Below are 57671 nucleotides of genomic sequence, written 5' to 3'. Positions count from 1 at the left end.
ATACAGATTTATTTGTACCGGCCGTTGGTCAGGGCTCGGTAGCTGTGGAGGCAAGTGCTTCTCTTGATCCAATGATCAAAAAAGCCATAGCAGATGCTGTCAACCACCAAAACACCGCCGCCAGGCTCATAGCTGAAAGGGCTTTTTTGGAAACGCTGGAAGGAGGCTGTAGCATTCCGGTATTTGGACTGGCTACTTTACATGAGGACAGACTTAAGATCAAAGGGGGTATCATAAGCCTGAATGGGAAAAGGATTGTGCAGGACGCTATTACAGGAAAAGTTGCTGACGCACGGGCGCTTGGCAAAAAGTTGGCAGAAAGACTTCTTGACAAGGGAGGAGATGCTATATTGAAAGAGATTAAAATGCAACTTAAGAAATGAGCAGAGTGAAGCAGTTATTTTGGGCGCTGTCGTTGGCGGTGTTGATTACATCCTGCCGGGGAAACAAGGACTATCTTGTGACAATTCACACTCCTTATGGGGACATGAAGGCGGTTCTGTACGACGAGACACCACAGCACAAGGCAAACTTTTTGAAGCTGGCAGAGAGTGGTAAATACGACAGCACAATTTTCCACCGTGTCATGGAGAATTTTATGATACAGGGCGGTGATATCAACCGCAAAAAGCCCCGGGATAAAAAAGAGCCAGAGTATACAGTCGCTGCGGAGTTTATACCCAGGTATTTTCACAAAAAAGGCGCATTGGCTGCGGCCCGACAGCCAGACGAAGTGAACCCGGACAGGGCCTCAAGCGGCAACCAGTTTTACATTGTGCAGGGAACGGTTTATGAATCGGAGGAAGCCCTGAAAGTAGACCAGGAAAAGCTGGGAATGGCCATCAGAAAGCTGCTCGAAGATTCTACGCAAGTGGAGGTGAAGAACAGACTGACTGAGCTCTATATGGAGGGAAGGAAGACGGGAAATTTTGATGCCTATACAGCCGAAGTACAAAGTCTGATTCCGCTCGTTAAGGAAAAGGTCACTACTGATATTTACGTTGAGAAAACTTTCTCACCTGAAAGGGTAGAGGCTTACACAACGATAGGCGGGGCACCCCACCTGGACGACGAGTATACCGTTTTTGGCCAGGTGGTGGAAGGACTGGATGTTGTGGATAAAATTGCCGCAGTCAAAACCGTGCAGACCGTACCCGCTGTTGAAGTATATATGACAGTAGAAGTCGAGGAAGTGTCCAAAAAGGAGCTGACTAAAAAATACGGCATTCAATACAAAGAATAAGCTATGTCTATACTGATCACCGGAGCTAACGGCCTGCTGGGTCAAAAGCTGGTTGTACTTCTTAGAGAAAAAGGCGAAGACTTTCTTGCCACTGGGAGAGGGGCCAGCAGGATTCCACTGGAAGGTATCCGGTACCAGTCAATGGATATTACTGACGCTGAGGAAACGCTAAAAATCATAGGCACTGAAAAGCCGGAAGTGGTCATTCACACCGCCGCTATGACCAATGTGGATCAGTGCGAGACGGACAAGGAGGGCTGCTGGTTGCAAAATGTAACGGCGGTAGAAAACATAGTAAAAGCCTGCGAAGCCAGCGGTGCATTTCTTTTGCATCTTTCTACGGACTTTATTTTTGATGGGGAGGACGGCCCGTATGACGAAGAGGCCAAAGCTAACCCGGTGAGCTACTATGGGGACAGCAAGTTGGCAGCGGAAAAGGCTGTGATGGCTGGTAAAATAGATTGGGCCATGGCCCGTACCGTGTTGGTGTATGGCATTGCTTTCGACATGAGCCGGAGCAACATTATTTTGTGGGTGAAGAAAAGCCTTGAGGACGGCAAAACAATCAACGTGGTGAACGACCAGTGGAGGACCCCCACGCTGGCAGAAGACCTGGCCATGGGCTGCTACCTCATTGCAAAGAAGAAGGCTAAGGGCATTTTTAATATTTCTGGCAAAGACTTCATGAACCCTTATCAAATGGCTATTGCCACGGCCGACTATTTTGGTCTGGACAAGTCTTTGATCAATGAAACGGACGGCTCAAAATTCAGCCAGCCAGCCAAGCGCCCCCCTAAAACTGGTTTTGTGCTGGACAAGGCAAAGGAGGTGCTGGGCTACGATCCTCACAGCTTTGAAGAGGGGATAGCCGTGTTGGCGGAGCAGCTCAAAAAATAGGCGGTCATTTTTAAAGTCTTGGCAAATCTGCCCTTTCCTTTAGTATTTTATGCGTATGTATTCTAGTGATCAAGTGGCAAGTCACAGTACCCCGCCAGCTTCTCATTTGGCAACGACTTCCCGATACAGATTTTGCAAAAAAAGTAGGCGGGAGCCTCGAAGTCATTCGAAGCTTTCATGAAAATGGCTACTTGTTTCGATATCTTCCGGTAAAATTGGATATTGGACCTTATGAAGACTATTGAAACAACCTCCTTGTTATGCGTGTTCTTGTACCTGCTAGCGTGTCAAAGTAAGCCAATGAAAGAACCTCAGGTAAAGCTCTATCAGGAAAAATTCCGCCCTCAGTTCCACTTCTCTCCTGAAGCCCACTGGATGAACGACCCTAATGGGATGGTATATTATGAAGGTGAATATCACTTGTTTTACCAGTATTACCCGGACAGCACCGTTTGGGGGCCTATGCACTGGGGGCATGCCGTGAGTCCTGACATGGTGAAGTGGGAACACTTACCTATTGCCCTTTATCCTGACAGTCTCGGCTATATCTTTTCTGGCAGTGCAGTGGTTGACTGGAACAACACGGCTGGCTTTGGCACTGAAGCCAACCCAGCCATGGTAGCCATTTTTACCTATCACGATGCAGCGATGGAAAAGGCTGGCAAAGAGGACTATCAATACCAGGCAATAGCTTTTAGTCTTGATAAAGGCCGTAGCTGGACCAAATATGAAGGAAACCCAGTGCTGCCCAACCAGGGAATTCGTGACTTTCGTGACCCCAAGGTGAGCTGGAATGCCGAGGCCGGGAAATGGATCATGACGCTGGCAGTTGCTGACCATATCAGCTTTTACAGCTCGCCCGACTTGAAGAACTGGTCTTTCGAAAGTGATTTCGGCAAAGAATTAGGAGCGCATGGGGGTGTTTGGGAATGCCCCGATCTTTTTCAACTGAACGTAGAGGGTAGTAATGAAGAAAAATGGGTGCTGCTGGTGAGCATCAACCCTGGCGGGCCCAATGGCGGGTCGGCTACACAGTATTTTGTGGGAAGTTTTGATGGCAAACAGTTTGTGCCCGATGAAGAAATACCGACCACGAGGTGGGTAGATCAGGGCACCGACAACTACGCCGGCGTCACCTGGTCGGATGTGCCTGCTGAAGATGGGAGAAGACTTTTCCTCGGATGGATGAGCAACTGGCAATATGCACAAGTGGTGCCTACCGAAGCCTGGAGAAGTGCTATGACTTTGCCGAGAGAACTTAAGCTAAAGCGGGTCGGAAGCGAGCTTGTGTTGACCAACTTCCCGGCAAAGGAGGTGGGAAACATTGTTGGCAGTGGGAGGTCGTTCCAACCAGAAAATGGTCAGGTAATCGAGCTTACGGATGTTCTTGTGACGATTGACTTGGCGCTGGATGGCACCAGCTTCGATGGCCTTTCGATCAGCCTGGGCAATGATGCCGGTGAGGTGGTGCTGATTGATTTTTCAGATTCAGCGGTTTCAATCGACAGGTCAAAATCTGGTCTGGTAGATTTTGAAAAGGGCTTTGCTGCTACTCACGTTGGGAAACTGCTTACCGGTGCTCGCCCAGCCTCGATTCGGATATTTGTCGACACGGCGTCGCTGGAGATTTTTATCAATGAAGGTGAGCTGGTACTGACCGAGCTGGTTTTTCCAACACAACCTTACGATAAGCTTACGGTGGGCTGGCAGGGAGGCGCAGTAGTGAAAAATGTAACCCTCAGCAAAGTAGAAGCTATTTGGTAGCAACCACTTTTCGCTCGCTTTGTTATTGCGAGCAATTACTGGCAGAAAATTTTGTCATACTCCTCACCCCGAAAGGCTTGCGATTTGATGGGATTACCTTTGGCATCAGCGTAAACTACCACATAAAATTCGGCTTCTCGCACATGCTTTTCGGCGAAATAAAGTGGGAGAGTGTCGCTTCCAAGGTTAACGAGGTCGTTGTAGGTGGGAGCAAGCACCACGCCGTTTTTGCTGCTCAAAATTCCATACCCATCATTAGTATATATCTTTAGGATTCTTTCTTCCTTGTCGTCTCTCACCACCTGAAAGTTGATGAAAGGCATATAATATGTTTTTTTCCCATCCAGGGAGGTGATGTTCCACAAGCCTTCTTTCAGTGTCATCACCAGGGAGTCGTTCCATACCTGCACCTTCTCATACTCAAAAGGAAGCACAGTTTTCCCTTCAAAATTAGTTAAGCCGGTTGCCCCTTTGAAGGTGGTAGTGAGCAATTGGTCATTAAAATACCTCGCACGGGTTTCATATTTAGGAGCTGCCAGAGCGCCGGTGGCCAGGTGATAACTGCCAAATTTGCCGTCGAGCAGCACGGTTACCAGCCCTTCTGCATCGGCCTGCCCAATTCCGTCGTATTTGATAGCCAGGGTTTGCTTACCCGTGGTGTCTACAATGCCTTGTTTCCCTCGGTTTTCAACAACCAGGTAATTGGGAGAAAGATAACGAAGTGAGCCTTGTTTTAAGTCAAACAGAAGCTTCCCCTGCATGCTGTAAACCTTTTTCAGTTTACTATTTTCTATCACCAAAAACTGACTTTTGCTGTCATAATTGTCCTTTCGGTAGGGGTCGCCAAGCACGTACACCTTGTCGCCTTTAGTGAAATCGACCCTGGAGCCGTTATTAAAGTGTGCAGTGCCTTTCAGGTCTTTAAAGGTAAGAGCAACGTCTTCATTGATAAGTTTTGCAGAGTCGAGTCGGAAAATGATCCCCCGGGCGCTCTGCTTATTAACAAGTGCCCATGCTGTGTCGCTTTTCCATGCCAGCCACTGGGAATTGAATTCAACTTCCGGAAAAAGATTGTCAGAGTATTTTCGAGTGTCAGCATAGAAAATACGGTAGCCAAAAGGCTGCTTCACGAGCCAGTTGTCTCCCATGGGATAGATATTTTGAACACCCATCGGAATAACAACTTCCTGGTTTTTGTCAATGATGCATTCTGAATCACCATTGTAGCCAATCATGTCTCCGTTTGGCAACTTTTCCAATTCCTCGTAGACGAAAGAAAGCTTTAGCTCTTCCTGATTGGCAACGGCAGCAATTTTTTTAATGTTGGTGAAGGCCAACAGGTCATCTTTTATAAAAATCCAGAATTGGCCTTCCACAGTAATGTCATCATACTGCGGACTGACAAGAATCCGGCCGTTGTAGGTAGCCAGGCCAGCTTTTTCTCCTTTTGTGATGAGCAGCAACCTGTTGTCGAGCAGCGCAATGTCGTCATATTGCCGGGCAAGAATCTGGTAGCCGGATTTGTGCCAGACTCCCATCTTTCCTTCCGATCCCGCCTTGATCAACCCACCGCCGATACTCTCAACAACATCCAACTCCCCCTCCGTAATTACAGCTCCCTGACGGTTAATAATCTTACCATCCACCAGCAAAAACTCACTTACAATGTCGCCGCATAGGTAACCGCTACTTATCGATGAAAAGGTAGGCTCAAACAGCACGGCACCGTTTGGCTTCAAAAACCCATATTTCTCATTTTCGTAAAATGGCACCAGATACATGTTTTCAAGCTTTCGCAGGTTGTCAAGCGAATCCTGAATGGCTCTCGTGGGGGTATAACGTGAGTAGTATTGAAAGTTATAGGCTGCCTGGTCAATGGTAAAAAGGAAATCGAAAGCCCGTTTTTTCATGTGCGAGTTGGGGTACTCTGCCATGAACCTAAGGTACGACTCGGGCTCATTGGCCGCAGTCATGATTTCGAATATTTGCTCTTCAGCCTCCTTTCTAAAAGGGGTAGCGGGAAAATTTCTGAGAAAATCTTTGAAGCTGCTAAGCTTTCTATCTTTCGTAAGGTCGTTGAAAATAAGCACTTTATACCGTTCCTGGGCTTCAGCCACCTGCTCAGCCTCGGGGTAGGTTTCGTAAAACCGCTGGTAGGCCTGCCATGTATTGACTTCGGAGGCATTGCTAAAAGCAACACTATCTCTTTTTGTTCTTGCAAGGGGCACCTTGTCGGCATCAGCAAATTGCGCCATGAAGTCTTCGTAGGCCGCAACATCGCCCTGTTCGACAGCTCTTAGAAACGCCAGGCTGTCTATTCGCTCCTTTTGTACTTCAAAAAGAGACGGGTAAAACCCATTCTTGATACTTTTTCCCTGCTCTTTTTCAGTAAGCAATGGCCAGTCGACTCTTGCTGCAAGTATATATTTTTGGGCGCTGTCAATACTGTAATCGGGAAGTGAGTCAATCGTGTAGATAATTGAGTAGAGATAATTGCCCCCGGGGTTAACGATGTCGTCCTGTAACGATTCTATAACTATTCCTCTGGCTTTGTCTACATCGCCCTTGGCTAGCGCCTTGGCAGCTTTTTTGTTTTTATCGGCATGCAACGAAAAACTTATCAGCACTGTCAGTACCAGCAAGAAGGGTTTGTGCATTTTCATAAATAGTCGATACCGATATATTTTAGCTGATCTCAATTACTATAGACTGCGAAATTACTAATTTTATTGTGGCTAAGCAGACAACACCACTTCTCTTTGTACTGAATGATTAGCAAATTTCAGTATTAGTAAGTATTTAGAAAAAACCTGATGGCTATGGTGTAATTTATGAAGCTTCCCCGCCCACCCCGAAAACAGACACGGCTTTCAAGTTATCTGCTGAAGATTACTCTCATCACTTCTTTGTCGGCAGTGGCTCTGTACTTTTTATCTATTGGCACCCTCAGGGAGATGGCTGTTAAGCTGGCCGGAACGATCATTGTGCAGGTAGTGGAAGAGGAGAGCGATGGTTTTTACGGCGTTAGCTTCGATAAAATTGAGATTGACCTTTTCAGGCGGCAGATCAACTTCAGCAACTTTCGGCTGAGCGTAGACTCGGTGTCGCAGAATCGGTTCCATTCAGGGGAAGATAGCCGTGAGAACATGTATATTACCCACATACCGCTTCTCACGCTGAGAATTAAGAGTTTGTATGACCTTTACCTGAATCGTAATTTACAAGTCGCTGCGATAGATATTCTCCAGCCAGATATTAAGTGGTACAAAAACCCGAAGGAGGAGAAATTTGTTACGCTGTCGTTGGAAGCAGGGGATTTTTACCAGCTGATAACTGATTACCTGAATCATTTTGAGATTACAGATTTCAAAATCACTGAAGGCTATTTCACTTATATCAAAAATCTGAATGATGTTCAACAGACCTACCTGGTAGGCCCGGTCAATGCGTCAGTTGATAACTTCGAGATAGGGCAGTCAGTGAAGAGCGAGGATAGGTTTTTGAACACCGAAAAGCTTTTGTTGCAAATAAGCAAGCAAAGCGTGAAGTTGGCAGACAGTATTCACGTGGTAGAATTTGACGACCTCTCCCTGTCAACCGAGACTTCCGACATTGTATTTACCAACCTAAAGCTTAAACCAAGGGTGGAAAAGCTGCCAGTGCCCGACAGTGTAAATAGCTACGAGGTCTTCATTCCCAAGTTCAGGCTAACAAACGTCGATTTTATTCAGGCCTACAACGATAACATCCTTAAAATAGGAGACATATTTTTTGAACAGCCCGCCATCAATATTAATGAGGTAACCAGGGTTACCAGAAAGCGGGGAGAAAATCAGGAGAGCACTTCCATTGTAGAGCTTCTCACCTCTCTTTTCGATGTGATTGAAGTTCAAAACTTTGACCTTGACAGGGCCTTATTGGATCTCAAGTTCTATGGAGGAAAGAACCAGGATCGGTTTACCGTGCAAAATGCCAGTGTTGGCCTCAGAAAGTTTCGAATAGACACCAGCACCGTTATTTTCAGTCGGGACAACAAGATTTTTGAGCACATCGATTTTACGGTTGACGAGTACGCTTACTTTCTGCCAGACAGCATTCACCGATTGTTTATTAAGAAATTTCGGTTTTCGACGCTCGATTCCATTATCCGTGGCGACAGCCTGGTGATTGCGCCGATACAGGGTCTGAGTCAGAGGTGGTTTGCTGAGAAGGCCGATATGCAAAAGCGATTTTATGTGCCCGCTTTTGAGCTTAGTCAGGTGGAGCTATGGAACGGCTGGGAAAACAAAGAACTGGTGGTTGGGAAACTCGAGGTGAGTAGCTCCGAGTTTTTTCTAAAAAGGCTCAATGACCCGAAGAAAAAGATCGGTTTTAGAGAAATAGCCAACTTTTACCCCTATATCAGCCATATATTCTCAAGCCTGTCGGTGGCCAAACTTCAGGTGGACAAAAGTGAAGTGTACTTTTACGATAGAGAAAAACAGCGGTTCAGTTCGCCGGAAATCGAGGTGCTTGCAAGCTCCTTCCGGGTCGATAGCCTTACCCAGCTCGACTCAACAAAATTTTTTCACGCCGATGATTTAGTTGTGAAAGTGGGGCAATCCCGGCTGCTTTTCCCTGACGATTCCCATATTCTGGAGATAGGAGATTTCAGTTTTAACCCGATCAAGGGTAATTACATCGTTGAGAACGTGGTGGTAACGCCCTATACGCCATCAGGCTGGTCGGCTGAGGGGAAAATCAGACAGATGAAAATGACCGGTTTTTACCTGAAAGAATTTTTGATAGAGGGTGAATGGCTGGCCGACAGCGTGATGTTGATAAACCCCGACATCAGGATCAACTCATACAAGAGGCGGAAAGGCCTGAAAAAGGCCTCTCTGGGGAAAGTGGAAGTAAAGAAACTGGACATATACAGAGGCAATCTTTTTGTGAACCTGAGAGACACTTCTTCGCTGCAACTTTCCGATTACTCAATTGAAATGACCGGTGTTGGGTACCAAATTGGCCGGACTAACAATTGGCATATAAACGATGCAAGCACAAGTATTGCCGGGCTCAAAATTGCTTTGCCGGGCAAGGTGAACATGGATGTGAAAGAGATTAAAGCGTCACTTAGTGACTCAACTTTTTCGACCCTCAATTTTAACTATACACTGCCACCAGGAAAGGGGCTGGCCAGGCTTGTAACACCGGGTATTGACATCAGCGGAATAGATATACTGGCAGTTATAAAGGGTGATCATATTAAATGGAACCGGGCGACTTTCGGCGGAGCGAGCATCGAATGGACGGTCGCAGCAGGGTCGTCTGAGGGAAAAGGAATTGAAGCCGCAATCAACAAAGTAAAAACCCGGATACTTGGTGGCTATGACTATGTGAAAGGAAATGAGATACACTTTCCGCTGCGCTTGCTCACAACCCGACAGGACACCATTTCAAAAAGGATTAGCAATATCAACTTTGACCTGGGCGACATTTATTTCGACAAACAGTCTACCGTTGCCAGTTCGCCCATAGGCTTTGCCCGGGATATATCTATGGAGACAAACCAGCAGGATTTTTCCTGGCTGGACGGGTTCGATACTTTTACCTTGAGCAGATTGTTACTAAGCACGGCCGACCGGAAGATTTCTCTACTGGACTTTCGTCTGGCTACTGACAGGGAAGGTAAGTTTATTGCTATGGCTTTTGCTCCGCAGCTCGATATTTCTGGGCTGGATTTAAAGGAACTGCTGCTTACAGGCAATTTTTCCGCAGATTCGATACAGGCAAGGTTAGATTTTTTAGCCATAGATGATAGAAATAACACAGCCCCAAAAGGCGGCAAGATTAAGCCAGCAAACGGAAATGCTGCACTTGGTAATTTGGAAGTGAGGTATATCAACATCGACGGCGACAAGCTAAGCTATCAGAATGCAGCAAAGAACCGTTCGTGGGAGATTCCTTCATTTGAGATACAGCTCAGGGGTTTCCTGATGAATGAGAATCAGAAGATGAAAGAAGATCGTTTGCTGTTTAGCGAAGCTTATAAGGTGTCGTTGGACAATATCGCTTTTCGCTTGCCCGACAGCCTCTACAGAGTTCAAATTGACAGACTTTCTATTAACTCTCAGGCGCCACAGGTGGTGATTGAAGGGCCCACCGTATTGCCTTTCTACGGTATGTACGAGCATGCGCACGTAGTAGGGCATCAAACTCCCTGGGTACAAGCGAAGGGGCGACAGATAGCATTATATGATCCCAATCTTTTTGGATTGCTTCAGGGTGATGAAATTGTTGCTCGCAAGGTCGAATTAAGCAATTTTTATGTTCGCATGTTTAAGGACAAACGCATGCCATTTCCTGCTGACCAGGTAAGAAGCTTGCCACAGCTTCAGCTTTTGGAAATGAAAATGCCATTGCAAATCGACTCGCTTTTGCTCACAAATAGCGCCTTGCTCTACCTGGAGTTTGCCGAAGATGGCACCGAGCCAGGCGAGTTGATGATTTCGGAGCTCAGCGCACGGGGAACAAACATCACCAATAAGCCTGAGGCCATTGCCCGTAACTCTTACGCCAACTTGCATGCGCAGGCGCTCATGATGGATGCAGGACTACTGAAGGCCGACTTTGTGTTTGATTTGACTAGCAAAGCTGGTACCCATTATGTGACCGGCACTGTCGGCCCAACGGATCTTCAAAAAGCAAACTCTTTTCTTGTCCCAATAACTTTTGTTCAGGTGAGGGACGGCAAACTCAACGAAGCCTATTTCAACTTTGAGGCCGATACGTCTGTGGCTGTTGGCAACATGGATTTTCTTTACAACGATTTAAAGATAAACGTGCTAAATAGAAAAGAGGAAAAACAGGGAACCGGGAAGGCCTTTGAAAGTTTTTTTGCCAACGCATTTATCGTTTCCTCTAACAACCCTACTCTTTTTTCTACCCGCCAGGGCGGGATTTTCTTCGAAAGGGATACATCAAGGAGTATTATCAATTATTGGTCAAAGGCGTTTTTAAGCGGTGTTATCAGCAGTATTGGTGCCCGGAGCAACAAAGACAAAATCAAGCAATGGCAGGAGGAGGTATACGAGAAGAACGCCACGCAGCAAAGTGGAACCAATGAAGAAAAGTGATTTGATCTTTGTTTACGGCACACTCATGTCAGGTTTCGAAGGACCCTGTGCAGTTTTCCTCAGGAAAAACGCCAGCCTGCTGGGAGAGGCCAGCTGTAGTGGGTACCTTTACCGTGTTTCCTGGTACCCGGGCCTGGTGTTGTCGCCTGAGGCGCTGGCTTTTGGTGAATTGTATAAAATCAAGGAATCGTCGGAAGTAACTTTTTGGGCCACCCTTGATGAATATGAAGGGGTCGACCCTATGCTGTTAGTAGGCGATGAATATATCAGACAGCAGATAGACGTGCGAATGGATAGCAAAATGCTTACGGCGTGGACCTATTTGTTCACTGGCCCGAAGAAAGGAAAGCCGATTGCAGGGGGCAGGTTTTATCCAGATAAAAGTGCACTATGATGGATTTTCTCAATAAAATTCCTTTGCCATCACTAATCATTCTAAGTGGGATTGTTGGTGGGCTAATCATAAGGTTTATTATCGTTCTGAGTATAAAATTGGGGTTGAGGGGAAGTGATCAGACTGACTTTATCAACTCGCTGAGAAAGGTGAAAACTGCCAGTTTCTCGCTGGTTCCTATATTGGTTATCTTTCTGACTTTTACATTCTACGATCCCGATGATTCTTTCGGCAAATGGCGCCAATTGTTTCAGATATTACTGATTATTTCGGCCACCTGGTTTCTCATCAGGGTTACCCGGGTTTTTCAAGACATTATCCTTAGCAAATATGACGTTGGCAAGGATGATAACATACAGGAGCGGAAGGTCGTTACCCAGCTCACATTCATGAAAAAGCTAATTATTGTTGGCTTGTGCATCATTGGGCTATCAGCCATCTTGCTGAGCTTTGAGGAGGGCAGAAAATTCGGAGCCGGTCTCATTACCTCAGCAGGAATTCTCTCCATCATTGTTGGACTAGCTGCGCAAAAGACTATTTCCAATCTGCTTGCAGGGCTGCAAATTGCCTTTACCCAGCCCATCAAAATAGACGATGTGGTGATAGTGGAAAAGGAGTGGGGTAGGATTGAGGAAATTAACCTCACTTATGTGGTGGTGAAGATATGGGATTTGCGAAGGCTGGTGGTGCCTATCACTTATTTTGTGGAGCAACCTTTCCAAAACTGGACAAGAACCGAGGCCAGCCTGATTGGTACGGTGTTTATTTATACCGATTTCCGACTTCCCCTTGAGCCGCTGCGTCAGCAGTTGGCAAAATACCTAAAAACGGATTCTCTCTGGGACAAAGAGACACAAGTTGTTCAGGTTACCGACACCACAGAGTCCACCATGCTGGTGCGAGCCCTGGTTTCCGCCCGCAACTCGTCAGATGCCTTTGACCTGCGGTGCAACGTGCGGGAAATGCTTATCACCTTTATTAAAGACAACTACCCACATTATCTGCCAACCACACGGGTTTTGATGGAGCCTGTGGATAAAAAGGAATAAAGCTTTTGAAATAGGGGAATAGGTGATAATTTGATAGTTGATTATTACACCCGCTCTCATGATTTCAAAAAAGGTACTGATTTTTTTGTGTCTATTGACAGCCACCGTTGCGTGTCAACCACCCAATACAGCAGAAAAGCTGGGTTATCCGGCCGACACCAAACTCTTGATCATTCATGCCGACGACCTGGGAGTGGCACATTCAGAAAATGCCGCCTCTATTGAGGCTTTTGAAAAAAGCGGCATCAGTTCGGCCAGCATCATGGTGCCGTGTCCCTGGTTTCCCGAGATAGCGAGATACGGAAGAGAACACCCCGATAAAGACCTTGGACTTCATCTTACGGTGACAGCCGAATGGGAAAACTATAAATGGGATGGTGTTTCAATGCCATCACAAATTCCGAGTCTTATCGGAGCCGATGGCTTCTTCTATCCTACTTCAGAGGAAGTGGCGCAGAAAGCCAAACCAGAAGAGGTGGAAAAGGAAATAAGGGCACAGGTGCAAATGGCTATCAACGCTGGCCTAAAGCCCTCACATCTTGATTCTCATATGGGGAGCCTGTTTCAAACCCCTGACCTTTTCAAAATCTACCAGAAGGTGGGGAAAGAGTTTGGCATACCTGTGATGATCCCCGCCGGATTGTTAGAGGCAGCGCCACCACTTTTTGAGGCGATTGATGAGGTTTTTGTGCCGGTTAACCGTCTATATATGATGGGGGAGGGTGTGGCTGCCGACCAGTGGGGCAGTACCTACACAGGTTGGATGAAAGAGTTGCAACCCGGACTTAATGTGTTGCTGGTGCATCTGGCTTATGACGACGACGAGATGCAGGCAGTTACAGTCAATCACCCCGACTTTGGAGCTGCATGGCGGCAAAGAGACCTCGATTATGTACTGAGTGATGAATTTAAAGGAGTGCTCAAAAGCGAGGGCATTCAGCCAGTGACCTGGCGACAGATACAGGAAATAACTTTTAACCAGAAATAGCCTACTTAAAATATATTTACCATGAACATTTCAAGAAAAGAAGCATTAAAAAAGATGGCCGTCTCCTCCCTGGGGGTGGCGATGGCGCCATCTATCATAAGCCAGGCGGCTCCGGCAACGGGCAAAGCAGCACGGAAGGGCAATATCAACCATTCTGTTTGTCAGTGGTGCTACGGCAAGAAGACGATAGAGGAACTTTGTGAGGCTGCCGTCGATATCGGAATCAAATCGGTGGAGCTACTGGGGGAAAAGGACTGGCCTATGCTCAAGAAGTATAACCTGCATTGCGCTATGGCCTATGGCTCGAACATTGGGCTCAACAAAGGATTTAATGACCCCAGCCTGCATGCAGAGCTGCTGAAGCAATTTACGGCGTCAATACCAAAGGCTGCTGACGCTGGTTTTACCAATGTGATTACCTTCTCCGGCAACCGCAACGGCATGGATGACATGGTAGGCTTGGAAAACTGTGCCAAAGGGCTTGAGCCTGTGATGAAGGTGGCCGAAAAATACGGTGTTACCATCAGTATGGAGCTGCTTAACAGCAAGCGCAACCACCCCGACTACATGTGCGACTTAACACCCTGGGGCGTGAAGCTGGTGGACAAGCTGGGCTCACCCAACTTCAAGCTGCTATACGATATCTATCACATGCAGATCATGGAAGGTGACGTAATTGCTACGATCAAAGAATTCCACCCATACATTTCGCATTACCACACAGGTGGCGTACCAGGCCGCAACGAGATTGACGAAACACAGGAGCTTTACTACCCGGCTATCATGAAAGCCATTATAGAAACAGGCTTCAAAGGCTATGTAGCGCAGGAGTTCATTCCTAAAAGAGAGGACATGTTTGCCTCACTGAGGCAGTCGATTGACATCTGTGATGTTTAATCAGGTATAGACGCATTGGAAAAGACAATCCTTCTTGGATCTGGAAATAAAGAGTTCTCTCTGAAAGCTCAGAGAGGACTCTATTTTTTTCTCGGATCACTTTTTCTGCTCCAGGGGTCGTTACATTTTTGGAAGCCTGATAGCCGTCCGGGCTGGTGGTGGATTTTGACGATGCTACTGATGCTAGGCGGCATATTTTACTTTTTTATGGCCCTGACGATAGCCTCCGAAAGGTCAAGGTATTCCCCTAAGGTTAGAATAACAGATGATAGAATAGAGTTCCGCCGTGGCTTTTTTCAGAAGAATACGATCGTGCATTGGGTTGATATAACGGGAATTACACTGCTGTCATTCTCTTTCATATTTGAATTGACTGAAGGTCAGCGAAATGTCAAATACCATACTTCAGCATCAACCTCAAAAGAAATTAAAGAGGCGATAAGGGAAATGGCAGAAGCCAAAGGCATTGAAGTGGATGGCGGTTAATTAATCATCTTCTCCACTCCCACATAATACAAATCAAATCCACCTTTGCCTCCCGGTCTGTTCGACGAGAACAAGAGAAGATTGTTGTCAAAGCCCGTATCGTAGGTCAGGATCACAGGCCTGTATTCATCAAATTCCGTATTGATACGCTCCCCGAAATTGACCGGCTCTGACCAGGCATTTCCTTCGTAAAGACTGTAGTACAGGTCAAAGCCACCATAGCCACCGGGTCGGTCGGAGGTGAAAACCATTAGCCTGCCATTAATAAAGGCGCATTTATCGTTTCCTTCAGCGCTGCTGATGGAGAGTTTCTCAGGTGCAATAGCCTCAGCAGATGACAGTGAAACAATGGGGTCATCAATAGTCATGTCGATTTGATAAAAATCATAAACACCATCCTTGTCGGAGCAATAGACTAACTTTTCCACTGAAGCAGGCCTAGTAATATACCTTGATTCCCATTTAAAATCTTTACCAAAGAATGCTGGATAAAGCTCATTGGCTTCCGTGTTAACCATGGCGAGGCCAATGGGCGATGCTGCTGCTACCTGACTGCTTTCGGTGGGATCAACATAAGTAAATTTGATATCAAAATTGCCGGCACAATCATTAGCATACAAGAACAAATAGGTCAACTTGGTGTTGTTGTTCACCTCGGTTTCGTAAGTAAATGAGTATGGCCCCAGTTCATTGCAGAATGTGTTGACAGAGTCGAAGAGGGAGCGCATCGGTAACGAAGTGCCCCGGGCCTTATTTATATCAATTGTTAAATGTTCCGCAGCATAGTCCCATTGCAAAATGAGGTTCTTACCAACAATGTCGTAATGATTTACATCTCCCCTGTTTGATGAGAAATGAAACATGTGCTCACCGTGAATTACAGGAAGATCCATGTTGTAGTCGTCTGCACTCGAGTTGACGGCTTCAAAGTTGACCACGTCGTCAGGAAAATGGCCTTCCGAATATTTATTGCTTTTGTCGCAAGAGGATGCGATTAGCAGGATGAAGAATATTTTGACGAGAAATTTCATATTTTAAATATAGTTCAAACGCAGGACACGTATGGATATTGTGTCGTTGCCTTAGACTTGTCAAGTGCCTTGTTGAGAATAATCCCTTGACCAGAATCACCATTTCCCACTGACTTCAATCATCCAATAGCGGCGCCTAAAAAGGTAGTTTTATATGTCATCAGGTCATCAGCAAGTGCCGATCGCCTTGAGGACAGGAATAGTAATTAAACACGTACAGCCATGACTACCAATTATCAAAAGATTTACGAACAACTGGGCAACCTGTTTTTTGCCATCGCTATGGCCGACAACCACCTCAAGCACAAGGAGGTGGAAAAGCTGAAGGAACTTGTGAATAAAGAGTGGGTGCCTTTGGAGCATTCAACAGATGAGTTCGGCACTGATGCCGCCTATTACATTTACATATCGTTTGATTACCTGACCGACAGTTTCACGACAGCCGAGGAGGCCTTCAATACATTTAAGGAGTATTATGAAATACACAAGGCTGTTTTCAGCGAAAAATTGAAGGCCAAGATACTAACTACGGCGACTGATATTGCGGTCTCTTTCAGAGGAATAAGCAAGGCTGAGCATGAGTATTTGGATAGGCTGGAGCACCTGTTTGAAGTGAAGGCCTCTCAGCTGAAGTGAATAGTGGGGCTACGGGCGGCAAGTGAAGAGAAATGAGAAAAAGGGTCACATACCACAGTGCAGTGTTTATCGCCATTTTAGTGGCGGCTGTTATGGTAGTGCTCAACAGTTGCAAACCAACAGTGGGCCATGTGCTAGGTGGCCCGGACGATTCCCTGGAAATTGGAGTGGCTGCCACGACAGTTGATACCACCTTGCTCAAAGAATATGGCCTGACTTCGACATTGTCCGTTTTGGTATTCTACAAAGGCAACGGTGCTTCGCTGGCATGGTTCAATGATGGCAAATTGCTGCCAGCAGCCGATTCGATGCTGCAGATGGTGGGGCGGGCCGGGGATTATGGCCTGTCACCAGCATTATACAAGTTGGATGAACTGGAGGTTTTGCGAAATGAGGCTCTGATTTTTCGGTTTACCACACCCAGCAGGTTGGACATTCTCCTGACCGACGCATTTGTCTCCATGGCCAGGCATTTAAGGCATGGTCTTTCCCGCCTGGTTATCAACTCCCATGAAATGGATGTTGCCTACGCAGAGCTGCTGAACGAGGCGCTGAGAACGGGTGAGGTAAGGAAGTCGCTTGAGTCGCAAGAGCCTTGTGGTGAACAATACCTTGCCTTAAAGGAAGAACTGAAAAATCTTTTAAGGAGGCAGTTGGATCCAAAAGTTGACCCTGCCAGCACTCAGAGCCAAATTTCGAAGCTAAATGTCAACATAGAAAGGTGGCGCTGGGAAGCCGGGCCGCTGCCAGAAAGGTATGTGTTCATAAACATTCCTGCCTATCAGCTTTCAGTGATAGAAGGAGGCGAGGCAGTACTCCAGTCGAAGGTGATAGTGGGTGCTAAAAGTACTCCCACGCCAGTGTTGGAAAGCAGCATCTGGTGTTTGACAATCTATCCTTACTGGACAGTGCCACGGAGTATTACAATAAAGGAAATCCTGCCAAAGGTAAAAGTAGATAGCAGCTACCTAAGCAGGAACCTTTACGAGGTACTTGACGCCAGGAGTAATACCGTCGACACAAGAACGATCGATTGGTCTTTGTACGATGAAAATAACTTTCCCTACTATCTCCGGCAGAAGGAAGGGCGGGAGAATGCACTGGGAATTGTTAAGTTTCGGTTCGATAACCCTTACGGTGTTTACCTGCACGATACAAATGCCCCAAAGCTTTTTTCAAGAAAGGAACGAGCGCTGAGCCACGGCTGTATTCGCATGGAAAAGGCAGAAGAGTTTGCCTATTATCTGGTAAGGAACGACACAGTATACAGCAACCCTTTATTGCTGGAGCAATATTTTAAGCTTAAGAAACGCACAGAGATAAGCGTCATTCAGCCTATTCCCATTTATGTCAGGTATTTCACTGCCTGGGCAGAAGACGGTCAAATAGTTTATTACCCCGATGTGTATAATAAGGATGGTTGGGTGCTTTCCCGTGTGATTCTCTGAAACAGGCCGAAGGAGTGAGGCACGGCAGGAATATCATTTCTTCTCTTTCGGAGGAAACTTTCTCAACACTATTCCAATTCCTTTTCGAAGGTTCTTCTCGGTCATTTGAGGATTTAGTTCCAGATAGCGGTTAGCGCTGGAGCGCCAAATCATTTGGCCTGTTTCCCTGTCGGCAATGTCCATGATAAGTGTGCCTTCCAGAAAGTAGTAGACGTCTGACTGATCAACCGGGTCGAGTTGCAGAAACCTGTCTTCCTCAAACCTGTACACATTGGTTTGCCTGTTCTCCACGGTCACGTGAAAATCGAGAAGGAGGTCAGGGTTTTCGGCGTCGTAGCTGAAGCCCTTTTGTTCCATTTCTTTGATAATGGCATTTTTAAGGTTGCTAACAACAGCGCTGTCGTTCATGTAACTGGGGCCGGTAAAGGTGAACTCACACCCTTGCAGCCAGCAAAAAGTTTTGTACCGGCTAAAATCGGCCTGCCTGTCGAATGAAGTGCTGACCTTAGTGGCGCATCCGCCCAGTGCCAGGCTCAAAAACACGATCCATGCGATTAACTTGATCATTGGTTTTGCTTTAGACCCCAACTTAACGAAGTGCTGGTGGCCATTGAATGACAATTGTCAACTCAATACATGCCTTTTGTTTGCAATAGGGAGCTGGCAAAAAAGCAGAAAGCCAGGCTGTTCACCGGGCTTTCCATATCCAAAATCATAAATTTCAAATCAGCAGTCCAAAATTCTTAAGTCGCCCAGGTTTTTCCCACTTCTGAAAATGGAATGCATCCTTCGTACCTGCCGGGGATGGCTTCATAGCGGAGCACTTGCGTGGCACCAATCTCTGAGGTAAAGAATCCAAGCAGGGTTAGCTCTTTCATAGACAAAAACCATGGTCTTTCACCCCCACCTGCACCGCTCAGTGCGGCGGAGTTTTCAGCTTTGATCACTTCCAATTGCTTGGCAGCGTCCAATTGGCTGAAAGGGTCACCCTCTTTGTCTTCCACCTTTTTGCTGAAGGCAGCCAGGCCATCCATGAATTTCTTCACGTCGGCAGGCTTGTATACCTCATGCACCATTTTTTCAATGAAAGCAGGCACTCCGGCATCTTTGGCGCCGGGTGTGCCAGTGGCTGGGATGATGGTTTCGGCAATGGCCTCCAGTTCTACGGCCTGCTCTTTGGTCACATACTTCGGCGTCCAGTAAAGGCTGGGCTCTGCTGTGCATCCATTCAAAATACCCAGTATCGCAGGAGCTGAAACAGATGCTCCCATGAAAAGGGCCGTCTTTTTTATTAGTTCTCTTCTGTTCATGGTTGTTCTGTTTACAGGTTTTGCTTTTTCATTTCCTTCACAGCATAATCGGCCGCTCTGGCAGTAAGTGCCATGTATGTAAGCGACGGATTTACGCAGGAAGCTGAAGTCATGGCAGATCCGTCGGTAACGAACACATTTTTACAGGTATGCACCTGGTTCCATTTGTTCAGCACTGAGGTTTTCGGATCACGGCCCATTCTGGCAGTCCCCATTTCGTGGATACCCAGTCCAGGCCCGCCGGCGTCGTCGTAAGGTGTGACGTTTTTCATACCTGCTGCTTCAAGCATGGCCACGGCCTGCTCTTTCATGTCCATCCGCATTTTTAGCTCGTTTTCTTTGATCTCGCAATCAAAAGTTACGGTTGGCATGCCCCACTTGTCTTTCAGGTCGTTGTTCATCACCATCTTGTTTTCATGGTAAGGAAGCATTTCGCCAAAGCCAGTGAGACCCATTCCCCATTTACCAGGGGTCATCATCATTTCTTTGAGCTGTGGCCCGACTTCCATTTCGGCAACGCCTCTGCTCCAGCCATCACGGCTGCCACCACCCTGATAGCCGTAGCCTCTGATGTAGTCCTGCTTGTCGCTTCCGATGTTTCTGAAACGTGGGATATAGATGCCGTTCGGTCTGCGACCTACATAGTATTCATCTTCGAAGCCGTCAAAATCAGCCCTGGCACCCACACGGAAATGGTGATCCATCAGGTTGTGCCCAAGCTCGCCGCTGTCGTTTCCAAGTCCATTCGGAAATCGATCCGAAATGGAGTTGAGCATGATAGACGTGGTGTTGATAGTAGAGGCATTGAGGAAAATGATATTGGCAAAATACTCCACTGTTTCAAGCGTTTCTGCATCGATCACCCTCACGCCAGTAGCCTTTCCTTTTGCCTCATCGTAAATCACCGAGTGAACGATGGAGTTAGGCCGGAGTTCCATATTGCCTGTGGCCTCGGCAGCAGGTAGCGTTGAAGCGTTACTGCTGAAGTAGCCGCCGAAAGGACACCCTCTGATACACAGGTTACGGTACATGCACTTGTGGCGGCCGTTGTGATCCTGCGTAATATTGGCCGAGCGGCCCATGGTCATGATCCTGTCTTTAAAGTTGGCTTCAATGCCCTGCTTGACGTGCTTTTCGATGCAGTTCATCTCCATTGGGGGCAGATACTTTCCGTCAGGCAAGCCAATCCAGCCATCGGCAATGCCATTTACGCCGATGTATTGCTCTGCGTAGTCGTACCATGGTGCCATGTCGGCATACCTGACAGGCCAGTCTACTGCAATTCCGTCTTTTGCGTTGGCCTCAAAATCAAAATCTCCCAAGCGGTAGCTTTGCCGACCCCACATGATCGACCGGCCTCCAACATGGTAGCCTCTGATCCAGTCAAATCTTTTTACTTCTGAATAGGGCTGATCCGTATCCTTGATCCACCAGTGTTTGGTAGAATTTTTTACTGTGTAGCCCGTTCGGTTCTGCTTCTCGTAATCTTTTTGCTCTTCGGCAGTGATTCTGTCGCCATTTTCAAGCTCCCAGGGATTCAGGTTCATCGTTGGGTAGTCAGCAACGTGGCGCACCATTCTGCCTCTTTCCAACACCAATGTCTTGAGTCCCTTCTCTGTGAGCTCTTTGGCCGCCCACCCACCACTGATGCCGGTACCTACAACGATGGCATCGTAGCTATTCTGCTGTTTGGCTTTCAAATTCAAGTTCATGGAGTATATTTTGTAGTTAAGTAAGAAAATTATATCCTTAGATATAATGCGATTCTTAAAGTAGTAAACTTTTAGACTTGAACCGAGCCTTTTTCAATCAAAAGCAGGGGCTACATCCACTTATTATGATATATGGTGATTTGTTAGGGTCATCTGGCGGATGTGGTTCTGCGTTTTTTCCTCTCCCGGATTTTCAACGAAGCAATCATCATTGCTGTGCCAGTCGCTCCGGTTGCTCCTCCGGCGATTAACAAGACTTGCCCGAGTTTGTCGTTTTGCCGACCGAGCATGAGACCTCCGGCAATGGTGACAGTGTAGCCGATGGTTGAAGTGATGATGCCATTCCTGAGTTTTTTCTGAGACTGTGAGACTTGCCAGTTAAACTCATCAACCTCAGTTCTTAGCAGTAGCACTTCTCTTTTTAGCGAATCAAAATCTGCTCTGGTTTGCCCTGATGCCATAGTTTGAAAAAAGAGGAGGCCGATAGTCAATACGAGAGTGTACTTCATGGTCAATGATTTAGCCAGTTCTTGAATGAGTTTACTTTTTCCCTACTTACTATCATAGGTATCTCCTGAAAGGCTTTAAGGTGAATTTCCAACCGCTGGCGGGGGTGCGTACGAATCTCATTAATCGACTCGAGCGAAACGATTGTTTTTCTATTAATACGGTAAAACTTTTCGGGATTGAGTAATTGTGTTTCCAATTCCTCCAGCGTGTAGTCCAGGACAAACCTTTTGCCGGAGTTGTGCTCCAGCATGTACACGATTTTATCGTCGGCATAGAAGTAAGCTATCTCTTCCACGGCTTTGTAGTGGAGTCTATTGCCATGCTTTGCCATGAACCTTTTTTTGTAAGGGCTTTTGACCTCCCGAAGCAAGTTTTTGAGTTCGGAAAGGTCAACCATGTGTTTTTTGTTGCCAGAGCCGAAAACGTTCTTGTATTTATCGAGGGCTTCCTCCAGCTCTTTGTATTTGACAGGCTTCAAAAGGTAGTCAACACTATTGAGCTTAAACGCTTTAAGAGAATACTGGTCGTAAGCGGTGGTAAAAATGATCGGTTTCGTAGAACTGATGTGATCAAAAATATCGAAGCTAAAACCGTCGGCGAGTTGTATGTCTAAAAAGAGCAGGTCGGGCTGTTGTTCACTGCTTCGAAGAAACTCGACCGTGTCTTTAACGGTGTCAAGACGATCCATAATTTGAATGGACTCGTCGTACGTGATTATCATTTCTTCAAGCCTTTCTACGGCCAACTCTTCATCTTCAACTATCAAAACTTTCATTGTGTTATGCAGTGATTTCAATGAGTGGAACCTTTATTGTAAAAAATCCATCTGAAGAGTCGATAATCGGCCCCCTGTCGTTGATAAACCGGTATCTGCTTTTAATGTTTTCCAGCCCCACTCTGGTTGATGGTTCTTTGACCTTTTTCGGATTAAGATTATTTGAAATGACTATAAAGCCTTCTTCGTCATAAATCTTAATTACCAGGGGATCCCTTTTTGAGATGATATTGTGCTTGATCGCATTTTCGATTAGCAGCTGTAAGGTTGATGGCGGAATAAACAACCCTTTTTTTGATTCAGCAACATCGCTATGAACGATCAGACTGTCGTTGAAACGAATTCTTAACAAGTAAAGGTAGGAATCGAGAAATTGCATTTCCTCTTCCAATTTTACCACTTTATTGTCTTTGGTGGACAATAGGTATCGGTATACATCCGACAATTGACTGATAAACTGAGAGGCCGTGTCTGCATCTCTGTAAACCAGCGTAGACAGTACGTTGAAACTATTGAATAGAAAATGAGGGTTAATCTGAGAACGAAGTGCCTCATACCTAGCCTCTATGCTTTCCATTTTAAATTGGTCTGCCTCAGCTTGCGTCTTTTTTAGTCTTTGATTAAAAAAAACAATCGTGTTGATACAGTAGAGAAATAAGTTAATTCTAAAGCCAAAGCTGAGTGCCAGCTTGGTCTCTGATATTGAAAGGGAATGTCGTAATATACGTTCATCGATTACCACAAGCCCCCAGCAGATAGAAATGACAAGGCAAAGACTTAGTAAAAATTGAACCAGTAAAGGGTGGATGACCCAATTTCGAAAATTAATTGTTGGGTTGAGTTTTTCAATCAGCCTATTTCCCTCCCAAATAAAGAGCACGAGAATAAGGATGGTACCGAAGAATATCCATTCAGGGAGTTCGGTTGAAAATAGCCTCTGGCCTTCGGTGAATTTGATATTCAGGTATGAATACGCCGAAAGAAGTAGGATAAATAGATAGCGATGCTTGTAGGAGAACATATTAGAAGAAAACCGACGTGTGCCCCAAATGTTGGAGACGCACGTCGGAAGTCTGTTTAAGGGAGGATCACTTTATCAATTACGTGGATAACTCCATTAGTGGCCAGTATGTCGGTGGCCGTTATATCGGTTATACTAGTGCTGCCATTGTCATCAATAGTAGCTGTTGTGGGATCCAACTCGAAAGTTCCACCGTTGACTGTGCCAACTGTTCCAGATGTTAAGTTGGGTAGGTCGGTAGACAGTATCCGTGCACCTGATACCACATGATAGGTGAGAACGGCTTGCAGAGTAGCAACATCGATCTCGTCAACACCAGTTACATCTAGTGCTTCGTAGAGCGCTGCGAAGGCTACGTCTGTGGGGGCAAAAACTGTGAAGTTACCATCAGGATCACTTAATGTTGCAACCAGGTCAGCTCCACTTGGATCGTTGGATACTTTCACCAGAGCGGCTACCAATTGTGTGAACTCGGGGGTGCCTGCCTCTGTCGAAGCAATAGCTACCTCTACAATGTTTTGAGTAGGAGGGACAAGTGTTCTGTCAACAACATGAACAACACCATTGTCTGCTGAAATGTCGGTGGCTATTACTTGTGTGGAGCCGTTGATGAATACACCATTTTCATTAATGCTCAAATAAAAATCCCCACCAAGGGAAGTTACTGCACTGCCTGTAGCTGGCAAATCAGCTGCCGTTACTTCTGCACCAAGAACATGATAAAGAAGGATTGGTGTTAGTGCGTCAGCGTCCAGGCCATCAATACTGGTTATCCCTGCTGCTTCGAACGCTTCATTCGTAGGAGCAAAAACTGTAAATGAAGCGTCTTTGTTGATAAGTGTGCCCACAAGATCAGCCTTCACAACAGCCGCAGTCAAAATGGAAAAGTCTTTGTTAAAATAAGCAGGTTCCACTACAGTATTCACGATACTTGCTTCCAGTGATGGAACCAAAACAGCGTCAACAATATGTACTATACCGTTGGAGGCTTCTACGTTAGCTGTTACTACATTGGCTCCATTGATAGTGACGCCGCTGCCAACGCCTACTTCGATGCTCTCACCGGTAAGTAACGTACCGGCAGTTTGGCCGTCGGTTAAATCAGTAGACGCCACTTTTGACGCCAAGACATGATATTCCAACACTCTTCTCAACACTGGCTCAGGTATATCATCGAGGCTTTCCTGGCCAATTACCCCAAGAAGGGCAGTGAATGCTGCGTTGTTTGGCGCAAAAACAGTGTACGTTCCGTCAGCTTGAAGAGCCGAAACCAAGTCAGGAAATTTAGTAAGAGCACTTACAAGAATTGAAAGGTTGCTGTTACCCTGGGCAATGGTGACAATATTGTCCAGCATCACCTCGTCATCGTCGTCGTCGTTGCACGACGTGAAAGTTAGAGCCATCGTCAATACCAAAGCGAGACTGACCATTGGCTTCCAAATGAAATTTTTTGAATTACTTTTATTTGTCATTGCACTTAAAGTTTAGTTCAAGTGCTTAACAAGGCAAATCAAAGAGTGGACAGACCAAATGGAGTGAAGGGGCTAAATTACCGGAGTGAACTGTTGGATTAATAGCGTGAAAGGGAGGAAGCATTTCTCCCCCTTTCACTCTATTCAGCCTGCACAAAATGCCGATTCGGCTTTAAGGCACCGAAATGGTGCTTCCAAAGAACAGCGCATTCAAAAACAGCTTGTTGGTGCCATACCAGTAGCCTCTGAAGTTGCAATTGTCGGTAAACAAGATGGTTCTGCCACGCCCACTACCATCCAGCAGTATTGAAGGAGAGTTTTTCACCTTTTCGACATTAGAAGGTGTGACAAAACCGGCCAACCATGGTTGAGCGGTGTACTGCGCCGCTGTCCTGAACGGGCTTTCGCTTGGTTTCAGAAAGATAGAGCTGTTCCGGTACACCGGCAGTTTCTTTGAGGTATAACCAAAGGCTATGGGGTTTGTTAGATCCAAATCGGCTTCGAATATCACACCGCCGATGCTCTGAGCACCGTAGTAGTTGCGGGCATCTTCATAGTCCATTCTCCCCGGAGTTTTTTCGTCTTTGCTTTCTGCCAGTTTTTCTTTCACCAGGCCTTTGGAGATGGCCCATTGGGTAGCCCCTTTTTGGGTAATAAGTGTCCCACCACCACGAATCCAGGCTTTCAGGTCTTCAATGAAACTGTCTGACACATCATTGTATCGTCCGTTGACTAAGATCACGGTGTTGTAGTCTGAGAGCCTCACCTGTCCTATGTCGCCTTTGTCCACTTTTGTGATGGGCATGCCGATTTTGCTGTCAAGTAAATGCCACACTTCGCCAGCCTCATAAAGGAATATTCCTTCACCGATAACCATCAGCGCTTTGGGCAGCGTAACGGTTTCGAAGCTTCTTGAGCCCAAGCCTACTCCTTTGTCGGTGTAGCCGGTGGCCGTTGCATCAAAGGACAAGCCTGAGAGCTCACTCGCTTCCTTTACCAGTTCAAAGAGTTGTTCGGGGTCTACATTCTGATCAGCAACTGACACGAGTATCGAGCCATAGGAGTAGTTTTTTTCGGCTCCCTTCACTATGGCTGAAAAAGGCTGGTAGGCTACTTTGGCAAAAACGCCGTTTTTCAGAAGATGATAAAGTGCCTTTGGTGCCGCATATTCTCTCCAGTCAAGAATATAGGCATAGGTTGCCTTTTCCACAGTTGGCTTTGCTGATGGAACTGCTGTAAGCTCTGCACCAAGAGCAGGTGCTTTGGCTTTGATTTCAGCATGTGGTAGCCCATAGGCCAGTATCATCGTCCACGTGGAGGCGTCGTAAAATACAGAGTCATCGTATTGTTTCACCTTCTCAAAAACAGAGCGCACCATGCGGTACTGCTTCTGGTTGGTAGGTACTAGGTAAGATTTTCCACTTTCGAAACGCTGCCCCGACAGGGTTTGAGTTGTAGGATTTTCGTACACCTTCACGTGGTGCTGAAGCAGAAGGTCGACAAAAGCATTGGTTCTTCCGCTGTCAAAATTGTCACCAAACACATAGGCTTTGATTGGGTCAGCTGCTCCCTGCTTCACACTTTCTTCGAAGAACTCTTTCATGTGGCGCTGGAATGTTTCTTTTTCCTTTACCACACCTTTCACTGTCGCCAGGCTGGTAGCCACATGGTTGCGAATGGTGAACGCAAAGGTGATGTCCTTAGTGGTGGTGTGCTGCAAATGCCCACGGCTGCTGGCTTGCTCAAAAGTAACACCAAGCCCCCCGTGGATGTCGGCGTAAGTAGCTCCATAACCTGGGTAGGAGTTGTCGTACTGCTCTCTTAGAAAATACAAGGAGCCGAGGTCGTCCATGGACTCATGAAAATACTTGGCCATGACAGGATTCAATACATCATAGTTCTTGCGGCCAACAACGGGATTTTCAGAGCCATAAGGTTTGGTTGGTTCAAAGAAATAGGTGCTGTTGGTGCCCATTTCGTGAAAATCAGTCACCATGTTGGGGTACCACTTTTGGTGCCACTTGATTCTGTTTTGGCTTTCAATGTGAGCGAGCGGAAGCCAGTCACGGTTGAGGTCGTACCAGTAGTGATTGGTGCGGCCGCCAGGCCATACTTCGTTGTGTTCTCTGTCGATAGCGTCCGCTACTGGTGGAAAGCCCTTGTGCATATTGGCCCAGTTAGCGTGGCGATCACGGCCGTCAGGGTTCAGCGATGGCTCGATGAAGATCACTCCGTTTTGGCGGTATTGTTCGGCCTCAGGTTCGTTGGAGGCTACCAGATAGTAGGCTGTGAGCAGGGCAGCTTCTGCTGAACTCGGCTCGTTGCCATGCACATTGTAACCCAGGTGAATGATAGCAGGAATTTTGCTGATGTCAGGCATTGGCTGGGTTGGGTCGGTGAGCTTGAGGTGCTCTGTGCGGATAGCTTCAAGTCGACTAAGGTTGGCCGGGCTGGAGATGGTAAGTACCACCTGTGCCCGGTGTTCGTAGGTGTAGCCAATATTTTGAACTGTAGCTCTGTCGGACACTGCCGCCAGCTTCTCCATGTAGGCTACAATATTATCGTGGCGGGTGTGCCAATCGCCGATGGGATAGCCGAGAAACTCCTCCGGGCTTGGTATGCTTGAGTCAAAATTTCCGTGCTCCGGAAAGAAATACTCGTTTTGGGCCTGAGCTAACCCTGTTAATGAAAAGGCAAATAGTAGTAGAAATATACGCTTCATAACCGTCTTGTCATGGTGAATATCAAAGTTACCATGACTGGCAACGGCCTCAACGTATTTGGGATGAGTGGTTATTTTATAGCACCTATTCTTTCAAGCTCGGCGATGCCTTCGGCGGTTGAGATGCCACGAAGAAAGATTTTTTTGATTTCGTCAAATGCCGACCGGGTGGACATAACCGACGAATAGGGCAATTGGAGGATAAGGTTTCGGACATTGTTTTCCCAGAAACGGGAAAGGAATAGTGGGTTAAGATCGGACAGAATGTGGCCTTCTTTTTTGCCGCCTTCGATCAGCTGGATGAAAATTTGGTCGATGAAATCCTCTTTGTGAGATTCCCATATGCTATATACTTCTCTATGGTGCTTCTCGATTTGAAGAATGACTCCACCAGGGATTCGTTCCAAAACCGCCCTGAAATGGTTGATAAAAAGAAGTAGTTTGTGAATAGAAGACTCGTCACCTTCGATTATCGTCGATAACATCTCCCTTTGCTTCTCCAGCATGGTAGAAAATAACTCGCTAAGCAAATGCTCTTTTGCAGGAAAATACTTGTAGATCGTCTTCTTGGACATACCCAGATCCCTGGCCCATTCGTCGACGGTGTCCAGCCGGGTAGGCTCTGTCAGGAATTTCTCCAGCAGGTAGCTGATGATTCTTTCTTTGGTTTCGTTTGCTTCCATGTACTAAAAAATAAGGCGGAGTAGAGCCATGAAACTCCTTAACTCCGCCTATCCACCAACCAAACTTATGCGTGAATCAATTCTTCAATGTGCTTGTCTTCAACACCTTCGCTTTCGTCAAGCTCTTTGGCATAGTCATGGCCCTTTTTATCTAATCCGAATCTTGCCAGCACGCTGTCGACTATCTGGTATGCTACAGGTATAACAACCAGAGTAAGGAACATAGAGCTGATCAAGCCACCAATGATGGCCCACGCCAGGCCATTTTTCCACGCAGCACCTGGGCCGGTAGCGATGGCAATCGGAAGCATGCCTATCACCATCGCAATGGTGGTCATAAGAATGGGTCTGAGACGTTCCTGAGTAGCTTCGACCAGGGCATCCTTCGTTTTCATACCCTTCTCCTTCAGGTGGTTAGTAAAGTCCACCACCAAAATGGCATTTTTCGCTACCAGGCCTATCAACATAATGATACCCAGGATGGTAAATATACTGAGCGTGTTCTGGGTCATAGCAAGTGCCAGCAGGGAGCCAACCATGGCTAATGGAATGGAGAACAACACCACGAAAGGATAAACATAGTTATCGTACAAGGCTACAAGGATTAGGTACACCAGCAGGATGGAGGAAGCAAAAGCGATCAAAAGGCTTGAGAAAGCTTCGGATTGGTTTTGTGCATCACCGCCGAACTCATAGCTTACCTCCGTCGGAGGATCGAGTTTCGCCAGTCTTTCTTTAATCTCAGCAGTTACAGTACCTGAGGGGCGACCTATTACCTGCGACTGCACAGACACGGAAGTAATTCTGTCCTTTCTTTCCAACCTTGACGGGCCTGTACTTTCCTTGACCGCAGCAAACTGATCCAGCCTGATAAGTTGCCCTTTGTTGTTTACAAGGCTGAGTGCTTTGATATCGTCAATGCTCTTTCTGTCGAAGTCGTCGAACTTGATATTGATATCGTAGTCGTACTCTCCCTGACGGAATTTTGCATCGTTATTTCCGTTGAAAGCTGTTTGCATCGTGGCACCAACCATTTCAAGCGATAAGCCAAGCGAAGCCATTTTGTCACGATCAACAGCCACAAATATTTCAGGGTTACCAGCTTCCACCGACAGTTTCATTTCTGTGGTGCCCGATACTTTCTTCACCTCTTCCAACACTTTGTTGGCATACACCATCACACTGTCAAGGGTAGGCCCTTTCACAATGATATCGATAGGTGCCTGGTTGGCCGTGCCCATGATGGAAATCGGTGTGGTCTTGATTTTGGCTTCCGGCACTTTGGCCTCCAATTCATTTTTAAGTAAGCTTGCCAGGATATTGCTGGAGTGCTCTCTCTGATCTTCAGGCACAACCTTTACGGTAATTTCTGCGGCATAGGCCGTTCCCTGTGCAGAGCCACCCACACCACCGGTAGACTGCTGACCGACAGTGGTAAACAGCGATGTGATTTCAGGCTTTTCTGCCAGAATATCTTCAATTTTTCTGGTGGCAAGGTTTGTCTGTTCGAGGGTGGCATCTTTAGGCATTTCCACCTGAACGATGAACTCACCCCGGTCACCTTGAGTAACAAACTCAGCGCCAATGAAACCCATTGGAACCAGCGCTACGGCTGCCACGAAGAGAACGAAAGTAACGGCGATGGTCACAAACTTATGACCAAGGGCCCACACAAGAATTCCTTTGAGCCAGCTCGCAAACCCGTCAATTCCTTTTTCGAAACCAAGGATAAATCTTCCAAAGAGGTTTTTATTAGAAAGGTGCTCGAGTTTTGAAAACCTGGAGGAAAGAAGTGGGATGACCGTAAATGAAACCAGTAAGCTGAGCAGTGTGGAGATCACAACTACTATCGAAAACTGCTTCATCAGGTTAGAGATAAGACCTGAAGTAAGGGCGATTGGGAAGAACACCACCACAATCACCATGGTGATCGACACTACGGTAAACCCGATTTCTTTCACACCGTCAAAGGCGGCCCTTGCCCGGCTCTTGCCCATTTCCATGTGGCGATAAATATTCTCAATCACCACGATGGCGTCATCCACCAGAATACCAACGACGAGGGAAAGCGCTAGTAGCGTCATCAGGTTCAGTGAGTAGTCCAGCAGGTTGATAGCAATGAACGTCGAAATGAGCGACAGGGGTACGGCAATCATTACGATAATGGCATTTCGCAGCGAGTGCAGGAACAATAGCATCACAATTGCTACGAGAATGATAGCGATAAATAAGTCGTGTATTACAGAATCAGCTGCTTCCAGAGTGTATCCAGAAGAGTCGGAGGCAATACTGAATCTCAAATTGTCGCCGGCGTATATTTTTTGAAGCTTGGTGATTTCGGCATTCACCAGACGGCTTACCTCCACGGCGTTGGCATCCGATTGCTTAAGAATGGAAATACCCAGTGAGTTGACCCTGTCCACACGGGTAATCATGGTAGCCTCTTTCTTTGTGTCCTGTACTTCGGCAATATCTTTCAGTCTCACAGGAGCGCCGTCCACCACAGTCACCACCAGGTTGCGCATCTGATCCAACGACTCATATTTACCAGCCAGGCGAACAAGCACCTGGTCTTCACTGGTTTTTATTTTGCCTGTAGGGAAATCAAGGTTGGCATTTTGAATGAGCTGCGACACCTGAAGGATGGAAAGGTTGTAGGCATTCAGTCTCTCACGATTAATGTTCACCCTGATTTCACGCTCTTCACCGCCAATGATGTTGATTTGAGCTACACCTGGGATACGTGCCAGAGCCGGCTGTATCCTGTTTTCCACTACATCGTAAAACTTGGTTGCCTCCATATCAGCAGTGGCTCCCATTCGCATAATGGGGAGGTCATCAAAGCTGAACTTGTTGAGGGCAGGCGCTCTTACGTCCTCGGGCAGGTTGCCCATAATGGTGTTGATTTTTCGCTGGGCCTCTTGCAGGGCCAGGTCAACATCTGCATCGGCTTTTAGCTGAATCACAATGATGGATACCCCTTCAATGGAGGTGGTACGTAGCTGGTCGATGTTTTCCAGAGAAGACAGGGTGTTTTCCAGCTCTTTCGACACTGAGTTCTCCACTTCATAAGGAGATGCGCCAGGATAAACTGTGCTTACTGTTAGTATTGGAGGGCTGAACTTTGGGATCAGCTCATAGTTGAGTGAGAAGTAGCTGATAGCACCCAGAAAAATCAGGATGGTAAACAGCACCACTACTAGTGAGGGTCTCTTGATAGATATTTTAGTAATTTCCATGATTGCCGGTGCTTAGTTTTGTAGTACTTCAATGACATCACCATTGCTCAGGTTGATCTGGCCGCTGGTGATCACCGACTCACCTTCTTTCAAGCCCGCTACAATAGCTACCCTTTCGCCCACCGAGCTTCCAGTGGTCACAGACTTTAGCACAGCCTTGTTGCTCTCATTCACATACACCTGGGCGTGGTCAAGACTGCCAATGATTGCATTTCTGGTTACAGTAAGCTGGGGAGTCACATCTCCTGTGCCAAATTGCGCCTGTGCATACATGCCAGCTTTCAGTTGTTCAGTTGAATTGTTGACCTCTACTTCCACAGGGTAGTTCAGGCTTGCGTCGGCTTTTACGCCAATGAAAGCCACTTTGCCTTCAAATGTCTTGTTGGGAAGAATATCAGAAGAAACAGTGACGGCCATCCCTTTTTGAATTTGGAAAACCTGTGCTTCTGTCACTTTCACAACTAGTTTTAACTTGCTCACGTCAACAATGTCAAACATTTTCGCACCTGCGTTCAGATAGGAGCCGACTTCGATGTAACGGGCATTCACGGTGCCTGCGAACGGCGCTTTGATGCTCGAGTCTTGCAGTTTCCTCTTTGCATTTTTGAGCCTTATGTCAGCGTTGGTGTAGCCAAGCTTGGCGTCTTCCAGTTGCTGAGAGGTGATGGCACCGCCTTCAGCCAGTTTCTCGTACTTTTCAAGGTCAGCTTTCATTTTTTTGAACGCTGCCTCTGATGCAACTACCTCGTTTTGAAGCAGCTCATGATCAAGCGTTGCCATAGTTTGAGACCTTGAAACCTTGTCCCCCTTCTCGGCATTGATTGAAACTACCCTGCCCGAAATTTCAGAAACAAAGGTGAGCTCTCTGGTTGGTTCAAAGTTTCCGAAGGCAGCAAAGCCATCTTTCAGCGACTCCATTTTAGCCTTTTCCACCCTCACGGCCACGTAGCCGTTCGATTGCTGAGCCAGGCTGGTCAATGCGGCGGCCTCTTCCTTGTTGCCTTTCAGCACCCACACAATACCGCCAATGATGGCAAGCACTACTACTGTATTTATAATGATCTTTTTCATCTTCTTTGTCGATGTGTTATTGATTGACTAATGATTTGATATTTCCTTCTGATTTGAGGAGTTGGAGTTCTGATAGTCTGTATTGTAAAAGGGCAGATGCATAGCCTAGCTGAGCGTCTGTAAGTGCTGTCTCGGCATCTAGCAAATCTGACAAAGAAGTGACTCCTTCGCTATAAGTCTGCTGACCTTCATTATAAACTTCCTGCGCCAGGGCTACGTTTTCCTGCTGAGCGAGGAGGCTTTCTCTGCTTGTTCTGATGGTATTCAAAGCGTTGGCCCTTTGCAGGTTCAACATTTTTTCTGTTGACCTCTTATCTTCCTGTACTTTCAGCAAGTGAATTTTTGACTGCTGTATCTGGGCGTCTTTTCTGAAGCCGTCGAAAATAGGGATGCTCAGTTGAAGCCCGATTGATGCATTGTCGTACCAGTTGAGTGTGCTGTTTTCTTTTGACTTGAAGTAGTCAAAGTTGTTGCCCACGCCATTGTAGGCATACTGGGCTGTAAACGCCAGAGTAGGAAAGTAGCCTGACTTGAAGCTTTTTTCTTCCAGGCTGTACAGGTGCTGCTGTGCATCGAGCAGGCGGTAGGAGGTCAGGTCAGTTACTTCGGAATCGTCAGCTAACTGAACCTGACCGGGCATTTCAGCTGGGTTTAATCCTTCCAAGCTAACATCCTGCACAAGAGGGATGCCAGTGTAATACTTTAGCAAATTCTTTTGTTGCGACAAGCCATCGCTGATCCCCTGAGCCTGTGTTTTTAGGTTGGTCTGACTTACCTTCAGGCGACTCAAATCGGTTTTCTTTACAAAGCCCGCATCTACCTGAAGTGCTACCAGCCGAACATTTTCTTCCAATTTTTGCAAAGTACTTTCCAATTGCTCCAATTGATGCTGGGTAATCAGCACCTGATAGTAAAGCGAGGCCACTTGCTCAATCACTTGCTCCTCAGTAAGTGACTTGCTCAGCTCATAAAATTCTTCGCTGGCCTTGGCGGCTTGAAGTCCGGTGAACACAGATTGGTTGAAAATCTGTTGGGAGGCTGAGGCGGAAGCAGCAAAATTATACTGCGTACCAATTCGCACCTGTGAAACAGTACCCGGGTTGCCAGTAAATTCGCCAGGCAAAATAAGCACGGGCAACAATAGGTTATCAGTCAGATTGGCGTTGCCATTGAGTTGTGGCAAAGCTTGAGCCTTCACCTCCCTTACTTTTTGCTGGCCTTCCAGGATGCTGAGGTCTGCTTTCCGTATCTCTACATGATGCTCAAGCGCCAGCCCAAGTATTTCCTGCAGGCTGTAATTTCCATCCGACGTAGCTTCTTGCGCCAGCACTGGTTGGGCAATCCAACTTGCTGCTACCAACCCCACACACATTATTATTCCTTTCATTTGATTCGTTTGGTTCGTTTTTAAAAGAACTAACTATGTAAAATTTTTATGAATGCATCTTTTCCCACTTGTCAATAATCTTGGGCATCTCCGCAGCCAGGTACTTGTGGAAGGCCTCCAGCTTCATCAAGTCTTGAGTAAATTCGGACTGCTTGTCATCCCTGATAGACACGCAGTCATTGATCAATGATGAAAAAGAAGAAAAGAACTCTGCCCTCTCTTTTGTTTGACCGATCCATGGCTTAAGGTCAAGAAAGAAATATCTTTTTCTATCTCCGGAGATTGTTAAATACTTAACTAAACCCTTTTCTACAAGCTTATTGAGGGCGTTGCTTACAGAGCTTTTGCTGGCATTAACGAATTGATGAATCTCATAGAAAGTTCTACCTTTCTCATTCGAAGTCATCAGATACCCAATGAGCCTTCCCGCCACCGGTGGGTATCCGTTCTGCTCAAAGAACACGCCGACTTTCTCAACATAATCAACTCTGGCTTTTTCGTTCATGGGTGCTAAAACTTTGGTTTATTTGGTTCGGTTTTAAACGAACTAATATGCAAAGAAACGAAAGCTGTCTCGGAAAGTTTCCAGTTCTTTTGAAAAAAGTTACGCAAACGATTTAAATAGGTCCGGTCGATGCGTCAGTTGGAAAATTCTGCTTAAGCGAGGATATGGTGTAGGAGCATCTTCTTATCTATTGGCGTTCATGCAGCTTCAGAAAGCCGAAAAAACTTCACATATTTGAGTGTATGTACGCTATCATCGACATTGAGACAACAGGGGGCAATGCACAGTTTTCCAAAATCACGGAAATTGCCATTTATGTCCATGATGGCACGCAGGTTGTTGATGAATTTACTACGCTGATTAACCCCGAATGCAATATCCCCCCCTTCATTACCAAACTCACCGGCATTACCAATGAAATGGTGGAAGATGCGCCCAGATTTTTTGAGGTAGCCAAGAAGATTGTGGAGGTGACCGAAGGCAAAATATTTGTTGCGCACAACGTGAACTTCGATTATGGATTTGTGAGGCACGAGTTCAAACGCCTTGGCTACGAGTTCAAGCGGGACACGCTTTGCACTGTTAAGCTCAGCAGGAAGATATTGCCGGGAAAATCGAGCTATAGCCTGGGTAATTTGTGCAAGAGCCTGGGCATCGAAATAGAAAACCGACACAGAGCTGGAGGCGACGCCTTCGCCACGGTAAAGCTGATAGAGATTCTACTCCAGGCAGACAAGGGAGCAGTTTTCAATAAATTTTTGCAAGCCGGTGTGGGCATTGGCAAGGTCAACGAGTTTCTTACCTGGGAGGAAATTTCCAGTTTGCCAGAAAACCCAGGCGTCTACTATTTCCATAACCAGGCCGGTGAGGTGATTTACATAGGCAAAAGCAAGAATATTAGAAGCCGGGTTACTCAACACCTGAAGAAACCGGCTGGTTTGAAAGGCAGAGAGCTGAAAAACAAAGCAGCTTCTGTCACTTTTGAAGAGACGGGCAATGAGCTGGTGGCACTTTTGCTGGAAAGTGAGGAAATCAAAAAAGTGCAGCCTGTGTACAACAGGATGCAGTTACGAAACTCTTACCGGTACGGCCTCTTTGCCGATCTTCAAATCGATGGCTACATCCATTTCAAAGTCGGAAAGGTTGATGGCAAAGCAGAGCCATTTGTTGTTTGCTCCTCTGAGGACGAATCGTTGAAGGTGCTAAGGCGATTGGTCAAACGCTTTCAGCTGTGCGCCCACATTGCTGGACTGGAAAGGCAGGTGACGCCGGAGAGAGGTTGCTTTGATTATAGCTTGCAGTCATGCCAAGGGGCTTGCGTTGGCAAGGAGGAAAGCGATATTTATAACGAACGGGCGACTTTGGCCATGCGTTCCTGGCAGTTCAAGCATCCCAACTGTTTTATATTTGACAAAGGCCGCCATACGGAAGAGAAGACGATTATTTGTATTGAGAATGGCAACTACAAAGGTTTTGGTTACGCCGATGCCGACCTGCTGGGCAATAGCCCTGACCTGATCAGGGACTGCATTCAACCAAAAAAACCAAATAGGGAGGTGAACCGCCTGATTTACCACTACCTCGAAACCAAAAGGGTGGAGGCGGTGGTTGAATATTAGTATTAATCAACTAAATTGGTTTAACAATGTATGATTATGAGCTACAAGGGAATAATAGTTCGGAACCCTAAAATTTTGCTCGGGAAACCTACTATAAAGGGGACCCGAATCAGTGTTGAACTTATCATGAAAAAACTGGCAGGCGGATCCACTTTTGATGATATTTTGAACTCCTATCCTCATCTTTCAAAAGAGCAAATAGAGGCGGCATGCGATTATGCCGCTGAAGTGATTTCAAACGAGATAATTATCGACTGACCTTTCCAGATGCTTTTGGCAGATGAGAATTTAAGCCTTTCTATTATTCTTGAATTAAGACAGGCTGACTTTAGCGTGTTTTCGATATTTGATGAGTCCAGGGGTGTTTCCGACGAAGAAGTAATTCGATTGGCTACTCAGAAAAGCGCCTCCATAGTAACTGAGGACAAGGATTTTGGTGAACTTGTTTTTGCCCACCAAATAAAAGACTGTAGTGTTATACTACTCAGGTATAATAGTGAAGAAGAGAAAGAGCAGGTTACAAAACGGCTTTTACACTTTCTTTTTGGTAACTATCCTTTCCGGCAAACGATCTTTGCGACCATCTCTTCAAAGAAAACCAGAATAACGATTATCTAGTCAATTCGGCTGACTGGTTTGTGCATATCCCATAAATTGCCCAAACACATAATTTTTTAGCCCTCCTTCTTATCTATATCGTTTGCAGAGCCAAAAATTGCTAAATTGAGACTTGCTGCGTATTTGTGCGGGAACATTTTCCGCCAACAACTGCAAAACAGTTATGAAGCACCCTCAATTTATATGCTTTTGCCTGGCCATTTTGCTGAGCGCTTTTACAACAAAAGCCTCAGCTCAGGAGCTATATGATTACGACACCGAGATCAGGCCTCTGCTCTCGCAGAAGTGTTTCGAATGCCACAACACGAACATGCCCAAGGCCAATGTCAACCTTGATAATTACAAGGAAAAGGCCAGAGTAGTTAAAGATGGTGCCTTTTGGCTCAAAGTACTTGAACAAATCGAGAGCCGGGACATGCCACCCAAGTCGAAGTCACCTCTTTCGGACGAAGACTATCGCCTCCTTGTAGATGGCATTAATGGCATTCTTCAGAGCTCGCTCAAAGAGCACGTGCCTGGTCAAATTGTCATCCGGCGTCTCAGCCATACCGAGTATCAGTACACCGTGAAAGATTTGACGGGTTATGACTTTGATGCCCGGAGCTATTTCCCGTCCGATGGTTCCGGTGGTGGTGGCTTCGACAATCAGGGAGGCTCACTTTTCATCACGCCCCTGAAACTGGAAAGATATTACGATGCGGCAGACCTTATCCTTCAAGGAGTGGCAGAAAACGAGCAATTGTGGAGAAAGATAGCGCCGGAGGAGTATGACCCCTCATGGCTGACCAGGCTAACCGTGTGGGTAAAATCACTTTTCGACGACTCCTATAGCAGCAGTACGCACGCACAATTGGCGGCCGAAAAAACTATTTTACCATTTGCCACCAAAGCCTATCGAAGGTTTTTGAAAGATGACGAGAAAGCCAGACTGGGCACTTTGTTCACTCAGGTGTACCAGGGCATGGACTCACTTGATAATCCCCAAAGGTTTGACCAGAGTATTGCCCAGGTGTATAAGATGGTGATGGTTTCGCCTCATTTTCTATACAGAACAGAGGAGGAGCCGCCTAACAGTAAGCCCTATTACCTCAGCGATTTTGAGATGGCCTCAAGGCTTTCTTATTTCTTGTGGTCAAGCATGCCGGATGATGAGTTATTCAGCCTTGCCTACATGGGCAAGCTACAAGATACACTAGTGCTGGAAGGCCAGGTGAAACGCATGCTGGCCGATCCAAAAGCCCGGCGGTTTGCTGAAAGCTTCTCCACCCAGTGGTTGGGCATCAACAAGTTACTTGATACGCAGCCCATCGTAGACCCTGAGAAGTTTCCTGACTTTGATATGCCGCTTCGGGAGGCGCTGTACCGGGAAACAGTGGAATACTTCTACTATGTGCTGACTGACAGCAAGAACATGATGGAGCTGGTCAACAGCAATTACACGTTTCTGAACCAGAAGCTCGCCGATTTCTATGGCGTGGAGGGCAACTTTACTGATGAATACAAAAAAGTGCTTTTGGCCAATGCCAACAGAGGTGGAGTGATGGGCATGGGCAGTGTGCTGACTGTTTCCTCACTGCCGGTGCGCACAAGCCCGGTGCTGCGAGGGAAATATGTGATGGAGCAGATCATGGGTATTTCACCACCACCACCACCACCAGAAGTGGCTGAGCTGGTGGAAGATGAAGGAGCACATAGCGAACTGGGCCTTAGAAAACTACTGGAGAGGCATCGTTCGAGTCCCGGATGTTTTAGCTGCCACCAGAAAATGGATCCGCTGGGCCTGGGGCTTGAAAATTTTGATGCTACCGGACGGTGGAGAGACAGCTACGGCAAGGTGGCTATTGATGCCTCCGGTACTCTGGCAGATGGCAGGGAGTTTAACGGGCCTGCTGAGCTGAAGGTATTGTTAATGGACGAGAAAGAGAAAATTGCTAGAAATCTGGCTACAAAAGTGCTTTCTTATGCTTTAGGCCGTGGCACCATTTTTACAGATGAGCCGGCGCTTCGAAAGCTGGAAACAGCTTTATTAGAGAATAATTTTAACCCTGATCCATTTATTGTTGAATTGGTGAAAAGCTATCCGTTCAGAATGAAAATCAATGATTTCAGGGACAAGATAAATGAAGTATTATGAGTAAGAAGTGGCAAATATCCAGAAGAAGAATGCTAAAAGGGGTGGGTGCCTGCATGGCCTTACCTTTTCTCGACGCCATGGCGCTACCTGGCATGAGCTCCCCGGTTCCGTCTAAGTCCCCGTTGAGAACAGCCTTTATTGTGATGCCAAACGGCGTGCACCCTCACCACTGGACACCGGCTACTGTTGGTCGGAGCTATGAGTTTACCCAACAGCTGCTGCCGCTCAAGCACCTGCAAGATGATTTCCTTGTGCTGGGAGAGCTGATGAATATGAATTCGCTTAGAACAGCCGACGGTCACTACACCAAAACTGCCAACCTTCTCACCTCTACCAGAATTCGGCAGACCACTGGTGACAATATCAACAGCGGAGGCGTTTCTATCGACCAGGTTATCGCCAACCACGTGGGCGGAGATACTCTGTTTCCTTCATTGGAATATGGTCTGGATCGCATAGCAACTGGAGTGGACATTAACGTGGGGCTGACGAGATTGTACGCCTCAAGTATCTCCTGGAAAACAGCAACGCAACCGCTAACCAAGGAGATCGACCCAAAGATGGCATTCGACAGATTGTTTGGCAGGTACGTTCCCGGGGCGAAAATTAAAAACGATCCGTGGAAGCAAAGTGTGCTCGACGCTGTGCTGGATGATGCCAAAAGCCTCAAGAGAAACCTTGGCAGGTCAGACCAGGATAAGCTGACGGAATACCTGGATTCAGTTTACAGCCTGGAAAAAAGGATTTCCGACGGAGCCAATCAGGAAAAATTTGCAACCAACCTGACCGGCGACGTTAAAAAGGAACTGATTCGCCTGAATCAGAACATTGAAGAATATGCGGAGGTGCGCAGCGGAGTGGACGTGACCGAAAAGACCCGCATGATGCTCGATATCATGGCCCTTGCCTTCTGGAGCGACGCTTCCCGGGTGAGCACATTTTTGTTTGGCAACTCGGTGAGCAACCGTAACTTCTCCTTCCTCCCCGGCGTAAACGACGGCCACCATTCTATTTCTCACCACATGGACGACGAGAAGAAGCTGGCGCAATATGTCAAGATCACCCAGTGGCACATGGAGCAGTACGCCTACTTCATTGAAAAGTTGAAATCCATGAAAGAAGGTGAAAGCAATGTTTTTGATAACTCCATGATCATGTTCAGCTCCGACCTGCGGGACGGCAACCGACACTCGCCCCGCAATCTGCCCGTGCTTTTAGCTGGCAGGGCTGGGGGAAGAATTAAACCGGGGCAAAACCTGATCTACGAAAAAGAAACCCCTTTGGCCAATCTTTATGTGACCATGCTGGAGGCACTGAACATTGAAAAGACCAGCTTTGCCGACAGCACCGGCAAATTGGCAAACATACTGGCATAGTTAACAAGACCCTATAATTAGTTTGGCATTTGAGAGTAGAAGCATTAGTTAAGCATCCGGCGCTGGTTGTTTGTTCGTTTGTTATCGGAGTTCTTGTTTTGGGATTGCCATTTGTTGGCAAAATTGAGGCGCCGGTTTTCTTTTTGATGCTGGGGAGGTTCCATCCCCTGGTGCTGCATTTTCCTATAGTCCTTATTATCCTGGCTTTGATGCTGGAGCTGGCTATTAAGTTCAAATTCGTTCCCAATGCCACTGGCCTTCAACTGTCGTTGCTTGCGGCCTCTGCTTTCACTGCATTGGTTGCCATTCTGGCTGGCTATTTCCTTTTTGTTGGCGGAGAGTATTCGGGAGAGCTGATGGAGCAGCATTTTTGGGGAGCCACGGTCAGCGGGGCATGCGTATTTTTTGTAATCGGGCTGTATTTGCTGTCTCAGCGCTTTCAGCTAGTCTACCCATTCTATATTGGGCTCCTGGTGCTTACTAACCTATCGATAGGCTTCACCGGGCATATCGGAGGCTCCATCACACATGGCAAGGACTACCTCACAGAGTACATTCCCCTTATTTTTCAGGATGAACCAGCAGGTAATAAACCAGTTGAGGATATGCTGGTATACGACGACATGATTAGCCCTATTTTCCAGGCTAAATGCATGAGCTGCCACAATCAGTCCCGATCAAAAGGGGGGCTCATTATGAGCTCCCTGCAAAGTATTACCAAAGGAGGCGACAGTGGGCTTGCACTCATTACGCCTGAAGATTTGGATCAGAGCGAGCTCTTCAACAGAGTGACCCTGCCCGCCACCCACGATGACGTAATGCCTCCGGAAGGGCAGTCACCCATGAGCGAGCAGGAAATTGAATTGCTTAAATACTGGATTACTTCTGGGGCCTCTCCGGAGCAGAAAGTGACAGCGTTACAGGCACAACCCGAGATTGCCAGCGCAACCAATGAACTGCTTCCACAGCTGGCCAGGTACCGGCGCAAGCAGGCTATAGCCGAATTGAAATTGAAAGAGGTAACTAATGAGTTGGAAGCCGTGGGCAAAAAACTGAACCTGGCCATAGAACCAGACAGCCTGGAACCAGGTCTTTTTAGCCTGAGGGTAAAATTTCCTCCAGCACCTTTCACCAATGACCAGTTCAGGGAGCTGGCTCCGTACAATGATGTATTCAGCCGGCTTTCTATCGCCTCCAGTAGCATCGACGACAATGGGCTATACCACATTAGCCAAATGGCAAACGTGAAGAAGCTCTTCCTCCAGAAAACAAATATTGATGGGGCAGGATTTATCTACCTGATGCAAATGCCGAACCTTGAAACACTCAATCTCTCATTCACCAAAGTTGACGACAAGGTTGCATTGGACCTATTGAAGTTTCCAAGCCTGAAGGAAGTGTATTTGCTTGGCACCAGGTGCACGCCACAGGTGGTCGAAGCACTTAGAAAGAACAAACCGGAATTGAAGATTCTTTTTGAAGAGGGGCCGTACTTTTAGCAAGAGGGGTGAACATCCATGCGAATGTTCACCCGGAATAATTGTCTCAATTACTTAGGAAACACACTCTTATCAATATTAGGAATGATTTTGAGGGCATTCTTATAGTACACTTTCTTTAGCACCTCATCAGGCAGATCTAGCCCATACATTCTCCAGAAAGCATGGTATTTTTTGTAGTAGGGAAAGTACTCATCGGCTGTTTCCAGCACTCTGAAGTAAGTGTAGTATTCTTCAGGGTTGTAAGCGTCTTTGCCAAATAAAATTCTGTCCTGATACTTGGTGAAAAATGCTTTGGCCGCTCTTGGCTGCCTGCCTAGCTCAGCGATGATGGCGCCAATTTCGGTATACATATTGGGCATTTCGTCCAGCAGCTTGCCGAGGGTAGCCAGGTCGTTGGCGTACCAGCCAAAGTGAGCATTAATGAAGGTTGTCTTCTTGTGTTTCTTAAACACGTTGTGCTGCTCCTCTATAATTTGCTCCCACGGCACCGGATCGGTAGCCGAGCGCTTACGGTTCGGGTGCGTCTTTAGCTCCAGCCATCTTTCATTATTTTCATCATACTCGTCCCAAAACGACTTGGGGTCGGCAGAGTGGATCAGCACGGGTATTCCCAGCTCACCACATTTCGCCCATACGGGGTCAATTCTTGGGTCGTCAACAGCCACTCTCTTTCCCGAGCCATCAGTAACACTGAAGCCCAGGCTTTTATATATTTTCAGCCCATTTGCCCCTGCTTTTACGTCTTCCTCGAGAGAAGCTGCGGCCTTTTTACCCCATTCAGGGTCGTCGATGCCTGTGAAATCAAGGTTGGTGAAGATAATGAACCTGCTGGGCGAGTTTTTCTTTACGTTGTCCAGCACTTCGAGCAGGTAGCCACGGCTTCCCCGACCTCTTCCACTCAAATTGACCATCACGCCCATGTTCAGGTCGTCCATTTCCTTCACCAAAGGAGCAAGATCCTGTTGATTCATCCGGAATTGGTGATTGTGGACATCAACAAATGGATACTTCGATTTTGTCAACGGGTGTTCCGGCACCACGAGTGTTGATGGGGGATCATATTTCTCCCAGTCCATGATCATTTCTGTATCCACTTTTGGTGCATCTTGTGCCAATACATGCGAAAAAATAACGAGCCCGCAGGAAAGGGTAAGTAAGAGTTTCTTCATGAGATAGATTTTATAGCATAACTAGTTACGAAAGATTGAAAGGCCGGGGCATAACAGCTTATAGGAACGGTATTTAGAGAGTGTGAACTTAGCCGTTTTGAAACTTCGAAGCAAAGAGTTAGTTTTGTTATATTGCTAATAGTTAGTATAACAACAATATACCCATTATGAACATTTTAGATCATTCTCATCAAAACACAATTGAGGCACCGGAGGACTTTTTGCCACTTTTGGGCACAGACTATCTGGAGCTTTATGTTGGTAATGCTTTGCAGGCAGCTCACTATTATAAGACTGCCTTTGGCTTTCAGTCGCTTGCTTTTTGCGGCCTGGAAACGGGCGTGAAGGACAGGACTTCCTATGTACTGGTGCAGGACAAAATACGCCTGGTGCTAACTACTCCCTTGAAGGCAGACACCGAAATCGGGAGACACATCGATAAGCATGGAGATGGCGTGAAGGTGGTAGCACTTTGGGTGGAAGACGCAGCTAAAGCTTTCGAAGAAACAACGGCAAGGGGAGCAAAGCCATTCATGGAGCCGCAAGTTGAAAAGGACGAAAATGGCGAGGTGGTTCGCTCAGGCATTTATACTTATGGAGACACTGTTCACATTTTTGTGGAAAGGAAAAACTATTCTGGCGTTTTTCTGCCGGGCTTTAAACCCTGGAAGAGTAGCTACAACCCTAAACCCATTGGCTTAAAGTATGTTGACCACATGGTGGGCAATGTAGGCTGGGGGGAAATGAATCAGTGGGTCGACTTTTATGCCAACGTGATGGGATTTGCTCAGCTGGTGTCTTTCGATGACAAAGATATTTCTACAGAATACACCGCCCTCATGAGCAAGGTGATGAGCAATGGAAATGGCAGAGTAAAGTTCCCGATCAACGAACCAGCCGACGGTGCGAAGAAATCGCAGGTCGAGGAGTACCTGGATTTTTACAACGGGTCAGGCATTCAGCATATTGCCGTTGCAACTGACGACATCATTGAAACGGTTACGCAGCTTCAGAGTAGAGGGGTTGAGTTTCTAAATGTGCCCACTACCTACTATGATGACCTGCTCGACAGGGTAGGCCATATTGACGAAGATTTGGAGCCTTTGAAGAAACTTGGGATCCTTGTCGACAGAGATGACGAGGGCTATTTACTGCAGATATTCACCAAGCCTGTAGAGCCGAGACCGACGATGTTTTTTGAGATCATCCAAAGAAAAGGGGCCAGGTCGTTTGGAAAAGGAAACTTCAAGGCATTATTTGAAGCTATAGAGCGAGAACAAGAGCTAAGGGGAACATTGTAGCTCCCCTACAATTGCCGATACATGCAGAATAAATACGGATTTCTTATCGAAGTAGCCTCCCGGCAGATAAAACAGGCATTCCAGCGCAAGCTCCAGCAGTCGGGCACAGGGCTCACAGTCGACCAATGGGTGGTGCTTGATAAGTTGTCAGGTGGCCCCAAGTCTCAGGTGCAGGTAGTAGAAGCTGTGTATAAGGATCCTCCAACAGTTACCCGAATCCTCGATTTGTTGGGGCGAAAAAACCTAGTCGTTCGCCAGGCCGACCCCAACGACAGAAGGAAATTCAGCGTTGGCTTAACCCCACTGGGGCAGGCAGTCATTGCCCAACTGAAGCCGGTTGTGGACGAGTACAGAAACCAGGGCTGGCAGGGGCTAACCGACGAGGACTACATGCACCTGCATCGGGTCATGACCAAAATAGTTCATAATTTTGAAATGGAGTCGGCGGCGACGCTTATGAATCTTACAGCTATTTCTGACGAAAAGGCGGCCTGACAATTTGGGGTAATATATTCAAACATAGCCCGTTAATTAGGCAGTGTTATGTATAATTATAATCTTTGGTGTATGAAGTATTTTGGTATAGTCGTCTTTTTGTTTTTTCTCAGCTGGGGGGCCTCCGCCCAATCGTCAAGGGAAGTAAATACTGCCCAGAAGCAAGGTTCGCAGTACAACTCCACTCAAAAGATAAAGAAGGTAAAGAAGAAAAAGAAGAGCAAGAAGGATCAGCTTATCGCAGAATATCAGGAGCGGATGAAGCAGAACGTTAAGGCCGATAAAAAGGCAGCCAAGGAAATGAAAAAGCCTCAGTACTCCGATCAATCCTATTTTGGTCACAAGAAACCGCCTAAGAAAAGACCACTCGGCAAACGTAAATTCTGTAAGGAATGCGGAATTGTCCACTAATAACATTGCTCTAAAATATTCCAGTTCTGATTATAGCGCATGCAGCACATAGCCAGGTGCATTGAGCATACACTTTTACGCCCGACACTTTCCGACAAAGACATTGACCAATTGGTGTCGGAAGCAAAAACCCATGGCTTCTGTGGAGTATGTGTGCCGCCCTTTTGGGTGAAAAGAGCGCAGCGGGAAATAGGCTCCGCCGATATTCAGCTCGTAACGGTTGTGGGCTTTCCGCTGGGCTACCAGATGACTGAAACTAAACTCGAAGAGGCCAGGCTGGCGTTGAGGGACGGGGCCACAGAAATAGACATGGTAATGAACATTTCTGCTTTCAAAATGAACCACCCCTGGTTCAAGATTGAGTTGGCTAAAGTAGCTAAACTAGTTCATGAGCAAGAGGCCATCTTGAAAGTAATTATCGAAACGGCTTACCTGACAGACGCAGAAATAGAAAAAGCAGCTACAACTGCCAAAGATGCTGGCGCTGACTTTGTGAAAACCAGCACAGGCTTTGCGGGTGCCGGGGCGAAGGCTGAGCATATCAAGCTACTCAGAGAAGTATTGCCTTCTCATGTCGGCATCAAAGCTTCAGGCGGCATCAAAACTTTGGCTCAAACACTGGAGCTGATCACTGCAGGCGCTGACCGGGTTGGCACTTCGTCCGGCGTGGCCATTGTTAGTGAGCTTTCAAACCCCTCGTGAAATTCGTTCTCATTTATTTCCACAAGGCTGTTTGATTTTTGAATTGGAATTTTCATTTTTCAATCCTAAACCGGCAATTGTTAGATGGTCTGTTATCAAATACGTGTGGTGGGCAAGGTGCAGGGCGTCTTTTACAGAGCCAGCACTAAAACCGTGGCCGACGAATTGGGCGTGAAAGGATGGGTCAAGAATGAACTGGACGGCAGCGTATTGATAGAAGCTGAGGGCACCAAGGACAAATTGATCGATTTAATGGCATGGTGTAAAAAGGGGCCGCTGCATGCCAAAGTTGACAGCATAGAACGTACTGAGGTCGATTTGAAACATCACAACGTATTTTTGATTCGGCACTAGGCCACTTTCATCGGCACGATGCCTCTTACCTTGTGCACCCGTACTTCAAACTGGCTATTTAAAAATACCCGCAAGCGGTTTTCGGCAAGCTCGCCTTGTCTTCTGTTTTTGCAAAAAACGGTGGCGGCCAGCACGGCTTTAAGGAATTGAGGGTTTTGCCCAAATTCAGTGCACCAGATTACAAAACGTTCCGTCCATTCTTTAGAATACTTTTCGAAGTGACTGCTGCCATCCCAGATGAGCTCAAGTTGGTTGTTGCCATATTTGTACCTGTAGATTCCGCACAGCGAGGTGTAGAAGGTATGGAGATAGATAAGCTGGTTTTTTTCGTAGCGCTCAATGCGGAGTGAAGTATCGTCGTTGAGCCCCAAAGGGTTGTACACTTGCTGATAGGCGCTTTTTGAAATTGAGATCAACTCCGTGAGAAGGTCGGCTTCCAGTTGGGCCTGGGCTTGCTTTAATATAAGGTTTTTGTCGTAGGGAAAAAAGCGGTGATCTGTCAACTCCATATGGGCACAAATATAAGCTTTTGAATTTTTACCACACCAAAAAAATACAATTAGAACATGAAAAAATGGGTTCCCTTAAAACCATTCCAAAGTGTTTTGCTATTTGTTTTTCCGCACCTTATCTTAACAATTAAATAACATCCCCTTAATTTTTCGGTTGGCGACAGTAGTCTTAATGCGCACCGGGATAGTAAAAATTCTTGACTTAAGTTGACTGGCCTGAAGGTTCGGGTCAATTTATCTTTGGCAACATCACTTTATAGCAGCGTTTTATACTAAAGAAATTGATCTGGTCAAAAGAATAACTTGAATCTAAAGCATTGTTTAACAAGGCGTTTTAGGGTTAATCTTTCGTTAAAATTTAATTTCATTCATATCGAAAAGTTAATCTTTTCATACTGGTGTAAAAACATGTATGCTTTAGCTTTGCACCATATTTTCTTCACCGTGAAAATTAATTGACAACCAAAAAAACAAATTATGAGGCGAATTTTACAATTGGCTCTGACACTGTTGATTACGGCTTCGTTTTCGACGCTTTTCGGGCAAGGTACCACCACTTCTGCGCTTAACGGCCAGGTGGTAGACGCAAATGGGGTTGCCCTGCCAGGTGCTACCGTACTTGCTGTGCACACACCAACTGGATCCCAGTATGGCAATGTTTCGGATGTGGAAGGTTATTTCCGTATTTCCGGAATGCAGGTAGGCGGACCTTATACCGTAACGATTTCATTTGTGGGCTACAAGCCCTACCAGCAGTCTGGCGTATTTCTTACGCTTGGCCAAACCTTCAGGATCAAATCTGTTCTTGAGGAAGAAAGCACACAACTCGAAGGAGTGGAAATCATTGCCAGTGGTAATGATGTGTTCGACGGCAACAAGACCGGTCAGTCGACAATTATTGATGAAGGAACAATCAACACGCTGCCAACCGTATCAAGGTCGCTTACTGATTTCACACGCCTTAATCCCCTGGTAAACATTCAGGGTGACGCCATAGAAATTGCCGGAATGAACAACCGCTACAACGCTATTTACATAGATGGAGCGGTTAACAATGATGTTTTCGGCCTTGCAGCTAGCGGAACCAACGGTGGCCAAACTGGAGTGTCTCCTATTTCAATAGATGCCATTGAGCAATTTCAGGTGGCCGTAGCGCCATTTGACGTAACTCAATCCGGGTTTGCAGGTGGCTCTATCAATGCGGTTACCAGAAGCGGAACAAATGAATTCGAAGGGTCGGCGTATGGCTTTCTAAGAAATCAAAAACTTTCCGGAAAGACACCGACGGATGACAAGGACTTCGAGAGAGAGCAGCTGGATGAATTCACTGCCAAAACTGTGGGATTCCGTATTGGCGGCCCAATTGTGAAAAACAAAGTATTTTTCTTTGCTAACGCTGAGATGCAGAGAGACGAAACACCCAGGCCATTCAACGCAGCTACATACGCTGGCGATGCCTCAACAGCCGACATTCAAGCGTTGGTTACCAAGCTCAAAAGTGAGTATGGGTACGATCCGGGCACATATACCAACAATGCCTCTTACCTGAATAGCGACAAGGTGATTGCCAAGATTGATTGGAACCTTAGCAAGAACCATAAGTTGTCCGTGCGACACTCCTACGTAAAGGCGGAAAACCTACAGGCTAACCAGTCGGGAACAACCTCCATCAACTTCCAGAACGCTTCTGTTTACTTCCCTTCAACAACCAACTCTTCTGCGCTTGAGTTGAAAAGCAATTTTGGAAGCAACATGTCGAACCACCTTACCATTGGTGCTACCTTTGTTAATGACGACAGAGACCAGGCGGGCGACCCCTTCCCATTTGTGAGAATAAGCGACGGCGCTGGTTCAATAGCATTTGGTAGCGAAGAATTCTCAACTGCCAACCAGTTGAAACAAGATGTGATCACAGTGACGGATAACTTCCAGATTTTCAAGGGAAGACACACTTTCACCATCGGCACACACAACGAATTCTATAAGTCGTACAACCTGTTCATTCGCCAGGCATTTGGATCATACAACTATGACAGCCTTTCAGGCTTTATGAATAACCTGAACGCCGATAACTACAACGTCAGCTATTCTCTGGTAGACACAAAGGTTGGTGACGGTTCGGCCGGTGCAGCTGAATTTGGTGGCATGCAGCTTGGGGTTTATGGTCAGGACGAATTTCAAGCTACTGATAGGTTGAAATTGACGCTGGGCCTCCGCATTGATATGCCAATCTTCGGCGATGAAACGCTTGAAAACACGGCTTTCAATACAACAACAGCAGGCTTAATTGAGGCCGCAGGGTATGACCTGAAAGGTGCGAAAACTGGTGAGTTTATTGGCTCATCCATTCTTTTCGCTCCAAGGTTTGGCTTTAACTACGATGTGACCGGTGATAGGTCGACTCAGCTTCGAGGTGGATTGGGAATCTTCAATAGCCGAATTCCTTTGGTGTGGCCAGGTGGTGCATACAATAACAATGGATTGACAGTTGGCGGAGATTTCAGGACCAATGTGCCCTTCAATAGCCAGTGGGATGGCCAGCCTCGCAACGTAGCTCCCGGACAAGGTTCGCCGTCAGGACAGATAGATTTGTTTGCGTCTGACTTTAAGTTGCCACAGGTATTCAAGGCCAACCTGGCGGTAGATCAAAAACTTCCCTGGGGAATGGTGGGCTCCTTTGAAGCACTTTATACTAAGTTTCTTAATAATATTTTCTATGAGAACCTGAACATCAGACCGGCTGCTACACAGCTATCTGGTACCCCCGATGATCGAAATAAATACAACAGATCTAGTCCAGTCGACCCTACGTATACAGGCATTTATCTTGCCTCTAATACTAATAAGGGGTATACCTATAACCTGTCAGCCACTGTGGCTAAGCCTTTCTCCAATGGCTTCACCTCTAGCTTGTCTTACACCTGGAATGATGCCTTTTCAGTCTACGACGGTACCTCATCACAGAACTCTTCGCAGTGGAGAGGTCTTCACTCTGTGAACGGCCGCAATGTATTTGACGAGGCCATGAGGTCTGATTTCTCAATGGGGTCAAGAGTTATTGCGCAACTTTCGTATAGAAAAGAATACCTTGGGTTTGGTGCCTCTCAAATATCACTGTTCTACAATGGACAGTCGGGCAGAACCTATTCTTACATATATGACGACAGTGGTAACTTGACCAGGGAAGATTCAAGAGAAAGAAGCTTGGTTTATATCCCTGCTACTCAAAGTGATATCAACTTGGTTTCTACCTCAAGCTACACGGTGTCTCCCACTGAGCAATGGGCCGATTTGGATGCATTCATCAAATCTGATAAGTATCTCAGCGAGCACAGAGGTGAATATGCTGACAGAAATCAAAGCAGATCACCTTTCGAGGGAGTAGTTGACTTCAGATTCTTACAGGATTTCTATATTCAAACAGCTTCTGGCAAAAGGAATACCCTTCAGGTATCACTTGACATTTTCAACATAACAAATCTCATCAATCAGGATTGGGGTAGAAGATATTTTGTGAGCGATGGAGGCAACTTCCAAAGTGCAGAATTGCTTAGATTTGAAGGATGGGCTGATGCGGCGCAAACAGTGCCAAACTTTACATACCGAAAAGGTGCAGACTACCAGCCATGGCAAATTGATGACTCTGGTTTCCAGAGCTCCCGCTGGCAGATGCAAATTGGCTTGAGATATATATTCAAATAATTTACTTCATAATGTAATGCAAAAAAAGAGGCTCGCTAGAGCCTCTTTTTTTGTCTTCTTGGTCATAGAAAAATGGGATTGCGAAATCACCTGTCCTTGAGGTGGTAAGTAATTGTTCTTTCCAACTCAGTTTTGCAGACTTCTCGAAGAGTCAAATGGACTTTCCCACTTTTTAAGGGGACATACATAAGCGGTTACAATTTAGCGACGATTTAAAGCCATTTATTTACCCTTCACCCCGCTTGCCACAAACAACAAACAAATTGCAATGCACGCCGTTTTTTGAGTGTAATTTTGTCATTTCAGAAAAATAGAAATCCGCAAAAACGGATCGTTCTATCAACCAAACGTATGAAGAAAACAGTTAGAAGGGTACTATTTTATGTAATGGTATTGGTTGTTTTGGTGTATCTGGCCGACCGAAAGTTGCATTTTATTTCCCAGAGTGAAGAGGTTGCTCAGACTGAGACAAGGTTCTCAGGTGGGGCGTTGCCAGTGACAGCCATAGTTATGAAGCCAGAGGCTCTTGATGATAAACTGGTTATTACAGGTGCTCTTATCGCCAATGAGGCGGTAGAGATAGCGTCCGAAGTATCCGGAGTTGTGCAAAAAATTTATTTCAAAGAAGGATCTAAGGTAAAAAAGGGAGACCTGCTGCTGACTTTAAATACAGAAGACCAGGAGGCCCAGTTGGAGAAATTGAAATTCTCGAAGAAGCTGAGAGAGACCAGTGAATATCGCCAACGTCAGCTACTTGAAAAGGAAGCAATTAGCCAGGAGGAGTACGACGTGGCATTGACTGAGTTAAACACAGCGTCCGCCGACATCAAAGTGCTGGAAGCTCAAATTGCAAAAAGCAAGATCAGGGCACCGTTCAATGGTACTATTGGCTTGAGGTACATCAGTGATGGAGCCTTCATCAACTCAAGCTCCCGCATTGCAAGTTTAATTAACATCAATCCCATCAAGGTAGAGTTTTCAATTCCTGGAAAGTATGGAACAGTGATAAATGACGGCGACCCGATTTTCTTTACTACCGACGCTTCCGATAAGACCTATCAGGGTACTGTTTACGCTGTTGAGCCACAAATTGACCAGGCTACCAGAACCATGAGGATAAGGGCAACCAGCGACAACTCCAAAGGAGAACTGTTCCCCGGGTTGTTTACAAGAGTGGAGGTGGTATTGAACCACAAAGACAATGCTTTAATGGTGCCGTCTATAGCAGTGGTAAATGACCTGGCTGGCCATAAAGTGTTCCTTGAGAGAGGAGGAAAAGTGGTTGAGCAGCCCGTTACAATAGGTATACGTACTGCCAACAGCATTGAAATAATTGAGGGCATTAAGGAAGGCGACACAGTGATCACTTCAGGCCTACTCCAGATCCGCCCGAATTCTGTTGTGGAGATCACGGATTTTAACTAAAACATTAAAACTATGGCAGGTCTATCCAACATCAGTATTAACAGACCCGTGCTGGCGGTGGTAATGTCCATCATTATCATCATTTTTGGCATCATAGGATTCAACTTTTTGGGCATCAGAGAGTATCCTAGTGTCGATCCGCCTATTATCTCAGTAAGCACCTCTTACACCGGAGCCAATGCGAGCATCATTGAGTCGCAGATCACCGAGCCCCTGGAAGAGTCGATCAACGGAATCGCCGGTATCAAAAGTCTTACGTCCACAAGTAGGGATGGAGCCAGCTCTATCAGGGTTGAGTTTGACCTGGAAATTGACCTGGAAGCTGCCGCCAACGACGTCAGAGACCGGGTGTCGAGAGCCACCCGAAACCTCCCGCCAGACTGTGATCCACCGTCGGTGAGGAAAGCGGATGCTGATGCCATGCCCCTTGTTTTTTTGAATGTAAAAAGTGACAAAAGAACCCTTTTGGGCCTTTCCGACGTAGCAGAGAATATTTTTAAGGAGCGACTTCAGACGATAAAAGGAGTGGCGGCCGTCCAGATTTGGGGTGAGCGCCGCTATTCCATGAGGCTTTGGATGGATCCTGCCAAGCTGGCGGCTTACTCACTCACGCCATTGGAGGTGCTGAATGCAGTCACACGTGACAACGTCGAACTTCCCTCGGGGCTGGTAGAAGGAACCAACATGGAACTCACGGTGAGAACCATGGGCCGCATTTCCACACCAGAAGAATTCAACCAGCTTATCGTCAAAGAGGACGACAACAATGTTGTACGTTTTCAGGATGTTGGGAGAGCTGAGCTGGGACCAGAAAACAACCGAACCATACTCAAAAGAGATGGCGTGCCCATGGTCGGCGTTGTGCTTCAGGCGCAACCGGGAACTAATATCATTGAGATTGTAGATGAGTTTTACAGAAGACTGGAGTTTATCAAGAAGGATCTCCCCGCCGATATTGAACTTGGGATTGGGTTTGATGTCACTGAGTATGTAAGGCAATCTATCACTGAGGTGCAGGAGACTATTTTTATGGCTTTTGTGCTGGTGGTGTTGATTATTTTCGCTTTCCTGCGTGATTGGCGAACCACGCTAATTCCTGTCGCCACCATCCCAATTTCCCTGATAGGTACTTTCTTCATCATGTACCTTGCCGGGTTCACCATCAACGTACTTACGCTTCTCGGCATCGTGCTGTCAATAGGACTCGTGGTGGATGACACAATTGTGGTGTTGGAGAATATTTACACCAAGATAGAAGATGGGATGTCGCCGCTGGAGGCCGGACTAAAGGGCTCGACGGAGATATTCTTCGCTGTTATCTCCACCACCGTGGCTTTGGTGGCGGTGTTTATGCCTGTTGTGTTTCTTGACGGGCTCACAGGCCGACTTTTCAGGGAGTTTGGCATCGTCGTGGCAGGGGCGGTAATAATATCGTCGTTTGTTGCCCTTACGCTTACGCCAATGCTCTCTACCAAAATTCTTAAGAAGAGAGAGAAAAAGCAGTGGCTGTATCGAGTAACAGAGCCATTCTTCGATTGGATGAACGAAGGCTACAACAAGTCGCTTGAAAACTTTATGGCTCGTAAATGGCTCGCTTTGGTCATTCTCGTACTTTCTTTTGGGGGCATTTACCTGCTCAATAATAATATCCAAAGCGAGCTGTCTCCCATGGAAGACAGGGGTGAGTTCAGGATTAACAGCACCGGCCCGGAGGGAGCCACCTTCGAGTATATGGACGCCTACCTTGATAAGATGCTTGCGTTGATCAGTGAGGCAGTGCCTGAAAAAGAGGCGCTCATAAGCATGACCAGCCCCAGCTTTGGATCATCTGGATCCGTGAATTCTGGAAATGTGAGGGTGATGATGGTCGACCCGTCGGAGCGAACACGGTCACAGCAGGAAGTGGTGAATGCTATCAGCCCTTTGGTTATGAGAATGACAGAAGCCCGCTCTTTTGTTTCTCAAAGCCAATCGATAGGTAACAGAAGGGGCGGACTACCTGTCCAGTATGTGATACAGGCTACTACCATTGAGAAATTGAAAGAGGTGTTGCCAGCCTTTGTCGATGCCGCAACTGACGACGAGCATTTCGATTTTGTTGATCTCGACCTGAAATTTACAAAGCCTGAGATCAACATAGAAATAGACCGTGACAAGGCCCGTAGTTTGAATGTATCGATCCGGGATGTCGCTCAAACGCTCCAACTTGGATTGAGCGGTTCCAGGTTTGGATATTTCATCAAAGACGGAAAGCAGTACCAAATAATAGGGCAGGTGGACAGAGAAGATCGAAACGATCCACTTGACCTGAAGGCACTTTATGTAAAGAACCAGGTAGGAGACCTTATCCAGATGGATAACCTGGTAAAGATTACTGAGCAAAGCACACCACCTCAACTCTATCGCTACAACAGATTTGTGTCTGCAACGGTGTCCGCTTCATTGGTGCCCGGCTACACCATAAAGGATGGAATAGATGCCATGGATGCCATTGCGGCCCGTGTTCTTGACGGCACTTTTCAAACAGAGCTGTCGGGCCCTTCGGCAGAGTTCAGAGACTCTTCTTCAAGTTTGTACTTCGCTTTTATATTTGCTCTTATTTTGATTTACCTGGTGCTGGCGGCTCAGTTTGAAAGCTTCAGAGACCCTTTTATCATTATGCTTACAGTGCCAATGGCAATTGCAGGAGCATTTCTATCTCTATGGTACTTTGACCAGACTCTTAACATTTTCAGCCAGATAGGTATCATCATGCTGATTGGCTTGGTAACAAAGAATGGTATCCTTATAGTAGAATTTGCCAACCAGCGCAAAGCCCATGACATGCCTGTGACAGAAGCCATAGTGGGTGCGGCACAGCAAAGATTCCGCCCCATTCTTATGACGAGTCTTTCGACTATCCTGGGTATTCTGCCAATTGCATTGGCACTTGGTGCAGGCTCAGAAAGCCGTGTGTCGATGGGTATCGCCATCATTGGAGGACTATTATTTGCTACAATACTCACCCTTTATGTAATACCTGCCATGTACGTCTATATCTCTGGCAAGGAAAAACGAATGGCTAGATTTTAATTTTTAAATAATAATATGAACAAAGTGAGGATTGCGTTTTTTGTTCTGGGTGCGCTGCTGCTATCAGAGAGCTTGATGTCTCAGGACATAATGAGCCTGCCAGAGGCGGTAAGGATGGCGCTCGAAAGCAACTACAACATTAAAATAGCTGACAATACCCGGGGAATTTCTGAAAATGATGTTACGAGGGGCAATGCTGGGTTTTTACCGACTGTTGGAGTTACAGCATTTAAAAACTTTGCATCCAATGATACTTATCAGGAGCGAAACGATGCGAACCGGACAATAGTTGATATTCAGGGGGCAAAGTCGGAACAGGCTAGTATTGGTGCCTCATTTAACTGGGTTGTTTTCGATGGATTGGGAATGTTCTATGCCTATGACAGGCTTGGGCAGCAGAACGAAGCTAACAACCTATTGATGAAAGTGACAATGGAGAACACCGTAGCAGAAGTGCTGTCCACTTACTATACTGTAGCCCTGGAAGTGGAGCGAATAAAGGTGCTAAACAACTCGTTGCAGCTATCCGAAAGAAGGCTTGAAATAGCTCAGAATAAATATGAAATAGGTAAAGCGAGCAAGGTCGAGTTCCTAGCTGCTCAAGTCGACTTTAATACCGACAAAACTTTGTTGATCAATGAGGAACAGTTGCTATACCAAGCCAAGGTAGATCTTAACAGAGTACTGGCAAGAGAAATCGAGGCAGGCGTTGAAGTTGACCAAACGATTGATATCAACGAAAATTTGGTTTTGGGCGAGCTGCTTGAATCGGCAAACATGAAGAACCCTTCTTTGCTTCAGTCGCAAAGACAACTGAACATTGCTCACTTACAAATGAGGGAATTGAAAAGTGATCGATTCCCAATTGTCTCTCTAACTACAGCATATTCAAAAGGCAATAGCAGTTCGCAGGTTGGCTTTGCTGCGCTGACCAGAACGAATGGTTTTAACTACGGGGTGACTGCAAGCGTAAATATCTTCAATGGTTTTAATCTTAACCGAAGAGTGCAGAACGCAAAGGTGCTAATGGAGACGGCAGAATACTCAATAGCAGATTTGAGATTGTCTCTTGAAGCCGACATTAACAAGATGTACAATAGGTACATCACAAGCCTGGATCTTATTAATATTGAACGGCAAAATCTCGAGGTCGCCCGAGAAAATGAAAGCATTGCGTTGGAGAGATATCAGCTTGGTAATTATACGCCTTTGGAGCTAAGAGAAGCACAAATAAACGCCGTACAGGCTGAGAGCCGTCTTATCAATGCCGCCTTCTCAACAAAGCTGGCTGAAATTGAGCTGCTCAGGCTGAGCGGGAGCCTGATCACGACGTTCTCAGAGTAGGTTGCAGAAAGAGTGGCGTGACCTCCCTTCCTGTGTCCCTAGAAATCAAAACTAGCTTTTTACCAAAAAAAGCCTATTTTAGGATATGTTTCTTTGCAAACGTACCCTTATAACGCTGTTGTGCCTACGCACATTTAGCATTCACTATCGATTGCTCCTTTGCTTCTCCCTGTGTCTTATTGCTGGATGTGGCAGGACTTCTTCTGATTCGAAAGCCATTGACAAGAATAAGAAAGCGACCGAAGAAGTAGCCAACCTCGACCTTGACAAGATTAAGGCCCGGGGTGTTTTGAAGGTCATCATTGAAAACAGTTCTACAAGCTACTTTATTTACAAAGGCCAACCCATGGGCTACGATTATGAGCTGCTGCGCAGGTATGCCAGGTCAATTGGGGTGCGGCTACAGTTCATAATTTCTCAGGACCTGGAGGAAAGCTTCAGGAAGCTCAATAGCGGTGAGGGTGATATTTTGGCTTACAACCTTACTGTTACCAAAGAACGAAAAGAAAGGATTGCCTTTACGCACTACCACAATCTTGTCAGACTGGTGCTCATACAGCGAAAGCCTGAAAATTGGTACCAGATGAAGCTGCATGAGATAGAAGACCAGCTTTTGACGAATCCGGTGGATTTGATTGGTAAAGAGATCGTTGTGCGCAAAGGCTCCTCATACATAAGCAGATTGGAGAACCTAAGCGATGAAATTGGCGGTGATATTGTGCTTGTTCCGGCTTTTGCCGAGCAGACAACGGAGAACCTGATTCATGAAGTAGCTACCGGAAAAATTCAGTACACGGTTGCCGAAGAAAATGTCGCCCTGCTCAACGCCACTTATTTTCCTATTCTTGATGTTAGCACAGCTATTAGTTTGCCCCAGCAAATCGCCTGGGGTTTACGAAAAAACGCCAGCCAACTACAGGAGTCTTTGAACCTTTGGATCGATGGTATGCGGAAAACGGCCGATTACTATGTTATTTATAACCGGTATTTCAAGAATACGAAGACATATACATTGCTGGCTCAAAGTGACTTTTCTAACCTGAACAGCAACACCATTTCTCCTTACGACGAGCAAATCAAAGCTGCGTCTCATGAACTGGGCTGGGATTGGAAGCTGCTGGCTGCAATGGTATTTAAGGAGTCTCAGTTCAAACCCAAAGCGAGATCGTGGGCAGGAGCTGTCGGACTCATGCAGTTGGTGCCTGACACTGGCGAGCTTTATGGAGCAAAAGACCTGACAGATCCCACTCAGAGTATCAACGCAGGAGTTAAGTACTTGCTATGGCTGGATAAATTGTGGACTAAAAGGATTCCCGATAAAAAGGAGCGGATAAAGTTTGTATTGGCATCGTATAACGTTGGCCAGGGCCATGTGATAGATGCGGTTAAGCTCACTGAGAAGTATCATGGAGATGCTACTAGCTGGAACGATGTTTCGGAGTATCTTCTTAAAAAGTCAGAACCGAATTATTTTAATGATCCCGTGGCCGAATTTGGCTACTGCCGTGGAGCTGAGCCGGTCAATTACGTGGCCGACATCTTGTCACTGTTCGATCAGTATTCTCAAATGATTTCAG

45 protein-coding genes (1 of these 45 running past the window's edge) are annotated in these 57671 nt (G+C 46.5%); 28 read left to right on the top strand and 17 right to left on the bottom strand.

What is annotated here, in order from left to right; all coding sequences use genetic code 11:
- From hemC to GC130_RS23325, 4 genes are all read left to right on the top strand, one after another.
- Positions 1-383, top strand: partial view of a hydroxymethylbilane synthase gene (hemC, locus tag GC130_RS23340; protein ID WP_193217967.1) — the 3' end only. Its footprint begins 553 nt before the window's first position; the window shows 383 of its 936 coding nt (coding positions 554-936); its start codon lies off the left edge, out of view; it ends in the stop codon at positions 381-383.
- Complete coding sequence (locus GC130_RS23335; protein ID WP_152000782.1) at positions 380-1243, top strand: peptidylprolyl isomerase; 864 nt, start codon at positions 380-382, stop codon at positions 1241-1243. The genes hemC and GC130_RS23335 overlap by 4 nt, the downstream gene beginning before the upstream one ends.
- Before the next feature lie 3 nt (positions 1244-1246).
- The gene (locus GC130_RS23330; RefSeq protein ID WP_152000781.1) at positions 1247-2140 is read left to right on the top strand and encodes an SDR family oxidoreductase; all 894 of its coding nucleotides are present in this window, start codon (positions 1247-1249) and stop codon (positions 2138-2140) included.
- Positions 2141-2440: 300 nt separating this feature from the next.
- The gene (locus GC130_RS23325) at positions 2441-3904 is read left to right on the top strand and encodes a glycoside hydrolase family 32 protein (RefSeq protein ID WP_226940592.1); all 1464 of its coding nucleotides are present in this window, start codon (positions 2441-2443) and stop codon (positions 3902-3904) included.
- Between the two features lie 35 nt (positions 3905-3939).
- On the opposite strand, the gene GC130_RS23320 is transcribed toward GC130_RS23325, so the two are convergent.
- Positions 3940-6561 carry a WG repeat-containing protein gene (locus GC130_RS23320; RefSeq protein WP_193217966.1) on the bottom strand — a complete coding sequence of 874 codons (2622 nt, stop codon included), beginning with the start codon at positions 6559-6561 and terminating at the stop codon, positions 3940-3942.
- Between the two features lie 174 nt (positions 6562-6735).
- Here GC130_RS23320 and GC130_RS23315 point away from each other — a divergent pair, with 174 nt between their 5' ends.
- The 6 genes from GC130_RS23315 to GC130_RS23290 are packed head-to-tail and all read left to right on the top strand — an operon-like array spanning position 6736 to position 14836.
- A complete protein-coding gene (locus GC130_RS23315; protein WP_152000778.1) occupies positions 6736-11022 on the top strand; it encodes a hypothetical protein in 4287 nt (1428 codons plus the stop codon).
- Positions 11009-11416, top strand: coding sequence for a gamma-glutamylcyclotransferase (locus tag GC130_RS23310; protein WP_152000777.1), 408 nt, complete (start codon positions 11009-11011; stop codon positions 11414-11416). The genes GC130_RS23315 and GC130_RS23310 overlap by 14 nt, the downstream gene beginning before the upstream one ends.
- Positions 11413-12465, top strand: coding sequence for a mechanosensitive ion channel family protein (locus GC130_RS23305; protein ID WP_201568577.1), 1053 nt, complete (start codon positions 11413-11415; stop codon positions 12463-12465). Before GC130_RS23310 ends, GC130_RS23305 begins: the two co-directional genes overlap by 4 nt.
- Positions 12466-12523: 58 nt before the next feature.
- A complete protein-coding gene (locus GC130_RS23300) occupies positions 12524-13453 on the top strand; it encodes a polysaccharide deacetylase family protein (protein ID WP_152000776.1) in 930 nt (309 codons plus the stop codon).
- Between the two features lie 21 nt (positions 13454-13474).
- Positions 13475-14350 (top strand): hydroxypyruvate isomerase family protein, encoded by an 876-nt coding sequence (locus tag GC130_RS23295; protein WP_152000775.1) that lies wholly within the window; start codon positions 13475-13477, stop codon positions 14348-14350.
- 15 nt (positions 14351-14365) lie between these two features.
- Positions 14366-14836, top strand: a complete 471-nt coding sequence (locus tag GC130_RS23290; RefSeq protein ID WP_152000774.1) for a hypothetical protein — start codon at positions 14366-14368, stop codon at positions 14834-14836.
- On the opposite strand, the gene GC130_RS23285 is transcribed toward GC130_RS23290, so the two are convergent.
- Positions 14833-15867, bottom strand: a complete 1035-nt coding sequence (locus GC130_RS23285; protein ID WP_152000773.1) for a PD40 domain-containing protein — start codon at positions 15865-15867, stop codon at positions 14833-14835. The two genes, GC130_RS23290 and GC130_RS23285, sit on opposite strands and share 4 nt — an antisense overlap.
- A gap of 222 nt (positions 15868-16089) precedes the next feature.
- Here GC130_RS23285 and GC130_RS23280 point away from each other — a divergent pair, with 222 nt between their 5' ends.
- Together GC130_RS23280 and GC130_RS23275 are read left to right on the top strand one after the other, a co-directional pair.
- Positions 16090-16503: a hypothetical protein gene (locus GC130_RS23280; RefSeq protein ID WP_152000772.1), complete on the top strand. Its 414-nt coding sequence runs from the start codon at positions 16090-16092 to the stop codon at positions 16501-16503.
- Positions 16504-16535: 32 nt separating this feature from the next.
- Complete coding sequence (locus GC130_RS23275; protein ID WP_152000771.1) at positions 16536-17951, top strand: murein L,D-transpeptidase; 1416 nt, start codon at positions 16536-16538, stop codon at positions 17949-17951.
- A gap of 33 nt (positions 17952-17984) precedes the next feature.
- Here the strand turns inward: GC130_RS23275 and GC130_RS23270 are convergent, their stop codons facing one another.
- The 13 genes from GC130_RS23270 to GC130_RS23210 form a co-directional block, all read right to left on the bottom strand.
- Complete coding sequence (locus GC130_RS23270; RefSeq protein ID WP_152000770.1) at positions 17985-18518, bottom strand: DUF4136 domain-containing protein; 534 nt, start codon at positions 18516-18518, stop codon at positions 17985-17987.
- 176 nt (positions 18519-18694) lie between these two features.
- Positions 18695-19261 carry a gluconate 2-dehydrogenase subunit 3 family protein gene (locus GC130_RS23265; RefSeq protein WP_152000769.1) on the bottom strand — a complete coding sequence of 189 codons (567 nt, stop codon included), beginning with the start codon at positions 19259-19261 and terminating at the stop codon, positions 18695-18697.
- A gap of 11 nt (positions 19262-19272) precedes the next feature.
- Complete coding sequence (locus GC130_RS23260; RefSeq protein WP_152000768.1) at positions 19273-20973, bottom strand: GMC oxidoreductase; 1701 nt, start codon at positions 20971-20973, stop codon at positions 19273-19275.
- Between the two features lie 149 nt (positions 20974-21122).
- The gene (locus GC130_RS23255; protein WP_152000767.1) at positions 21123-21482 is read right to left on the bottom strand and encodes a hypothetical protein; all 360 of its coding nucleotides are present in this window, start codon (positions 21480-21482) and stop codon (positions 21123-21125) included.
- 2 nt (positions 21483-21484) lie between these two features.
- Positions 21485-22258 carry a LytTR family DNA-binding domain-containing protein gene (locus tag GC130_RS23250; RefSeq protein WP_152000766.1) on the bottom strand — a complete coding sequence of 258 codons (774 nt, stop codon included), beginning with the start codon at positions 22256-22258 and terminating at the stop codon, positions 21485-21487.
- Between the two features lie 4 nt (positions 22259-22262).
- Positions 22263-22835 carry a sensor histidine kinase gene (locus GC130_RS28715; RefSeq protein ID WP_193217965.1) on the bottom strand — a complete coding sequence of 191 codons (573 nt, stop codon included), beginning with the start codon at positions 22833-22835 and terminating at the stop codon, positions 22263-22265.
- Positions 22836-23335: 500 nt separating this feature from the next.
- The gene (locus tag GC130_RS23240) at positions 23336-24751 is read right to left on the bottom strand and encodes a fasciclin domain-containing protein (RefSeq protein ID WP_152000764.1); all 1416 of its coding nucleotides are present in this window, start codon (positions 24749-24751) and stop codon (positions 23336-23338) included.
- Positions 24752-24923: 172 nt separating this feature from the next.
- Positions 24924-27473 (bottom strand): M14 family zinc carboxypeptidase, encoded by a 2550-nt coding sequence (locus GC130_RS23235; RefSeq protein WP_152000763.1) that lies wholly within the window; start codon positions 27471-27473, stop codon positions 24924-24926.
- 71 nt (positions 27474-27544) lie between these two features.
- Complete coding sequence (locus GC130_RS23230; protein WP_152000762.1) at positions 27545-28156, bottom strand: TetR/AcrR family transcriptional regulator; 612 nt, start codon at positions 28154-28156, stop codon at positions 27545-27547.
- 65 nt (positions 28157-28221) lie between these two features.
- Positions 28222-31395 (bottom strand): efflux RND transporter permease subunit, encoded by a 3174-nt coding sequence (locus GC130_RS23225; protein WP_152000761.1) that lies wholly within the window; start codon positions 31393-31395, stop codon positions 28222-28224.
- A 12-nt stretch (positions 31396-31407) separates the two neighbouring features.
- Positions 31408-32466 carry an efflux RND transporter periplasmic adaptor subunit gene (locus tag GC130_RS23220; protein ID WP_152000760.1) on the bottom strand — a complete coding sequence of 353 codons (1059 nt, stop codon included), beginning with the start codon at positions 32464-32466 and terminating at the stop codon, positions 31408-31410.
- Between the two features lie 16 nt (positions 32467-32482).
- Positions 32483-33853, bottom strand: coding sequence for a TolC family protein (locus GC130_RS23215; protein ID WP_152000759.1), 1371 nt, complete (start codon positions 33851-33853; stop codon positions 32483-32485).
- Between the two features lie 46 nt (positions 33854-33899).
- The gene (locus GC130_RS23210) at positions 33900-34358 is read right to left on the bottom strand and encodes a GbsR/MarR family transcriptional regulator (protein ID WP_152000758.1); all 459 of its coding nucleotides are present in this window, start codon (positions 34356-34358) and stop codon (positions 33900-33902) included.
- 242 nt (positions 34359-34600) lie between these two features.
- Between GC130_RS23210 and GC130_RS23205 the strand changes: the two genes are divergently transcribed.
- The 6 genes from GC130_RS23205 to GC130_RS23180 all read left to right on the top strand — a co-directional run bounded on the left by GC130_RS23205 (position 34601) and on the right by GC130_RS23180 (position 41604).
- Complete coding sequence (locus GC130_RS23205) at positions 34601-35977, top strand: 3'-5' exonuclease family protein (protein ID WP_152000757.1); 1377 nt, start codon at positions 34601-34603, stop codon at positions 35975-35977.
- A 36-nt stretch (positions 35978-36013) separates the two neighbouring features.
- Positions 36014-36235, top strand: coding sequence for a DUF433 domain-containing protein (locus GC130_RS23200; protein ID WP_152000756.1), 222 nt, complete (start codon positions 36014-36016; stop codon positions 36233-36235).
- A 9-nt stretch (positions 36236-36244) separates the two neighbouring features.
- Positions 36245-36595, top strand: a complete 351-nt coding sequence (locus GC130_RS23195; RefSeq protein ID WP_152000755.1) for a DUF5615 family PIN-like protein — start codon at positions 36245-36247, stop codon at positions 36593-36595.
- Between the two features lie 163 nt (positions 36596-36758).
- The gene (locus tag GC130_RS23190) at positions 36759-38729 is read left to right on the top strand and encodes a DUF1592 domain-containing protein (RefSeq protein WP_152000754.1); all 1971 of its coding nucleotides are present in this window, start codon (positions 36759-36761) and stop codon (positions 38727-38729) included.
- Positions 38726-40105, top strand: coding sequence for a DUF1552 domain-containing protein (locus GC130_RS23185; protein ID WP_152000753.1), 1380 nt, complete (start codon positions 38726-38728; stop codon positions 40103-40105). The genes GC130_RS23190 and GC130_RS23185 overlap by 4 nt, the downstream gene beginning before the upstream one ends.
- Before the next feature lie 29 nt (positions 40106-40134).
- Complete coding sequence (locus GC130_RS23180; RefSeq protein ID WP_152000752.1) at positions 40135-41604, top strand: c-type cytochrome domain-containing protein; 1470 nt, start codon at positions 40135-40137, stop codon at positions 41602-41604.
- 50 nt (positions 41605-41654) lie between these two features.
- On the opposite strand, the gene GC130_RS23175 is transcribed toward GC130_RS23180, so the two are convergent.
- Positions 41655-42776 (bottom strand): amidohydrolase family protein, encoded by a 1122-nt coding sequence (locus tag GC130_RS23175; RefSeq protein ID WP_152000751.1) that lies wholly within the window; start codon positions 42774-42776, stop codon positions 41655-41657.
- A gap of 167 nt (positions 42777-42943) precedes the next feature.
- On the opposite strand from GC130_RS23175, the gene hppD reads away from it, so the two are divergent.
- The 5 genes from hppD (at position 42944) to GC130_RS23150 (ending at position 46039) form a co-directional block, all read left to right on the top strand.
- The gene (gene hppD / locus GC130_RS23170) at positions 42944-44077 is read left to right on the top strand and encodes a 4-hydroxyphenylpyruvate dioxygenase (RefSeq protein ID WP_152000750.1); all 1134 of its coding nucleotides are present in this window, start codon (positions 42944-42946) and stop codon (positions 44075-44077) included.
- A gap of 21 nt (positions 44078-44098) precedes the next feature.
- Positions 44099-44572, top strand: coding sequence for a MarR family winged helix-turn-helix transcriptional regulator (locus GC130_RS23165; RefSeq protein ID WP_152000749.1), 474 nt, complete (start codon positions 44099-44101; stop codon positions 44570-44572).
- A gap of 72 nt (positions 44573-44644) precedes the next feature.
- Positions 44645-44983 (top strand): hypothetical protein, encoded by a 339-nt coding sequence (locus GC130_RS23160; protein WP_152000748.1) that lies wholly within the window; start codon positions 44645-44647, stop codon positions 44981-44983.
- A gap of 39 nt (positions 44984-45022) precedes the next feature.
- Positions 45023-45685 carry a deoxyribose-phosphate aldolase gene (deoC, locus tag GC130_RS23155; RefSeq protein WP_152000747.1) on the top strand — a complete coding sequence of 221 codons (663 nt, stop codon included), beginning with the start codon at positions 45023-45025 and terminating at the stop codon, positions 45683-45685.
- 84 nt (positions 45686-45769) lie between these two features.
- A complete protein-coding gene (locus tag GC130_RS23150; protein ID WP_152000746.1) occupies positions 45770-46039 on the top strand; it encodes an acylphosphatase in 270 nt (89 codons plus the stop codon).
- On the opposite strand, the gene GC130_RS23145 is transcribed toward GC130_RS23150, so the two are convergent.
- Entirely contained in the window at positions 46036-46548 is a 513-nt protein-coding gene (locus GC130_RS23145; RefSeq protein WP_152000745.1) for a hypothetical protein, read from the bottom strand. The genes GC130_RS23150 and GC130_RS23145 overlap by 4 nt on opposite strands.
- A gap of 480 nt (positions 46549-47028) precedes the next feature.
- Between GC130_RS23145 and GC130_RS23140 the strand changes: the two genes are divergently transcribed.
- The 5 genes from GC130_RS23140 to GC130_RS23120 form a co-directional block, all read left to right on the top strand.
- Positions 47029-50253 carry a carboxypeptidase regulatory-like domain-containing protein gene (locus tag GC130_RS23140; protein WP_152000744.1) on the top strand — a complete coding sequence of 1075 codons (3225 nt, stop codon included), beginning with the start codon at positions 47029-47031 and terminating at the stop codon, positions 50251-50253.
- Between the two features lie 351 nt (positions 50254-50604).
- Complete coding sequence (locus GC130_RS23135; protein WP_152000743.1) at positions 50605-51678, top strand: efflux RND transporter periplasmic adaptor subunit; 1074 nt, start codon at positions 50605-50607, stop codon at positions 51676-51678.
- Positions 51679-51690: 12 nt separating this feature from the next.
- Positions 51691-54750 carry an efflux RND transporter permease subunit gene (locus tag GC130_RS23130; RefSeq protein WP_152000742.1) on the top strand — a complete coding sequence of 1020 codons (3060 nt, stop codon included), beginning with the start codon at positions 51691-51693 and terminating at the stop codon, positions 54748-54750.
- A 15-nt stretch (positions 54751-54765) separates the two neighbouring features.
- Positions 54766-56094 (top strand): TolC family protein, encoded by a 1329-nt coding sequence (locus GC130_RS23125; RefSeq protein ID WP_152000741.1) that lies wholly within the window; start codon positions 54766-54768, stop codon positions 56092-56094.
- A gap of 85 nt (positions 56095-56179) precedes the next feature.
- Positions 56180-57671 (top strand): transporter substrate-binding domain-containing protein (locus GC130_RS23120; RefSeq protein ID WP_152000740.1); only part of this gene is annotated, 1492 nt, incomplete at its 3' end.

Source organism: Imperialibacter sp. EC-SDR9 (assembly GCF_902498805.1).
Taxonomy (GTDB): domain Bacteria; phylum Bacteroidota; class Bacteroidia; order Cytophagales; family Cyclobacteriaceae; genus Imperialibacter.
Note: the sequence above shows the minus strand (reverse complement) of the source record. Positions and strands in the feature narration are given on the sequence as shown.

What these genes read in the sequence shown, in the direction of transcription:
- GC130_RS23220 (WP_152000760.1), bottom strand. Translation starts at nt 32,466, where the DNA reads ATGAAAAAGATCATTATAAATACAGTAGTAGTGCTTGCCATCATTGGC.
- GC130_RS23280 (WP_152000772.1), top strand. Translation starts at nt 16,090, where the DNA reads ATGACTACCAATTATCAAAAGATTTACGAACAACTGGGCAACCTGTTT.
- GC130_RS23270 (WP_152000770.1), bottom strand. Translation starts at nt 18,518, where the DNA reads ATGATCAAGTTAATCGCATGGATCGTGTTTTTGAGCCTGGCACTGGGC.
- GC130_RS23150 (WP_152000746.1), top strand. Translation starts at nt 45,770, where the DNA reads ATGGTCTGTTATCAAATACGTGTGGTGGGCAAGGTGCAGGGCGTCTTT.
- GC130_RS23135 (WP_152000743.1), top strand. Translation starts at nt 50,605, where the DNA reads ATGAAGAAAACAGTTAGAAGGGTACTATTTTATGTAATGGTATTGGTT.
- deoC (WP_152000747.1), top strand. Translation starts at nt 45,023, where the DNA reads ATGCAGCACATAGCCAGGTGCATTGAGCATACACTTTTACGCCCGACA.
- GC130_RS23125 (WP_152000741.1), top strand. Translation starts at nt 54,766, where the DNA reads ATGAACAAAGTGAGGATTGCGTTTTTTGTTCTGGGTGCGCTGCTGCTA.
- GC130_RS23200 (WP_152000756.1), top strand. Translation starts at nt 36,014, where the DNA reads ATGAGCTACAAGGGAATAATAGTTCGGAACCCTAAAATTTTGCTCGGG.
- GC130_RS23215 (WP_152000759.1), bottom strand. Translation starts at nt 33,853, where the DNA reads ATGAAAGGAATAATAATGTGTGTGGGGTTGGTAGCAGCAAGTTGGATT.
- GC130_RS23195 (WP_152000755.1), top strand. Translation starts at nt 36,245, where the DNA reads ATGCTTTTGGCAGATGAGAATTTAAGCCTTTCTATTATTCTTGAATTA.
- GC130_RS23320 (WP_193217966.1), bottom strand. Translation starts at nt 6,561, where the DNA reads ATGCACAAACCCTTCTTGCTGGTACTGACAGTGCTGATAAGTTTTTCG.
- GC130_RS23205 (WP_152000757.1), top strand. Translation starts at nt 34,601, where the DNA reads ATGTACGCTATCATCGACATTGAGACAACAGGGGGCAATGCACAGTTT.
- GC130_RS23305 (WP_201568577.1), top strand. Translation starts at nt 11,413, where the DNA reads ATGATGGATTTTCTCAATAAAATTCCTTTGCCATCACTAATCATTCTA.
- GC130_RS23330 (WP_152000781.1), top strand. Translation starts at nt 1,247, where the DNA reads ATGTCTATACTGATCACCGGAGCTAACGGCCTGCTGGGTCAAAAGCTG.
- GC130_RS23160 (WP_152000748.1), top strand. Translation starts at nt 44,645, where the DNA reads ATGAAGTATTTTGGTATAGTCGTCTTTTTGTTTTTTCTCAGCTGGGGG.
- GC130_RS23210 (WP_152000758.1), bottom strand. Translation starts at nt 34,358, where the DNA reads ATGAACGAAAAAGCCAGAGTTGATTATGTTGAGAAAGTCGGCGTGTTC.
- GC130_RS28715 (WP_193217965.1), bottom strand. Translation starts at nt 22,835, where the DNA reads ATGGAAAGCATAGAGGCTAGGTATGAGGCACTTCGTTCTCAGATTAAC.
- GC130_RS23235 (WP_152000763.1), bottom strand. Translation starts at nt 27,473, where the DNA reads ATGAAGCGTATATTTCTACTACTATTTGCCTTTTCATTAACAGGGTTA.
- GC130_RS23140 (WP_152000744.1), top strand. Translation starts at nt 47,029, where the DNA reads ATGAGGCGAATTTTACAATTGGCTCTGACACTGTTGATTACGGCTTCG.
- GC130_RS23285 (WP_152000773.1), bottom strand. Translation starts at nt 15,867, where the DNA reads ATGAAATTTCTCGTCAAAATATTCTTCATCCTGCTAATCGCATCCTCT.
- GC130_RS23145 (WP_152000745.1), bottom strand. Translation starts at nt 46,548, where the DNA reads ATGGAGTTGACAGATCACCGCTTTTTTCCCTACGACAAAAACCTTATA.
- GC130_RS23130 (WP_152000742.1), top strand. Translation starts at nt 51,691, where the DNA reads ATGGCAGGTCTATCCAACATCAGTATTAACAGACCCGTGCTGGCGGTG.
- GC130_RS23225 (WP_152000761.1), bottom strand. Translation starts at nt 31,395, where the DNA reads ATGGAAATTACTAAAATATCTATCAAGAGACCCTCACTAGTAGTGGTG.
- GC130_RS23295 (WP_152000775.1), top strand. Translation starts at nt 13,475, where the DNA reads ATGAACATTTCAAGAAAAGAAGCATTAAAAAAGATGGCCGTCTCCTCC.
- GC130_RS23310 (WP_152000777.1), top strand. Translation starts at nt 11,009, where the DNA reads ATGAAGAAAAGTGATTTGATCTTTGTTTACGGCACACTCATGTCAGGT.
- GC130_RS23175 (WP_152000751.1), bottom strand. Translation starts at nt 42,776, where the DNA reads ATGAAGAAACTCTTACTTACCCTTTCCTGCGGGCTCGTTATTTTTTCG.
- GC130_RS23190 (WP_152000754.1), top strand. Translation starts at nt 36,759, where the DNA reads ATGAAGCACCCTCAATTTATATGCTTTTGCCTGGCCATTTTGCTGAGC.
- GC130_RS23275 (WP_152000771.1), top strand. Translation starts at nt 16,536, where the DNA reads ATGAGAAAAAGGGTCACATACCACAGTGCAGTGTTTATCGCCATTTTA.
- GC130_RS23165 (WP_152000749.1), top strand. Translation starts at nt 44,099, where the DNA reads ATGCAGAATAAATACGGATTTCTTATCGAAGTAGCCTCCCGGCAGATA.
- GC130_RS23325 (WP_226940592.1), top strand. Translation starts at nt 2,441, where the DNA reads ATGAAAGAACCTCAGGTAAAGCTCTATCAGGAAAAATTCCGCCCTCAG.
- hppD (WP_152000750.1), top strand. Translation starts at nt 42,944, where the DNA reads ATGAACATTTTAGATCATTCTCATCAAAACACAATTGAGGCACCGGAG.
- GC130_RS23300 (WP_152000776.1), top strand. Translation starts at nt 12,524, where the DNA reads ATGATTTCAAAAAAGGTACTGATTTTTTTGTGTCTATTGACAGCCACC.
- GC130_RS23185 (WP_152000753.1), top strand. Translation starts at nt 38,726, where the DNA reads ATGAGTAAGAAGTGGCAAATATCCAGAAGAAGAATGCTAAAAGGGGTG.
- GC130_RS23230 (WP_152000762.1), bottom strand. Translation starts at nt 28,156, where the DNA reads ATGGAAGCAAACGAAACCAAAGAAAGAATCATCAGCTACCTGCTGGAG.
- GC130_RS23250 (WP_152000766.1), bottom strand. Translation starts at nt 22,258, where the DNA reads ATGAAAGTTTTGATAGTTGAAGATGAAGAGTTGGCCGTAGAAAGGCTT.
- GC130_RS23240 (WP_152000764.1), bottom strand. Translation starts at nt 24,751, where the DNA reads ATGACAAATAAAAGTAATTCAAAAAATTTCATTTGGAAGCCAATGGTC.
- GC130_RS23255 (WP_152000767.1), bottom strand. Translation starts at nt 21,482, where the DNA reads ATGAAGTACACTCTCGTATTGACTATCGGCCTCCTCTTTTTTCAAACT.
- GC130_RS23315 (WP_152000778.1), top strand. Translation starts at nt 6,736, where the DNA reads ATGAAGCTTCCCCGCCCACCCCGAAAACAGACACGGCTTTCAAGTTAT.
- GC130_RS23335 (WP_152000782.1), top strand. Translation starts at nt 380, where the DNA reads ATGAGCAGAGTGAAGCAGTTATTTTGGGCGCTGTCGTTGGCGGTGTTG.
- GC130_RS23260 (WP_152000768.1), bottom strand. Translation starts at nt 20,973, where the DNA reads ATGAACTTGAATTTGAAAGCCAAACAGCAGAATAGCTACGATGCCATC.
- GC130_RS23265 (WP_152000769.1), bottom strand. Translation starts at nt 19,261, where the DNA reads ATGAACAGAAGAGAACTAATAAAAAAGACGGCCCTTTTCATGGGAGCA.